This is a genomic window from Nemorincola caseinilytica, from assembly GCF_039540515.1.
GTDB classification, from domain to species: domain Bacteria; phylum Bacteroidota; class Bacteroidia; order Chitinophagales; family Chitinophagaceae; genus Nemorincola; species Nemorincola caseinilytica.
On record NZ_BAABFA010000010.1, the window covers coordinates 287,470 to 345,140 of the forward strand.

The 57,671-nt window shown below is 49.5% G+C and carries 56 protein-coding genes, 1 tRNA gene and 1 other RNA gene (2 of these 58 only partly in view); 30 read left to right on the top strand and 28 right to left on the bottom strand.

Annotated elements, in window-relative coordinates:
• Positions 1-1,257, bottom strand: the 5' portion of a protein-coding gene (locus ABD843_RS08710) for a nucleoside recognition domain-containing protein (protein WP_345081597.1). It extends 183 nt beyond the left edge of the window; the window shows 1,257 of its 1,440 coding nt (coding positions 1-1,257); its start codon is at positions 1,255-1,257; the stop codon falls past the left edge of the window.
• A gap of 291 nt (positions 1,258-1,548) precedes the next feature.
• Here ABD843_RS08710 and ABD843_RS08715 point away from each other — a divergent pair, with 291 nt between their 5' ends.
• Complete coding sequence (locus ABD843_RS08715) at positions 1,549-2,736, top strand: serine hydrolase domain-containing protein (RefSeq protein ID WP_345081600.1); 1,188 nt, start codon at positions 1,549-1,551, stop codon at positions 2,734-2,736.
• 66 nt (positions 2,737-2,802) lie between these two features.
• Here the strand turns inward: ABD843_RS08715 and ABD843_RS08720 are convergent, their stop codons facing one another.
• Positions 2,803-2,976 (bottom strand): hypothetical protein, encoded by a 174-nt coding sequence (locus tag ABD843_RS08720; RefSeq protein ID WP_345081603.1) that lies wholly within the window; start codon positions 2,974-2,976, stop codon positions 2,803-2,805.
• 25 nt (positions 2,977-3,001) lie between these two features.
• On the opposite strand from ABD843_RS08720, the gene purH reads away from it, so the two are divergent.
• The gene (gene purH, locus ABD843_RS08725) at positions 3,002-4,516 is read left to right on the top strand and encodes a bifunctional phosphoribosylaminoimidazolecarboxamide formyltransferase/IMP cyclohydrolase (RefSeq protein WP_345081606.1); all 1,515 of its coding nucleotides are present in this window, start codon (positions 3,002-3,004) and stop codon (positions 4,514-4,516) included.
• A gap of 119 nt (positions 4,517-4,635) precedes the next feature.
• Positions 4,636-5,598 (top strand): transketolase family protein, encoded by a 963-nt coding sequence (locus ABD843_RS08730; RefSeq protein ID WP_345081609.1) that lies wholly within the window; start codon positions 4,636-4,638, stop codon positions 5,596-5,598.
• Between the two features lie 86 nt (positions 5,599-5,684).
• On the opposite strand, the gene ABD843_RS08735 is transcribed toward ABD843_RS08730, so the two are convergent.
• The 3 genes from ABD843_RS08735 to ABD843_RS08745 all read right to left on the bottom strand — a co-directional run bounded on the left by ABD843_RS08735 (position 5,685) and on the right by ABD843_RS08745 (position 7,322).
• On the bottom strand, positions 5,685-6,023 hold the full coding sequence (locus ABD843_RS08735) for a hypothetical protein (RefSeq protein ID WP_345081612.1): 339 nt from the start codon (positions 6,021-6,023) through the stop codon (positions 5,685-5,687).
• Positions 6,008-6,727 (bottom strand): hypothetical protein, encoded by a 720-nt coding sequence (locus ABD843_RS08740; RefSeq protein WP_345081615.1) that lies wholly within the window; start codon positions 6,725-6,727, stop codon positions 6,008-6,010. Before ABD843_RS08740 ends, ABD843_RS08735 begins: the two co-directional genes overlap by 16 nt.
• A gap of 67 nt (positions 6,728-6,794) precedes the next feature.
• The gene (locus ABD843_RS08745) at positions 6,795-7,322 is read right to left on the bottom strand and encodes a hypothetical protein (RefSeq protein ID WP_345081618.1); all 528 of its coding nucleotides are present in this window, start codon (positions 7,320-7,322) and stop codon (positions 6,795-6,797) included.
• A 147-nt stretch (positions 7,323-7,469) separates the two neighbouring features.
• Between ABD843_RS08745 and ssrA the strand changes: the two genes are divergently transcribed.
• Positions 7,470-7,835, top strand: a transfer-messenger RNA (tmRNA) gene (gene ssrA, locus ABD843_RS08750).
• A gap of 230 nt (positions 7,836-8,065) precedes the next feature.
• Positions 8,066-8,452: a hypothetical protein gene (locus ABD843_RS08755; protein ID WP_345081621.1), complete on the top strand. Its 387-nt coding sequence runs from the start codon at positions 8,066-8,068 to the stop codon at positions 8,450-8,452.
• A 93-nt stretch (positions 8,453-8,545) separates the two neighbouring features.
• On the opposite strand, the gene ABD843_RS08760 is transcribed toward ABD843_RS08755, so the two are convergent.
• The gene (locus ABD843_RS08760) at positions 8,546-10,372 is read right to left on the bottom strand and encodes a T9SS type A sorting domain-containing protein (protein WP_345081624.1); all 1,827 of its coding nucleotides are present in this window, start codon (positions 10,370-10,372) and stop codon (positions 8,546-8,548) included.
• Between the two features lie 178 nt (positions 10,373-10,550).
• Here ABD843_RS08760 and ABD843_RS08765 point away from each other — a divergent pair, with 178 nt between their 5' ends.
• Complete coding sequence (locus ABD843_RS08765) at positions 10,551-11,102, top strand: GNAT family N-acetyltransferase (protein WP_345081627.1); 552 nt, start codon at positions 10,551-10,553, stop codon at positions 11,100-11,102.
• A gap of 119 nt (positions 11,103-11,221) precedes the next feature.
• On the opposite strand, the gene ABD843_RS08770 is transcribed toward ABD843_RS08765, so the two are convergent.
• Positions 11,222-12,004 carry an amidohydrolase gene (locus ABD843_RS08770; protein WP_345081630.1) on the bottom strand — a complete coding sequence of 261 codons (783 nt, stop codon included), beginning with the start codon at positions 12,002-12,004 and terminating at the stop codon, positions 11,222-11,224.
• A 121-nt stretch (positions 12,005-12,125) separates the two neighbouring features.
• Between ABD843_RS08770 and ABD843_RS08775 the strand changes: the two genes are divergently transcribed.
• From ABD843_RS08775 to ABD843_RS08790, 4 genes are all read left to right on the top strand, one after another.
• Positions 12,126-12,920: a class I SAM-dependent methyltransferase gene (locus ABD843_RS08775; protein ID WP_345081633.1), complete on the top strand. Its 795-nt coding sequence runs from the start codon at positions 12,126-12,128 to the stop codon at positions 12,918-12,920.
• A 12-nt stretch (positions 12,921-12,932) separates the two neighbouring features.
• Positions 12,933-13,367, top strand: coding sequence for an NUDIX domain-containing protein (locus ABD843_RS08780; protein ID WP_345081636.1), 435 nt, complete (start codon positions 12,933-12,935; stop codon positions 13,365-13,367).
• A 47-nt stretch (positions 13,368-13,414) separates the two neighbouring features.
• The gene (locus tag ABD843_RS08785) at positions 13,415-14,833 is read left to right on the top strand and encodes an adenosine deaminase family protein (protein ID WP_345081639.1); all 1,419 of its coding nucleotides are present in this window, start codon (positions 13,415-13,417) and stop codon (positions 14,831-14,833) included.
• An 86-nt stretch (positions 14,834-14,919) separates the two neighbouring features.
• A complete protein-coding gene (locus tag ABD843_RS08790; RefSeq protein WP_345081642.1) occupies positions 14,920-17,028 on the top strand; it encodes a TIR domain-containing protein in 2,109 nt (702 codons plus the stop codon).
• A 56-nt stretch (positions 17,029-17,084) separates the two neighbouring features.
• Here ABD843_RS08790 and ABD843_RS08795 read toward each other — a convergent pair whose 3' ends face one another.
• Complete coding sequence (locus tag ABD843_RS08795; RefSeq protein WP_345081645.1) at positions 17,085-17,786, bottom strand: S24 family peptidase; 702 nt, start codon at positions 17,784-17,786, stop codon at positions 17,085-17,087.
• Between the two features lie 242 nt (positions 17,787-18,028).
• On the opposite strand from ABD843_RS08795, the gene ABD843_RS08800 reads away from it, so the two are divergent.
• The 5 genes from ABD843_RS08800 (at position 18,029) to ABD843_RS08820 (ending at position 22,252) form a co-directional block, all read left to right on the top strand.
• Entirely contained in the window at positions 18,029-18,382 is a 354-nt protein-coding gene (locus ABD843_RS08800) for a hypothetical protein (RefSeq protein ID WP_345081648.1), read from the top strand.
• Between the two features lie 56 nt (positions 18,383-18,438).
• Positions 18,439-19,149 (top strand): DUF3164 family protein, encoded by a 711-nt coding sequence (locus tag ABD843_RS08805; protein WP_345081651.1) that lies wholly within the window; start codon positions 18,439-18,441, stop codon positions 19,147-19,149.
• 83 nt (positions 19,150-19,232) lie between these two features.
• Positions 19,233-19,481, top strand: coding sequence for a hypothetical protein (locus ABD843_RS08810; protein ID WP_345081654.1), 249 nt, complete (start codon positions 19,233-19,235; stop codon positions 19,479-19,481).
• A gap of 251 nt (positions 19,482-19,732) precedes the next feature.
• Positions 19,733-21,364 carry a PAS domain-containing protein gene (locus ABD843_RS08815; protein ID WP_345081657.1) on the top strand — a complete coding sequence of 544 codons (1,632 nt, stop codon included), beginning with the start codon at positions 19,733-19,735 and terminating at the stop codon, positions 21,362-21,364.
• 75 nt (positions 21,365-21,439) lie between these two features.
• On the top strand, positions 21,440-22,252 hold the full coding sequence (locus tag ABD843_RS08820; RefSeq protein ID WP_345081661.1) for an alpha/beta hydrolase: 813 nt from the start codon (positions 21,440-21,442) through the stop codon (positions 22,250-22,252).
• Positions 22,253-22,271: 19 nt separating this feature from the next.
• Here ABD843_RS08820 and ABD843_RS08825 read toward each other — a convergent pair whose 3' ends face one another.
• The 5 genes from ABD843_RS08825 to ABD843_RS08845 form a co-directional block, all read right to left on the bottom strand.
• On the bottom strand, positions 22,272-22,778 hold the full coding sequence (locus ABD843_RS08825; RefSeq protein WP_345081664.1) for a response regulator: 507 nt from the start codon (positions 22,776-22,778) through the stop codon (positions 22,272-22,274).
• Positions 22,779-22,880: 102 nt separating this feature from the next.
• Entirely contained in the window at positions 22,881-25,538 is a 2,658-nt protein-coding gene (locus tag ABD843_RS08830) for a tetratricopeptide repeat-containing hybrid sensor histidine kinase/response regulator (protein WP_345081667.1), read from the bottom strand.
• A gap of 230 nt (positions 25,539-25,768) precedes the next feature.
• Positions 25,769-26,998 (bottom strand): hypothetical protein, encoded by a 1,230-nt coding sequence (locus ABD843_RS08835; protein WP_345081670.1) that lies wholly within the window; start codon positions 26,996-26,998, stop codon positions 25,769-25,771.
• A gap of 34 nt (positions 26,999-27,032) precedes the next feature.
• Positions 27,033-27,770 carry a hypothetical protein gene (locus ABD843_RS08840; RefSeq protein WP_345081673.1) on the bottom strand — a complete coding sequence of 246 codons (738 nt, stop codon included), beginning with the start codon at positions 27,768-27,770 and terminating at the stop codon, positions 27,033-27,035.
• 4 nt (positions 27,771-27,774) lie between these two features.
• A complete protein-coding gene (locus tag ABD843_RS08845; protein WP_345081676.1) occupies positions 27,775-28,308 on the bottom strand; it encodes an RNA polymerase sigma factor in 534 nt (177 codons plus the stop codon).
• 214 nt (positions 28,309-28,522) lie between these two features.
• Here ABD843_RS08845 and ABD843_RS08850 point away from each other — a divergent pair, with 214 nt between their 5' ends.
• Complete coding sequence (locus ABD843_RS08850) at positions 28,523-28,927, top strand: hypothetical protein (protein WP_345081679.1); 405 nt, start codon at positions 28,523-28,525, stop codon at positions 28,925-28,927.
• 123 nt (positions 28,928-29,050) lie between these two features.
• The gene (locus ABD843_RS08855) at positions 29,051-29,524 is read left to right on the top strand and encodes a hypothetical protein (RefSeq protein WP_345081682.1); all 474 of its coding nucleotides are present in this window, start codon (positions 29,051-29,053) and stop codon (positions 29,522-29,524) included.
• A 19-nt stretch (positions 29,525-29,543) separates the two neighbouring features.
• Here ABD843_RS08855 and ABD843_RS08860 read toward each other — a convergent pair whose 3' ends face one another.
• On the bottom strand, positions 29,544-30,305 hold the full coding sequence (locus ABD843_RS08860) for an exodeoxyribonuclease III (RefSeq protein WP_345081685.1): 762 nt from the start codon (positions 30,303-30,305) through the stop codon (positions 29,544-29,546).
• 57 nt (positions 30,306-30,362) lie between these two features.
• Complete coding sequence (gene radC, locus ABD843_RS08865) at positions 30,363-31,082, bottom strand: RadC family protein (protein WP_345081688.1); 720 nt, start codon at positions 31,080-31,082, stop codon at positions 30,363-30,365.
• Positions 31,083-31,548: 466 nt separating this feature from the next.
• Between radC and ABD843_RS08870 the strand changes: the two genes are divergently transcribed.
• From ABD843_RS08870 to ABD843_RS08885, 4 genes are all read left to right on the top strand, one after another.
• The gene (locus tag ABD843_RS08870; protein ID WP_345081691.1) at positions 31,549-32,097 is read left to right on the top strand and encodes a hypothetical protein; all 549 of its coding nucleotides are present in this window, start codon (positions 31,549-31,551) and stop codon (positions 32,095-32,097) included.
• A gap of 28 nt (positions 32,098-32,125) precedes the next feature.
• Positions 32,126-32,545, top strand: a complete 420-nt coding sequence (locus ABD843_RS08875; protein WP_345081694.1) for a RidA family protein — start codon at positions 32,126-32,128, stop codon at positions 32,543-32,545.
• 188 nt (positions 32,546-32,733) lie between these two features.
• The gene (gene porG / locus ABD843_RS08880; protein WP_345081697.1) at positions 32,734-33,591 is read left to right on the top strand and encodes a type IX secretion system protein PorG; all 858 of its coding nucleotides are present in this window, start codon (positions 32,734-32,736) and stop codon (positions 33,589-33,591) included.
• A gap of 377 nt (positions 33,592-33,968) precedes the next feature.
• On the top strand, positions 33,969-34,529 hold the full coding sequence (locus tag ABD843_RS08885; protein ID WP_345081700.1) for an NADPH-dependent FMN reductase: 561 nt from the start codon (positions 33,969-33,971) through the stop codon (positions 34,527-34,529).
• 204 nt (positions 34,530-34,733) lie between these two features.
• Here the strand turns inward: ABD843_RS08885 and ABD843_RS08890 are convergent, their stop codons facing one another.
• From ABD843_RS08890 to ABD843_RS08915, 6 genes are all read right to left on the bottom strand, one after another.
• Complete coding sequence (locus ABD843_RS08890) at positions 34,734-36,212, bottom strand: O-antigen ligase family protein (RefSeq protein ID WP_345081703.1); 1,479 nt, start codon at positions 36,210-36,212, stop codon at positions 34,734-34,736.
• A 3-nt stretch (positions 36,213-36,215) separates the two neighbouring features.
• On the bottom strand, positions 36,216-37,184 hold the full coding sequence (locus ABD843_RS08895) for a Wzz/FepE/Etk N-terminal domain-containing protein (protein WP_345081706.1): 969 nt from the start codon (positions 37,182-37,184) through the stop codon (positions 36,216-36,218).
• 195 nt (positions 37,185-37,379) lie between these two features.
• A complete protein-coding gene (locus ABD843_RS08900; protein WP_345081709.1) occupies positions 37,380-38,132 on the bottom strand; it encodes a zinc ribbon domain-containing protein in 753 nt (250 codons plus the stop codon).
• A gap of 1 nt (position 38,133) precedes the next feature.
• Positions 38,134-39,234, bottom strand: coding sequence for a Nif3-like dinuclear metal center hexameric protein (locus ABD843_RS08905; RefSeq protein ID WP_345081712.1), 1,101 nt, complete (start codon positions 39,232-39,234; stop codon positions 38,134-38,136).
• 207 nt (positions 39,235-39,441) lie between these two features.
• Positions 39,442-41,361, bottom strand: a complete 1,920-nt coding sequence (gene dxs, locus ABD843_RS08910) for a 1-deoxy-D-xylulose-5-phosphate synthase (RefSeq protein WP_345081715.1) — start codon at positions 41,359-41,361, stop codon at positions 39,442-39,444.
• Between the two features lie 167 nt (positions 41,362-41,528).
• Entirely contained in the window at positions 41,529-42,161 is a 633-nt protein-coding gene (locus tag ABD843_RS08915; RefSeq protein WP_345081718.1) for an HAD family hydrolase, read from the bottom strand.
• A gap of 297 nt (positions 42,162-42,458) precedes the next feature.
• Here ABD843_RS08915 and ABD843_RS08920 point away from each other — a divergent pair, with 297 nt between their 5' ends.
• On the top strand, positions 42,459-43,151 hold the full coding sequence (locus ABD843_RS08920) for a ferritin-like domain-containing protein (RefSeq protein ID WP_345081721.1): 693 nt from the start codon (positions 42,459-42,461) through the stop codon (positions 43,149-43,151).
• Positions 43,152-43,160: 9 nt separating this feature from the next.
• A complete protein-coding gene (locus tag ABD843_RS08925; protein ID WP_345081724.1) occupies positions 43,161-44,036 on the top strand; it encodes a ferritin-like domain-containing protein in 876 nt (291 codons plus the stop codon).
• 175 nt (positions 44,037-44,211) lie between these two features.
• Here ABD843_RS08925 and ABD843_RS08930 read toward each other — a convergent pair whose 3' ends face one another.
• On the bottom strand, positions 44,212-45,537 hold the full coding sequence (locus ABD843_RS08930) for a dihydrolipoamide acetyltransferase family protein (protein ID WP_345081727.1): 1,326 nt from the start codon (positions 45,535-45,537) through the stop codon (positions 44,212-44,214).
• A 255-nt stretch (positions 45,538-45,792) separates the two neighbouring features.
• Between ABD843_RS08930 and ABD843_RS08935 the strand changes: the two genes are divergently transcribed.
• The 6 genes from ABD843_RS08935 (at position 45,793) to ABD843_RS08960 (ending at position 52,860) form a co-directional block, all read left to right on the top strand.
• Entirely contained in the window at positions 45,793-47,178 is a 1,386-nt protein-coding gene (locus ABD843_RS08935; protein ID WP_345081730.1) for a PAS domain S-box protein, read from the top strand.
• A 92-nt stretch (positions 47,179-47,270) separates the two neighbouring features.
• A tRNA-Ile gene (locus tag ABD843_RS08940) sits at positions 47,271-47,344 on the top strand.
• Between the two features lie 260 nt (positions 47,345-47,604).
• Positions 47,605-48,042, top strand: a complete 438-nt coding sequence (locus ABD843_RS08945) for a very short patch repair endonuclease (RefSeq protein ID WP_345081733.1) — start codon at positions 47,605-47,607, stop codon at positions 48,040-48,042.
• 35 nt (positions 48,043-48,077) lie between these two features.
• Complete coding sequence (locus ABD843_RS08950; protein ID WP_345081736.1) at positions 48,078-49,064, top strand: hypothetical protein; 987 nt, start codon at positions 48,078-48,080, stop codon at positions 49,062-49,064.
• A gap of 80 nt (positions 49,065-49,144) precedes the next feature.
• Positions 49,145-51,661, top strand: a complete 2,517-nt coding sequence (locus tag ABD843_RS08955; protein ID WP_345081739.1) for a DNA cytosine methyltransferase — start codon at positions 49,145-49,147, stop codon at positions 51,659-51,661.
• A complete protein-coding gene (locus tag ABD843_RS08960) occupies positions 51,658-52,860 on the top strand; it encodes a hypothetical protein (RefSeq protein WP_345081742.1) in 1,203 nt (400 codons plus the stop codon). Before ABD843_RS08955 ends, ABD843_RS08960 begins: the two co-directional genes overlap by 4 nt.
• A gap of 71 nt (positions 52,861-52,931) precedes the next feature.
• Here the strand turns inward: ABD843_RS08960 and ABD843_RS08965 are convergent, their stop codons facing one another.
• Positions 52,932-53,486, bottom strand: a complete 555-nt coding sequence (locus ABD843_RS08965) for a hypothetical protein (RefSeq protein WP_345081745.1) — start codon at positions 53,484-53,486, stop codon at positions 52,932-52,934.
• 8 nt (positions 53,487-53,494) lie between these two features.
• Positions 53,495-54,334, bottom strand: a complete 840-nt coding sequence (locus tag ABD843_RS08970) for a hypothetical protein (RefSeq protein ID WP_345081748.1) — start codon at positions 54,332-54,334, stop codon at positions 53,495-53,497.
• Positions 54,335-54,438: 104 nt separating this feature from the next.
• Between ABD843_RS08970 and ABD843_RS08975 the strand changes: the two genes are divergently transcribed.
• A complete protein-coding gene (locus ABD843_RS08975) occupies positions 54,439-54,657 on the top strand; it encodes a helix-turn-helix domain-containing protein (RefSeq protein WP_345081751.1) in 219 nt (72 codons plus the stop codon).
• 226 nt (positions 54,658-54,883) lie between these two features.
• On the opposite strand, the gene ABD843_RS08980 is transcribed toward ABD843_RS08975, so the two are convergent.
• From ABD843_RS08980 to ABD843_RS08995, 4 genes are all read right to left on the bottom strand, one after another.
• Positions 54,884-55,120: a hypothetical protein gene (locus tag ABD843_RS08980; RefSeq protein WP_345081754.1), complete on the bottom strand. Its 237-nt coding sequence runs from the start codon at positions 55,118-55,120 to the stop codon at positions 54,884-54,886.
• 3 nt (positions 55,121-55,123) lie between these two features.
• On the bottom strand, positions 55,124-55,471 hold the full coding sequence (locus ABD843_RS08985; RefSeq protein ID WP_345081757.1) for a DUF6876 family protein: 348 nt from the start codon (positions 55,469-55,471) through the stop codon (positions 55,124-55,126).
• A 307-nt stretch (positions 55,472-55,778) separates the two neighbouring features.
• Complete coding sequence (locus ABD843_RS08990) at positions 55,779-57,347, bottom strand: BT4734/BF3469 family protein (protein ID WP_345081760.1); 1,569 nt, start codon at positions 57,345-57,347, stop codon at positions 55,779-55,781.
• Positions 57,348-57,490: 143 nt separating this feature from the next.
• Positions 57,491-57,671: the end of a hypothetical protein gene (locus tag ABD843_RS08995; protein WP_345081763.1), read on the bottom strand. The gene runs 248 nt beyond the window's last position; the window shows 181 of its 429 coding nt (coding positions 249-429); the start codon falls outside the window, past its right edge; the stop codon is at positions 57,491-57,493.

Below are 57,671 nucleotides of genomic sequence, written 5' to 3' on the forward strand. Positions count from 1 at the left end.
TACACCATAGGTCTGCATGGCGTCTATCATAAAGCCGCGCGAGCCGCTGGAGCTGAAGGGCCGAAGTATGGCTACAGGCAGCGCATCGGTGATACCCTTATCTACCCCGAACATAAGGAAGAACCGCGCAATAGCGCCCGATATTATCTCGAACACACCACTGTTGCGAAACAGCGATATGGCCGCCAGCATACCCAGTATATAGGGAAATATGGAAACACCCGTCTTGAGGCCACCTGCGGCGCCATCTACAAAGGAGGAGAATATGTTCTTGCCTTGGTCGGCAAAGGCACGCTCGCGGGTAAAGGCATATGCCACTACGGCCAGTATGATGCTCAGCAGTATCACGTTCGATATATTGGCCGTGAAGTGGTTCTTCTCTATTATGTCCAGCCGGGTAATATAGAACATCAACCCAGCCAGCACGCCCATTATACTGCCTATGGCCAGCAGCAGTGCACCGCTGCGAAAATTGATGCGCTGCCTTATACCCACTATCACCAGTGCTGCCAGCGTACCTATGAAAGAGGTGATGATGCAGGGCAGCATCACATCGGCAGGGTTCTGCGCATTCTGCGCAGCGCGGTACCCTATGATGGATGTAGGTATAAGGGTAAGCCCCGCAGCATGCAGGCACAGGAACATGATCTGTGCATTGCTGGCGCGCTCTTTGTCGGGGTTTATCTCCTGCAGGCTTTCCATGGCCTTTAGGCCGAAGGGTGTGGCGGCAGAGTCCAGTCCCAGGAAGTTGGCGGCAAAGTTCAGCGTCATATAAGATATGGCGGGGTGCTTGGCCGGTACATCGGGAAAGACCTTCACAAATACCGGGCTCAATAACCGCGCCAGCTTCTCTGATGCGCCGGAGTCTATGAGCAGTTGCAGTATACCACAGAAGAAAGAGAGATACGCAATGAGCGGCAGCAGCAGATCGAAGATAGAATTGCGGCAGGTAGGCAGTATGCCATCGGCGGCCTGCCTACCTGCCGTTATGCGTACTACACCTTTATCCAGCGTATAGATAGTATCCTGCCAGGTGGTGGGGCCGTGGGCTATGTACTTATGGTCGGGCGCACGGTTCAGGCTGTCCTGTATATGCACCGGCAGCCGGGCGGTATATACTTCCCCTATCACCAGTGCATCGTCCTTTTTGCCATTCACTACATGGTCTATACTGTACACATTGCCGGTGGCCAGCATACCCAGTATATATACCGTAGACAGGATAATAATGATGAGCCAGAATCTGCTAAGTACCATTGGCGCGGCTATTTTCTGTACTAAGGTAATTGAAAAGATAGCATGGCTGTTATGAATATACTGCCTGCCATGTATTTCCGCTCTTCGCACAATATAGACAAGACCGATATTGTCCTCGTTAGGGCTACAACTATCCTCCCAGAGCGGCACGGTCTCATAAAAAATGCAATGAAGATGATAGTTGCGTTCGCCCTCGATATTTGTCTCTTATATATTACTCATTTTACTGCCTGCCACTTTTTAACTTTTGACTTAATTTAGCGTTCGTATATTGCTATGTCGAAAAAGAAGATGAAACTGAGGTCCGCCTGTATTAGTGTATTGTCTGTATTGTCACTGGCCATAGCCTGCAACTCTCCCGTGCAGAACGCAGCGGCACGCACACCCGGTTTCGACGACCCGGTAAAGGCCACGGTAGCGCCCCTCATCTACGACACGCTCAGCGCTAACGCGCGTAGTATCATTGCCCAGCTCGATGAGTATTATCGCGGCCAGGTGCGTGCCGGCTTCAATGGTGCGGTGCTGGTGGGCGTAAAGGGCAAGGTGGTATACGAACGCTACTTTGGCGTCAGCAACAGGGAAAAGAAAATGCCCGTGGCGTTCAATTCTTCTAGCCAGCTGGCATCTATATCCAAGACCTTTACCGGCGCTGCCATACTGTACCTGTACGAGCACAAGATGCTGAACATAGACTACCCGGTACAGCACTATATAAAGGACTTTCCGTACAGCGGTATATCGCTGCGCATGTTGCTGAACCACCGCTCGGGCCTGCCCGACTATACCAAGTGGGTGCCCGTCTATAACAAGGATACCCGTACGCCTATCACAAACGAGGCTGTGGTAGGGCTGATGGTAAAACACAAGCCCCGTGTGGAGTTCAGGCCCAATACCCGCTTCAAGTATTGCAATACCAACTTCGCCCTGCTGGCGCGGGTCATAGAGGTGGTGTCCAAAATGAGCTATGCCGAATTCATGAACAAGCACATTTTCGCACCACTGGGCATGACCAATACCTTTGTGTACGAACCCTGGAAAGGCCTGCCGGGCAATGCTACCATCAGCTATAAGTACAACTGGGTGCGCGAGCCCGATATGTTCGCCGACGGTGTAACGGGCGATAAGGGCATATACAGTACCGTGCAGGATATGTTTCGCTGGGACCAGTCGCTGTACAACAGCACACTGCTCAGCAACGAGATGATAGAACTGTCTTATGGCCCATGCTCTTTCGAGAAGCCGGGCATAAAGAACTATGGCCTGGGCTGGCGTATGCTGTGCTACCCCAATGGTAATAAGGTCATTTACCACAATGGTTGGTGGCATGGCAACAATACATCGTTCTACAGGCTCATAAAGGAGAACATGACCATCATAGTGCTGGGCAACAGGTTCAATAAGGCCATATACCGCCAGGCGCCCGTTATATACGGTATAGTAAAGGGTGTAGAGGCCACCGGTTTCGACGACGAGGGCTAGGCCGTTCATTTCTTTTTCTTTCATTTTACCTGGTCTATAGAAACAGGTAGGGTGTACGGATGCATTTCAAAATTCGCATAGCACTTTCGCTAAATAATACCCGCGCGACAGCGCGGACATTGCATCTCCCTCTCCATCGGAGAGGGCTGGGGTGAGGCTGAAGGAGCGAAGATCTGAAATGTACCTGCGCTCTGCCTCCCGCCTGCCATATGCTGCCGATACTGTATCTTTGCGCCTCATATATTCATAATATTCTCATTTCTATATGGACCGTAAGATCACATCGGCGCTTATTTCTGTTTTTTACAAAGATGGCCTTGAGCCCATAGTGCGCAAGCTGTACCAGCTAGGGGTAGCGCTTTACTCTACAGGCGGCACGCAGACCTTCATAGAAGGACTTGGCATACCCTGTACTCCCGTAGAGCAGGTAACAGGTTATCCGTCCATCCTGGGTGGCCGTGTAAAGACCCTTCACCCCGGCGTATTTGGCGGCATACTGGCCCGCCGCGACCTGCCCGAGGATATGGCACAGGCATCGCAGTACAATATACCCATGCTAGACCTGGTGATAGTGGACCTCTACCCCTTTGAGGAGACCGTAAAACAGACCAGCGAAGAAAAGGCCATAATAGAGAAGATAGATATAGGCGGCGTATCGCTGATACGCGCCGCAGGCAAGAACCATAAGGATGTATATATAGTGGCATCGCGTCACCAGTATGCCGAGTTGCTGCAGACCCTGGAGGCAGGCAATGGTACCACTACATATGAGCAACGCCGTAGCGCCGCCGCCGCCGCCTTTGCCGAATGTGCGCATTACGATGTGGCCATAGCAGGCTACTTCAATAAAGAAGATGGCGCAGCATACTCTCAACTATCTTATGGCAGCAAGCAGGTACTGCGCTATGGCGAGAACCCGCACCAGCAGGCAGCTTTCTATGGCGAGCTGGATGCACTTTTCTCGAAGCTCAACGGCAAAGAATTGTCTTACAACAACCTGGTAGATGTAGATGCTGCCTGCCAGGTGGTGTCGGAGTTCACAAGGTCTGTGTTCGCCATCATAAAGCATACCAATGTGTGCGGTATAGCCGAGCGCGATACCGTATCTGCCGCGTGGGATGCGGCCCTTGCCGGCGACCCCGAGAGCGCTTTTGGTGGTGTGCTTGCCACCAATACCGCCATAGATGCAGCCACAGCTACCAAAATAAATGAACTCTTCTTCGAGATACTGATAGCGCCCTCCTTCGATGAGGATGCGCTGGCCATACTAAAGGGCAAGAAGAACCGTATACTACTGCAGCAGAAGGCAGCATTTTACCCTCTAAAGGAGTACAAACGTGTACTGAACGGGATACTGGTACAGAGCGCCGACGACAAGAATTTCACCGAATGGGCCGAGGCCGGTGGCCGTATGTGTACCGATACCGAAAAGGCCGACCTGCTTTTTGCCAATATTGTATGCAAACACCTGAAGTCGAACGCGATAGCTATAGTAAAAGACAGGCAACTGATAGGTAAGGGTTGCGGCCAGACCAGCCGTATAGATGCACTGCGCCACGCGGTGGACAAGGCAAAACAGAGTGGCTTCGCCACGGCGGGTGCGGTAATGGCATCCGATGCCTTCTTCCCCTTCGACGACTGTGTGCGCATGGCGCACGAGGCGGGTGTCACTGCGGTGATACAACCCGGCGGCTCGGTTCGCGATGCCGATAGCATTGCTTACTGCCGTGCCAACGATATGGCCATGGTAATGACACAGCTTCGCCACTTCAAACATTGATATCAGGGGTAGCAGGTATGGAAAATAGACCGGCCTGCTACCTGTTTCCATAATATAGATCTACTTTTGCACTCAAATAAAAAGAGTCTCCACACTGCGGAGCGTTCTATAGATAATATATGTTGCAGGATATACAGATACTGAATGAAAAAGAGACCCGTGCGGGTTTTGGAGAAGGCATACTGGAAGCTGGCCGTAAGAACCCCAATGTGGTGGCCCTCACTGCCGACCTTGCCGGTTCACTGAAGCTCAATGCCTTCATAAAGGAATTCCCGGAGCGCTTCATACAGTGTGGCATTGCCGAGGCCAATATGATAGGTGTGGCCGCCGGCCTTACCATAGGCGGTAAGGTGCCTTTCACCACTACTTTTGCCAACTTCTCTACATCGCGCGTATACGACCAGATACGCCAGTCGGTGGCATACAGCGGCAAGAATGTGAAGATATGCGCATCGCACGCGGGCCTTACACTGGGCGAAGATGGCGCCACCCACCAGGTACTGGAAGATATAGGCATGATGAAGATGCTGCCCGGTATGGCAGTGGTAGTACCCTGCGACTTCAACCAGACCAAGGCCGCTACCATGGCCATAGCCGAATATGAGGGTCCGGTATACCTGCGTTTCGGCAGGCCAAAATGGCCCAACTTCACCCCCGAGGACCAGAAGTTCGAGCTGGGTAAGGCACAGGTACTGGCAGAGGGTACAGATGTATCTATCATAGCCTGTGGCCACCTGGTGTGGCTGGCTGTAGAGGCTGCAAAAGCACTGGCCGCCAAAGGCATAAGCGTAGACCTCATAAACATGCACACCATAAAGCCGCTGGATGAGAAGGCGGTGATAGCGTCGCTGAAAAAGACAGGCTGCGTAGTAACTGCCGAAGAGCACCAGGTAAATGGTGGCCTTGGCGATAGCATAGCCAATGTGGCCGGCCGCGAATGCCCCGTGCCGCACGAGTATGTGGCCGTAATGGACACCTTTGGCGAGAGCGGTACACCCAAGCAATTGCTGGATAAATATGGCCTCACATCGGCCAGCATCATAGCTGCTGCCGAAAGGGCAATGGCAAGAAAAGGCAAATAAGAATTACTGATAACTAAGAAGGGTCTTTTACCGATCGGTAAAAGACCCTTCTTAGTTAGTGGGCTATTTGCTATTATGATATTTACTCATTCCACAGCATCGTTCAGCTTTCTCAAGTCTTTGCTTTTTAGGTTATAAGACACAGCGGTGTATCGTGCATATACTATCCCTTTGCCGGAATGGTACACATTTACAAATTTGTCGGCAGAGCTTCTACTGTATTGCAGATAATAAAATGGAGCAGTACTACTCAAGATCTTGGTGTTCAGTTCCTCAGCACTTATCATTTTTATCGGGTGGGTATACTCTCCCAGCAATTCTGCATCGTCATCGCTTTCTTTCTCTTCTGATCCTATAAATGCATCAAGGCGTTTTGTAACATGGTTTGGTACAAAAAGTGTGTCGTTCTTTACGCCAGCCAACATGGCCTGATCTTCATCCGATGTGAAGCGCCCACGCGTCTCTCCTTCTCCAGCAATGGTATTATCGTCATCAGATAATTTTTTAAATACCCTGCGCCCCAGTTGGCAAATGAGGCTTCATTGTATATATATGTGTTCATCTTTTCTTCGAAATCTCGAGCGGCAGAGAAACCATACCCGTAGTTTTGTTTTGCAGCCCAAATGGCTCCTGCATCTTGCGACATAATGATATGCGAATACACTACATCTGGCACCACCTTATCCTTTTTATTGATCTTGGGGATCCATAGGTCGTATGATATGTGTGTTGAGAATAGTTTCCAGGGACCCATATTGCTGTTATGTGAACCCATATTGTTATTATGTGAACCCATACTGCTTTTCTGAACCTCCCTGTATATCATGCCGAACGAAAAGAACGAACAGTCGCCCTTCTTTGCATATTCGTACATCTCATTCTCGCCTATTATCTTGTATTTGGTCAGTTTCCACATTTCTCCCAGTACCTTTTCGAAATCGGCTATGTGTTCCTGGTCTTTTTTCTGCAGTACGAAATAAGTAGTTGTTTTCTTCAGACGGTCTATATCTCCGTCATCGAATCTGCCTGCAGAATTAGCCTGTGCTGAACGGCTGGTGCCTACATTGATCTGTGCCTGGCCGGCGAAACTAAGCGCGCAAAGGCCTGCGGTAAGAAGTATATTTTTCATTGCAGTACAAGATACATACACATTTTATTGTACGCAAATAGATGTATTTAAGAATGTGTTATGCCGATCATATCAGCGTGAATGAACCCAGAAATTTTTCTATGGCCACATTATTATCGTGTTCTTTTTCGCAGCTTACCTGTATGGTATAGAAGCGGCTGCCCACCAGGTAGAACTGCATATACACCATACCCTTGCCGTCCATAAAGCTCATCTTCATCCTGCGGCCGGGATAGTCTTTATAGTTGATCTTTATATCGGACAGCTTGGTGCCTTTTTCTTTTTTCAAGGCATCTTTTATGGCCTTATCGAAGAAGGCATTGATGATGGCATCCTTATAGTCTGAATGGATAACAGTATCGGGATGGTCGGCGTACGATATGCTGTATGTGATATTATCATCCTTGAACTTGCCTACATCGTATTTGAAGGTGTATGACCGTACATCGCCCTCGTCCTCGGTAAGCACTGGTTGCCTTGGGAACATCATCCTGAACTTTCCTTCGGGGCTCTGTATGGTCACCCATTCGGGCGGCATAAAGCCGAACAGGGATATGGCAACAAGCAGCAGCGCAAAAAGTCTCATCTTTTTCATTGTGGATGTGATAATGAGGTTTAAAATTAACGAACTATTTCTAACGGCGTATTTATACCACAGGAACTGGATATGGTTTAACACTTTGCAGCCGTCATAAAGTTGTACTTTTGCTGCACCGCTTTAGCGGTCACATTCATCATTGCCGGGGCCGACCGGTTTTGACAGCATATTGCAGGGTGTGTAAGCATGTCGTGCGTTGGATAATTAGCACGTTAATCTGAATACCCGAACTATAACTGGCGAATACTCTTACGCCATGGCTGCCTAATTGATTTAGGTACCCATTATAGCCGCCGGGAAGGCTGCCTGTTGCCGTCCCCGCCGCCAAATCGACAAATAACAGGATAGGCCTGTGCCCACTGCGTGTACAGGAGCAGAACCATAGCAGATAAGGAGATGGTAGGTTCGTCCTGCCCCGGCCACCTCCCGACAATGAATACAGGAATACACATGTAGAAAGCATATCGGGCACATGTTTGGACGCGGGTTCGACTCCCGCCGGCTCCACAAAAACGAGAAGGGTGCGCAGAGCGACAGCGATGCCACCCTTCTCGTTTTTTCCCCTCCGCTCTCGCTCTGTTTCTCGCTCTAAAAAGACGCTTCCATTTCTTCAGACCGCGCCAGATCCTCAATATAAAAGCTCGACATACTCCAGGTCTCATTTAGTACAGTATCAAAAGAACTTATCCACGATCCGCTATCAAAAAAATACATTCTTCTTACCTTTGTGACGGAACATAATGGCCATAGGCGCAAGAACCCTCAACAAAATAATAGAAACGGCCCCAGAGGCCCCGCACAAGCCCGCTACACAGGGGCATTTCGGTCGAAACAACGACTGCATCCGATCCCGAAACATCTACATCGCTTACAGGTACTACTACTATAGTGTACTGTGCAAGCACACCTACGACACCACGCTGGAACTGCTTTGCGAAGAGCTCTTCATTATGCCACGCACTATGGTGAACATACTCAAAGATGCCACAGAGTACATCATGGACCTGCGTAAGCAGAAAGCCGCGCTCAAGCACATGCGCGAGGCATATCCGCGCCGCGAGTGGGCTAAGCCAGATCCTGCTCCGGCCGTATCGCTTACGCGTCCGGCCCGTTACATCCTGCCGTGATGCAGGAGTACAAAAAGAAACTGTCTACTGTGTGCTTACCGGCAAGCACACAGTAGACAGCCTATATCTCATTTGCCCGCTCTTATAGCTGGGCTATTCTATCACTATCTTTTTTACAGAGCGTTCGCCGCGTTCATTGCTTACTGTCAGCAGGTACATGCCTGCCGGTACTTGCGGTAGCGCCACCTGCTGTGCGTTGCTCACGTTGCCCATTGCCACACCTCTGCCCGTCATATCGTTCAGCATATAGCGCTCTGCTTTGAAGTTGCCATTCAGCAATAGCTGTGCCCCGCGTTTTACAGGTTGCGGGTAAACGGACATTCCTTGCGCTGCATCTGGTATGGCCGGTGCCGATACTCCCGGCGACACACGTCTTGCTATACCGTTAGTTGCCACGTTAGGGCTCCAGCCTCCGCCATTTCCCGTCTTGAATGCACCGCCTACTATAAGTTGCCCTTTGTATACTATCATCTTGTTCACTGTACTGTCTACTACTACCCACTTATCGTGGTCCTCCAGTGTATAGCAATTCCGGGCCCATGTACCTATCATTGGCAATACCTGGAACTGTCCTCCCATGTTCAGGTTGTCCGTCTCGCCACATAGCGTAAGAATGTCCTGGGCACCACCATAAGGTTGGAACATGCTCATGGTATTCGTGTATGCAAAACCCTGCACCCAGCTATCACCCTTCATTTTCATCAGCAGGCTTGTGGTATCTGTAGCATGTGTGCGCTTGCATGCGGCATACAGCGTGTCGCCATATACCTCCAGGTCGGCCACCTCGTTGTTCAGGCCCTTGCTGTAGGGCACAAAGGATGTGGATGGGCTCCATTTTATCACGTTCACAGGAGTGCCCATATAGCTGAATGCGCCACCCAGTACCAACGAAGAGCCCACCACCTCCATGGTATTGATGCGCCCCATAGGCCCGTTAATAGAGCTCCATGCCGTACCATCCCACCTGGCAAAGTACTGCATGGCGAAAAGGCCTGTACAGTCGTCCAGCGTACCGCAGGCATATAATGTACCCTCAAATACCACCAGGTCGCGCACCTCTCCGTTCAGGCATCCTGCCGGCTGCCACGCGCTGCCGTCCCACCATGCTACGCTATGCATGCCGTCCGGCATAGAAAAGTTGCCGGCGGCAAATATCTTGCCAGAGTATTTGGCAATAGCATATACCGTGCCATTGAGCCCCGCAGCCATAGAGTGCCAGGTATATGTGCCGCCGGCGTCAGTTACATAGGCTATGCCGGTAGCGGCTATGCTGCCGTCTACCTGCGAAAAGTCGCCACCCACATACAGCCTGCCCTCGGCCTCATCGGCATATAGCTCGTTCACTACACCGTTCACGCCCTCGCCTATCTTGCCGCAGCCGGCCGCAGGTGGGTAGCCGGGCTGTATCCAAGCCAGCTCGTCAGCGGTAAAACCCCTGTCGCCGGCCCATGCCGTCAGCTCAGGGTAGTTCATCTGGCGTACATAGGCCAGGTTGGTCTTTGCAGCTATCATGCGCGATACATGTTCATACCCCGATGCTTTTACTAGATAACCCACAGCGCAGAAGTTGTCATACCTGTCTATGAAGATGGGCGTGCGATAGCTATACAGGTCGTTAACAGGAAAATTGCCTGTCTGCCAGTACACATGCAGGTCGTCCAGGCTCTGCATGCGGTTGCGCTGCTGTGCAGGTGTCAGGTGCCGCATGTCGCGCCTGCGCAGTGTGGCCTCTACCAGCGCCAGGTGGGTGCGTATCCACTCCCGGTCGGTACGGGACACATAGGCAGGTAGGGCATCAGCATTCACATCTGGTTGTTCTTGCCAGCATTTGTTCACTTCTGCCAGTTTGTTGAAGGTCGCATTGTTGCTGTATGCCGACAGGCACAGGAAGCACAGAAGAAGGGAGAATAGTGGTCTCATAGGAAATTGAAGTTTGGTGATCAGGAATTTTGGTTCAGATATAGGACACCATATTTCGCTGCAACATTGCATGCCGGCTCAAAAAACATAGCAGGCGCAGAGAAATATTGCATCTATACAAATATAACAAAATATATCAGAATGATAAGCGAACCTACCAGACAAGTGGGTGAAGAAAATGATGTTATTTACAGGCAAATTCGGAGCAGTAATGGAGACCATAGGCATAAGAAAGGCAGACATAGCAGATATAGACCGGTTACAGCACATCAGCAGGCTCACATTCTCCCAGGCGTTCGCTGCCGATAATGCCGAGGAGAACATGCAGGCCTATCTGCAAGAAGCATTTTCTACGGAAAAACTGGCCGCCGAGCTCCGGGATCCTTGTTCGGTATTCTATTTTGCCATACGGAATAACGATATCATCGGCTACCTGAAACTGAATTTCGGACCATCACAGACAGATATAAAGGATGATACGGCGCTAGAGATAGAGCGTATCTATGTTCTTGCCGAATTTCATGGAAAAAAGGTAGGACAATTGCTGTTTGAAAAGGCCCTCGAAGTAGCACTCCAAAGAGGCGCCCGGTACATATGGCTCGGCGTATGGGAGCACAACCACAAAGCCATCGCCTTTTACAGCAAGAACGGTTTCCTCCCGTTCGATGAACACATCTTCCTTCTCGGCACCGACCCTCAGACCGACATCATGATGCGACGTGACCTGTGATATGTACCATCAGCTATTGGTATACGGCAGGAGGTACAACCACACGGATCGTTGTGTCCTTGATACCATGCCCTTTGAATTCCCTATGTGCTCTTATGGTGAGATAAGTGCCATCCATACTACATCAGCAGGAATTTATCGGCATCCTTCAAAAAGGGCAGCGATGTGCGCACCTTTTTCAGCCCATCCATATCCAGTGTCACGGTATGCACGGCCTCGGTATCTCTCTGCTGCCACAGTTGCTCGCCTAGCGGGCCAAATACGCTGCTGTTGCCCAGGTAGGTTAGTCCTTTCGCATCCTGCCCCACGCGGTTCACGCCTATGGTATAGCATTGATTCTCTATGGCCCGTGCCTGTAGCAGGGTACGCCATGCCAGGTCGCGCGGCTCGGGCCAGTTGGCCACATACAGCAGCACATCGTACTCACTATTGCTGTTGCGCGCCCATACCGGGAAACGCAGGTCGTAGCACACCATCAGGTTCAGCCGCCAGCCGTTCACCTGCACTATCAGGCGGCTGTCGCCTGCGGTATAGTGTTCTGCCTCGCCGGCATAGGCAAACAGGTGGCGTTTATCATAGTGGCCCATTTGCCCGTCGGGCTGTACCCACAGCATACGGTTGTAGTAGGCGCCACCGGCCTCTATTATCAGGCTGCCTGCCAGTATGCAGCGATGCTTGCGGGCCATGGCCGCCATCCATTGCAGTGTAGGCCCGTCCATAGGCTCTGCCAGCCGCTCCGGCGCCATGCTGAAACCCGTGCTGAACATCTCTGGCAGTACCACCACATGCCGTGGCCCTTCTACGCGTCCCAGCAGTTCTTCATAATGATGCAGGTTTGCCGTCTTATCCTCCCAAATTATATTGGCCTGTACCAGGGTGATGTGTAGCTGTGCCGATGCCATAGGTATATGCTGTTTACCGTACACTACAAATTTAGCGCCCGAAAGCATCTCCCATCAAAAAGATCCCTCCCATATATCTATATTTCCGCGCCAAAGGGTATTTTTACCGCAAATCACAGGTTTGGCCCTAAAACAACACCTCGACGACAAGGTAAGATTCGACCAGCAGGTAGACAATTCACGGTCCTACGTCATGCCGTTCATAGAGCGCACGCATGCCATCAATGCCGGTACCACGGTATTCGAGGTAGGTACGGCCGAGGGCGGTGTACTGCTGCCCTTCCTGGAGCGTGGCTGCCATTGCGTAGGTGTAGACCTGGCGCCCGAGCGTATAGACCTTGCCAAAGGGTTCCTGGCCGATGCCATAGCCGCCGGCAAGGCCGAGATATTGCTGAAGAACATCTACGATACCGATTTCCTGGAGCGCTACCGCCATGCCTTCGACATCATCATTTTGAAAGATGTCATAGAGCACGTCCCCGATCAGGAGGCATTCATACCCTATCTCAAGAATTTCCTCCGCCCCGGCGGACAGATATTCTTCGGCTTCCCGCCGTGGTATATGCCCTTCGGCGGCCACCAGCAGGTATGCCGCAAGAAGTGGCCCAGCGTGCTGCCCTACTACCACATATTGCCGCGCCCGCTCTACAAGGGCATCCTCAAGATGTTCGGCGAGCACGAGGTCATCATCAAAGAGCTCATGGAGATAAAAGATACACAGATCACCATAGAGCGATTCGAGCGCATTGTAAAAGCCAGTGGCCTCAGGGTATTGGCCAAAGAGCATTACCTCATCAATCCCATATACAAGTACAAGTTCGGCCTGCAGCCGCGCAGGCAGTTCGCCCCCATCACCTGGATACCCTACGTCCGCGACTTCCTCACCACCTGCGTCTACTACACCGTAGGCTCATAGTTCATATACGTTATGCTCATACAGAACATAAAGCTCGCTGCCGATGCCATGGTATTCTCTGGCCATGGCGACCAGTTGCAGCTACTGCTCATTCGCCGCGGCCACGATCCCTACAAGGGCATGTGGGCCATACCCGGCGGCTTTGTAGAGGACGATGAGGAGCTGGAGGCCGCCGCCATCCGCGAGCTGGAGGAGGAGACCGGCCTAAGGGTACCCGCCATGACACAGCTCTACACCTTTGGCCGTGTAGGCCGCGATACCCGGGGCCGCACCGTTACTGTTACCTACTATGCCTTTACCGACAATGCGCTACCCGTACACGGTGCCGATGATGCTGCCGAGGCCCAATGGGTATATGTAAAAGACATCACCGCTCTCGCTTTCGACCATATGGAGATGCTGCAGATGGCTATGAGCACAGTGCTACCTGCCGCAGGGAAAATATAATATTGAGTTTTTGAATGTTTTATTATTTTGTGGCATATCTCTGCCTCATGATAAAGCAACTCGCACTCTGCGCGCTACTCTGCACCCCGGTCTGCACCGCCATCGCCCAGACCGATCAGGAAAAGACCACCGCCTACTACAACAAGCTCAAGGCTTCCGGCGATGTGGCCCGCCTCGCCTACTTCTTCTCGCAGATGCCCAAGGGCGGCGATCTTCACCATCACTACTCCGGCTCGGTATACCTGGAGACCTATCTCGACTGGTGCAAAGACAAGGGTAAATACATAGACAGTTTCAAGTACAGCATCGTAGACGATACTGCAGCCGACCGCATATCCATAGATGCATTGCGCAAGAATGCGCTGCACTACCGCAACCTTATGTCTCTCTGGTCTACGGCCGATTTTTATAACCACTCTGCCCCACAGGTGCCGCCCGATCAGCATTTCTTCAATACTTTCGGCTTCTTCAGCCCCATCAGTGGCAACTTCAAAGCAGGCCTTGCCGAGCTGAAACGCCGAGCCCTGCAAGAGAATGTGCAGTATATAGAGACCATGTTGTCATCGGTAAGCGTGTCCATCAAAAGCACGACCTACAATGCGAGTCTCTACCGTCATTTAGCGACCCGCGATGAGAATGGCCTTACGGCACTCTTCGATTCGATCCGCACCTCGCTCGCTAAGATCGCCATTGACACAGCTGTTACTAATTACATCAGCGCTCTGCGAGATGCCCGTACCGGTATAGACGATGGCAATTTCACCATGCGCTACCAGACCTATGCCAATCGCCTCAAGGACCCCTCCACCGTATTCATATCAATTTATGCCGCCTTTTGCGTAGCGGCTACCGATACCAATATAGTAGGGGTCAACTTCGTAGGGGCCGAGAACGACCCTGTGTCCATGAAAGACTTCTGGCTGCACATGCGCATGTTCCGCTACTTCAAAAGCCTGCCACAATTCGAAAAGATCCACCTCGCCCTCCATGCAGGCGAGCTCGCCCCCGGCATGACACGGCCCGAGGATATGGGCTACCACATTTACGAGTCCCTAACCATAGCAGGCGCCGAGCGCATAGGCCATGGTGTCGATCTTCCGTACGAGGATGCACAGGCCATACTCACCCATATGGCCGCAAAGAAAAATGCCATAGAGATAAACCTAACCAGCAACGAGTTCATACTTGGTATCAAGAACGAGCGCCACCCTATAAACATGTATCACGATGGTGGTGTGCCCCTCACCATATCTACCGACGATGCAGGCGTATCGCGCAGCAGCCTCACAGAGCAGTACATCATGCTGGCAGAGCGCTACACCTTTACCTACCCGCAGATCCGCTCCTTCGTGCTCAACAGCATAGAACATTCCTTCATGAACCCCTACATGAAGACCCACCACAAAGCCCTCCTCCAGCGTAGGTTCGCCGCGTTCGAGAAGATGGTAGCGGGTATGAGCAAGTGATATCTGCCTGCGTAGGCTACATGATTTTGATTGTTTGACCGATAACCGTAATATTACAAGCCTTAGCCCACAAGGCTCACCTTTGCATGAATACCCGGATAGACGTTTTCATATCTCGCAAAAGCCAGGATGCTCATTATGCCAAGGAGCTATACGATCATCTATGCGCACAAGGTTTGAATGTATTCGAGTCCGATGAGTCATTGCCTAAGCTGGGTAATTCTGATTACCGGAACGCCATCGACGATGCGCTGGATGCATGCAAACACTTGATAGTGGTAGGCAGCAGTATCGATAATATACGATCTGAATGGGTCGAACACGAATGGGGCAGTTATTTAAATGAGAAGTTAGCCGGTCGAAAAAAAGGGAACGTTCTTACCATCATCACCGGCAACCTTTCTATAGCAGAGCTCCCGCTAAGTTTGCGGTCCCATCAGGTGTTCTTTTTCAGCCGTTCTAATTTCGAGAAGATATATGCCTATGTTGAAGACAAAAAAGTGCTGGCAGCAAAAGAAGCACAGCGGCAGAAGGAGATAGCCGAGGCCCATAAACGTGAAGACCAGGCGCGCCTTCGTGCAATAACTGAAGAAGAGCGAAAGGCCAGGGAACAAAGTGAGATAGCCGAAACCCGTGCCCACGAAGAACAACGACAAAAAGAAATAGCCGAAGCAGAGATCCGTGCCCGTGAAGAGCAACGTCAGAGAGAGTTGGCCGCTGCTGCCAAAGCACAGGAAGAGCAGAGACAAAAAGAAATAGCCGAAGCAGAGATCCGTGCCCGTGAAGAGCAACACCAGAGAGAGTTGGCCGTTGCTGCCAAAGCACAGGAAGAACAACGACAGAAGGAGATAGCTGAGGCAGAGATCCGTGCCCGTGAAGAGCAACACCAGAGAGAGTTGGCCGTTGCTGCCAAAGCACAGGAAGAACAACGACAGAAGGAGATAGCTGAGGCAGAGACCCGTGCCCGTGAAGAGCAACGTCAGAGAGAGTTGGCCGCTGCCGCCAAAACACAGGAAGAACAACGACAGAAGGAGATAGCCGAAGCGCAAAGGAATGTAGAACACTTACGCAAAGAGGGTCGGAAAAATAGCAATGGAGGGACAACAGCCCTTTATATTACCATCGTTGTTGCGGTGATAGTTTTGGGTATGTGCATACTCATATGGGTGAATGACCGAAAAAGAGATCAATATTACGACAGTTCCAACACTATGACACCCGCCACATATGGCGACTCCACCACCACTACTACTGCTGATCCGGCTATTGGGGAAGATTGTATAAAGACCCTTCCGGTCATGAATGATAACGGCGGATATAATGAAGCGGTCTACAGTCCCGATGGTAAGTATATTGCATCATGCATTGCATTCAAACATCCAAATGCTTTTACTCTCTGGGATGCTGTTACCGGGGAAAGAGTAAGGACATATACATCTGAGTTCGGTGTTTATCAATGTGTTTTCTTTCCTAGCGGGATGTTCATGCTTTCCGGGAACGAGAATAAGCCGATGATCGTTTGGGATGTGACCACCGGGGAAATAAACCGAACATTCACAGGTGTTTCGAGAAATGCCCTTAAAGTTGCAATGAATGCTTATCACAATGTATTTGCAACTATTTCTGATTACAAGACACTGAAACTATGGAATTTTGAAAGCGGGAAGTGCCTGCACACCATAGAAGCTGCAAGCAAGTGGGACATACTATCTGTAGCTATCTCACCCGATGGCAAGTATGTGCTTACAGGTGCTGATAATGGCGAATTACAATTGCGCGATATAGCTACCGGAAATGTAGTATATACATTAGTAGGCCATAAAGAAGGGGCTGCATGGTCTGTCTGTTTCAATTCATCGGGTACCGTATTTGCTTCCGGCTCGGGAAAAGAAGTAAAGTTGTGGGACCATTTGTCCGGCAACTGTCTCGCCACATTCGATCATGATGGCCTTCTAAATAATGTGAAGTTCATCTATCAGGATAAATACTTGCTTTCAAGTTCTGGCACAGGCTCAGACCCTGTTTTGAAACTTTGGAGTATTGCTGACAAAAGGTGTATCCATACCTTCGAAGGGCATAGAGATATGATATGCTCAATAGACTATGACCCCGCTACGGGCCATGCTATAACGGCCTCGCATGATGGCACTGTAAAGATCTGGAACGTAGGTCAGTACCTCGATACAGGCCATTGATAAACGTTCTCCGAACAGCATCTCATATTCCGAACCTCCCATCATCAGCTAATGAACTAGAACGACGACTGAAAGCGTATAGTAGCCTTTATTATGGCCAGTGCGCGTATGCTGTCTATCGGGAACTCCACCGGCTGGTGATGGCTGTTGGCCGATACGAAGCGGGCATAGCCCTCACGCTCGGCCTTTTGTATGTACTTCGAGAAGAAGAAACTGTCGCCCCTGTGCTTTATGGCGGCCAGGTACATCTCGCCCCATATTATGTTGGTCTTGTCGTGTACCTCCTTGAACAGCACTATATCGCCGCTCTTTATCAGCGGGTACATGCTATCGCCCGTTATGGGCACTGCGCCATCGCATTCGGGCATACGGGGTATGTGTATGTATTCTATGGGTATGCTCTTCAGGTGTTGCTCGCTGGCTATTATCTCGAAGATACCTGCGCTGGCGGCCATGGGGTACAGCGGTATGCGCTGTACATCCTTGTCGCGGTCGGCGCGCAGCTTGCTTATCTGTTTTACGGTAAAGCGGTCTCCGGCATCGCGCAGCATCTCTCCGCGCCCGGTAAGCAGCCACTCTGCATTGTAAAGGGGATAATTTTCAACTATCGCCGTCAGCCATTTGCTGCTTATATCCGTACCCGTGCGCAATGAGCGCGACAGAACACCTTTACTGGCATTGATGCGGGTCTCGATAGATGATATCGTGACCTTCTCGTGTTCAGCTATTTTATTTATCCTTTCCAGTATAGAGCTCATGGCGGGTAACAAAATGTTGATAAATATCTTCTCATTTTTTTGAGAAGTTGAAAATTATCTTCTAATATTGCATTGTGATATCGCGGTACCGATAGCAACGATAAAGTAAAAATACCAAATTCTAAATGACAAATTCCAAAAACCAAATTCCAGATCACAAGATCCAAATTCCAAAGATCTGTACCAAGATCCCCGATCACCAATTCATAATTCATAATTTATAATTCCTAATTCAAAACACTATGGGAGCAAAATACACCAGACCCACACTAAAGATCACCGCAGGCCGAAACGATATAGAGCGCCTTGCAGAGGCTTACGATGCTGCCGTGCAGCAAATGCCCCACCTGATGGATGGGAACGATACCGGCCATGAGGCCCTGTTGTACGATCATGCGGTAGAGATGCGCGATCTGCTGGGCGGGCTCATAGGCCGCGGCCAGCAGACCTTCACCATCACTATGCGCATCAGCGACGCCCGCGCTGCATGGCAGCTATGGCAATGGGGCTTTGATGTGCCCATGCTATGTGCTATGGCCGTGCGCCGCCTGCGCGATGTGCTGGACAGGGAACGGGTGTCCGGAGTAATAGCCTGATGCGATGATGGGCTGACACGACAATTCAATTTTAAAAAACAAAAAACGAACATAAAATGGCAACAACTACAAAGGCTATCGCCGACATGACAGTAGAAGAGCTGCAGCAGGCTCTGAAAGAGAAACAGGCAACAGACACGGCCGAAAGACAGGCCCAGCGCAAACGATATGAGCAGCGTAAAGAGGCGCTCATAAATACCCTGGGCGGCTTTGCTACCGGCCTGCGGGCGCAGATGACAGAGCTGAAACAAGAGGCCTTCGGCGATATGGCAAAGTTCAGGCTGGAAATGATGGAATATGGCGATATACGCGGCGGGGAAAAGAACAAGGGCAGCTTCGAGCTGAAGAACGAACAGTATAAGATAGTGTTCAAGAACAGTACCGTAAAGGCCTTTGACGAACGGGCAGAGCTGGCAGAGAAAAAGCTGAAAGAGTTCCTGGGCACTTTCGTGAAGCGCAAGGACAAGCCTGCCTACGAGCTGGTAATGGCCCTGCTGGAGCGCAATGACAAAACGGGCGACTTCGACATCAACCTCATCAACCGGCTGTACAAGATGCGCGACAAATTCGACGACCCGCTATGGCATGAGGCCATAGACCTCTTCCAGGAGAGCTATAGCCCCTATGGCAGTGCGCAATACATACAGTTCTTCGAGCGCAACAAAAGCACCAATGGCTACGATGCCATAGTGCTGGATATGGCCCGCCTGCGGCTGCAGGATGAAATTCCAAAGGCCAAAGAGCAAAGACCAAAGGCGGCAAAATAGCCGCCGCTTACAGACACCTATACATAGCACGACAGCGAAGCCTAAGAACAGAAATATGGATCACTACCTGAAAACTTTTTATCATGCTGGAAATAATAAGAGACCGCATAGCCCACTACCTGGTATTTGGTGGCCAGCCTCACCTGTGCGATTGCCTGTTCCTCGTTTGCGACGAGCACTTGCCCGCACTCTACGAAATGTATAGCCGTGCCCGCGATGCCAATGTGCCCAAGCCCGAAGTGGCCCGCCGCGTGTGCGACGATATAGCGGCCTACATCAGCGGCCGCCCCGACCTTGCCGTGTATAGCGGGCAGTATCTGCGCAGGGCATGAGGATCCTGCAAAGAACAACTGACCGCAAACAGGATGTTCCAGTGAGTATATCGCTATTTTCGCAGCATACCACGCTTACTGTTACATATACATCGCAGCATACGCGACAGACGATACATACACATTTTCATATGAACAGATGGCTGGTCTGGGCTCCTATGGGTCCAGATCAGCCTAAATACTGATGAAGATCAGTTGGCCGGGGGGTATGTTGCCCCTACATTTGTCCATTCTGTGCCAAATATAAACTGATGGACAATAAAAGTGCCATATTACAGCAACCCTCTCCTTTTAGGATAGTACTGCTATACATCATCATCGGGTCGCTGTATATATATTACTCCGACCAGGTCATACGTCTTTTTTCGGGCAATGCAGCTACCCTCTCTTCGCTGCAAACAAAGAAGGGTGTCGCTTTTGTGCTCATCACTGCCGGGCTGCTTTTTCTGGTAGTGAATGTATACCGTAAAAAAATGATGCACGACCACGAGCTATACCAGGACGAAGTGAAACTTTCGGAAGAGAAATACTGGACCCTCTTCAACGAAAGCCCTATATCTATGTGGATATATGATGTGAATACATTGCGCTTTCTGCTGGTGAACGAGACTGCATGTACCAAATATGGCTACAGCAGGGAAGAGTTCTACCACATGACGGTAGATGCTATAAGACCCGCACAGGATATGCCCCGTTTTCACAGCTCGCTCAAAGATGCAAGGTCATCGGGGAAGATAGTGTGGCACAAACCCTTCAGGCATATCACCAGGAATGGAGAGGTGCGTATAGTAAAGATCAAAAGCTCGGCCATCATATTTGAAGGCAGCGATAGTCGGCTGGTAACGGTGATGGACGTGACCGATGAGGTGAATGCCCAGGTAGAGCTGAAGGAGGCCAACGAACGCCTGTCTGCCGCCAGCCAGATAGCAATGCTAGGCTACTGGGACCGCGATCTTGTGGCCGACACGATATACTGGTCGCCGGAGCTGTACAAGATATTCGAGCTGTGCCCCGAAACATTCGACCTCACAATAGACAACATCATCAGCAGGTTTCACCCCGACCACCGCGACACCTTTGGCGCCAACCTATTGGAGCTATTCAAAAATGGTGGACTTGTATCGTTCGAGCATCGCATATTGGTAGGCGACGGACGTGAAAAATGGATATTGCAACGCCTGAAGCTCATAAAGAACGAAGAGGGCATACCTGTGAAGCTGGAAGGCATATCGCTGGATATCACCGAAAGAAAGGTGGCGCAACAGGCCCTTCACGAAAGCAATGAACGCTTTGGTATGGTAACAAGGGCCGCCGTAGAAGCCATAATAGACTGGGATGCAGTAAATGGGGGGCTTTTCGTAAGCGATGGTTTCAGAGATCTGTTCGGGCACAATATTCGCACAGGCGATGCCTCTCTCTGGCTTCGCTACATACATCCGGTAGACCGCGAACGGGTGGTATGTGCACTGAAAAAGGCGCTGTCCACAAAAACCCAGGATAATTTTTATGTCGAGTTCCGTTTCCTGAAGGCCGATGGCCAGATAGCATATGTGCAGCACAGGGGCATCTTTGTAAGAGACCGCAACGGCCGGGTAGTGCGTGCCGTAGGCGCCATGATAGATGTGACCGCAACGGTGCACAAGATGCAGCATATAGAACAGCAGAACGAAAAACTGAGAGAGATAACATGGGTGCAATCGCACATAGTGCGCGGGCCGCTGGCAACCCTGATGGGCCTTACTACAATGCTGAAAGATAACGACCTGGACCCGGCCGAGATAAGAGAGGTGTTGGATGGTATAGCGACCTGTGCCGACAGGCTGGATGGCGTGATACACGACATAGTGAAAAAGGCCGAGGCGGCAACGGAATACGCCGCCTAACGCTCTTGGTCATTGCAGGTATGGTAGCACCATGTTGCCACAAAGTGTAACTTCACACTACACCTTGCAGCATATATGAGAACACTGAAGAAAGTACTGTTGTGGACAGGCGGCATAGTACTGCTGCTGTATGTGGCGGTATGCGCTTTTTTCTACAGCAGGCAGCAGCAGATACTCTTTGTGCCTGAGCGGCTGCCTGCCGGTTTCAGGTACGAATTTCCCGGGCGATACCGCGAGTGCAGCATAAAGCTGCAGGATGGCACCGTGTTATCGGGTCTATTGTTCAGGGCGGCGGCAGATACGCCAAAGGGGCTGCTGTTCTATGTACATGGCAATGCGGGCAGCCTGCGCACCTGGGGCGAGATAGCCGAGGTGTATACTGCTACAGGTTATGACCTTTTCATGTTCGACTACAGGGGATATGGTATAAGCGGTAGCAGCATAACCAGCGAAGAGCAACTGTATGCCGATGTGCAGGTAGCTTACGACAGTATGCGCGCACTATACCCCGAGAACAGGATAGTAGTGCTGGGCTACTCTATAGGTACAGGGCCTGCCGCCATGCTGGCCGCGCACAATCATCCCGCGCACCTGGTACTACAGGCACCCTACTACAGCATGACGGATATGATGGAGCATACCTATCCCTTCCTGCCCACCTTCATGCTGCGCTTTCCGCTGCGAACGTATGAGTATGCGGCGAAAGCCAATGCCCCGGTCACCATTTTTCATGGTACCGAGGATGGTGTGCTGTACTATGGCTCTTCGCTGAAGCTAAGGAAGAACTTCAGGCCGGGCGATACGCTCATAACCATAGCGGGGCTGGGCCATAACGGCTTTACCACCAATGGGCAGTACCTGGCCGGTATACGACAGATATTACGATAAGAGAAATAGCGGCAGAGGCCTATCTGAATACGAAGTAGACCAGGAACACCGATATGAGCACCACGATGAATATGGCTATCTGCAGGAAGGATATGACCTTCTTGTAGCTCTGGTTGGCAGCTTTTATGCTTCTAAGCTCATTGATGTTGTTGAGTATGTTCTCCATGCGCGAGAAGGCGGTCTCGCCTTTTATCACATAGTCGTACGCGCCGAATTTCATACTGTCTATGGCCACTTCCAGCTTGTCCTGGCCGGAAAGCATTATCACCTGTGTTTCGGGACGAGCCTGTTTTATCTTCTTCAGCACTTCCACACCGTTCTGCGCATCGGGCAGGTGAGAATTGAGGTGGAAGTCGAGCACTACTATCTGCGGACCCACAGACAGCTCCCTGATGGCGCTCTCGCCGCTTTCGAAGGTGCGGATATCATAGTTGAAACGCTCTGCTATATAATCTTTGAGCATTTCGTTCTGTATCGGCTCATCATCTACAAGAAAGATGATGGTTTTGCTTTGTTCTGTTGCCATAATTTGGTGCGATAATTCAGAAAAGTAATATAAAGAATGTAAAAATCAAGGCTTGTTAACAAATATTGCGAATAAAAACATCTTTTATAGCTGCCGGTGATATTAGCTTTTACTGTTGTTCAGCTCTTCGAATGCTTTTTTGCACAGGTGTTTCAGGTTGTGTATAAGGGGCGGCAGAGATTCGAAGTGCGCAGGTGAGCCCGCCGACTGCTCTATCAGGAATATCTTGCTCACATCCTCCTTCACACCCATGTACGATAGCTGGGGCTTCAGCGAGTGTGCCGCTATCTTGATGGTAGGATAGTCGCTGATGGCAAGCGCACGGTCTATATTGTCCAGCAGCTTGGGAGCATTCTCCAGGAACATGCCTATGTACTTGTTCATCTTATCGGCATTGCCGCCGGTAAGCTGTTTCAGGAACTGCATATCGGTGACGCGGTCGGGCAGTATGGGTGCGGCAGGTCTTTCTTCCATTTTTGGTTCGTTTTGGGGTTTGTCAATGGTCTCTTCTGTTTCAGACAGGGCCTTGCCACCGCTCATCACTTCGTCCATCTTCAGCAGCAGCTCTTCGGCATGGAACGGCTTCGATACGAAACCGTTCATGCCCACTACGAAATAGTGCTGCACGTCCTCCTGCAGCACATTGGCCGTCATGGCTATTATCTTCACATTGCGCTGCGGGGAGGGTAGCTCTGTGCGTATTATCTTCGTGGCAGTGATGCCGTCCATCACCGGCATCTGTATATCCATTAGCACTACATCGTACATCTCGCGGCGCAGGTGGTCTACGGCCTCCTGGCCGTTTATGGCCACATCCAGCCTTATGCTCGGTATAAGCTCTTTGAGAGTGTCCTCTGCCACCATGCGGTTGAACTCATTGTCCTCTACCAGCATCACCTTCATATTGTTCAGCCGGCGCATAGATACCGGGTCCAGTACATTGCTCTGTACCTCGTCGGTCTGCTCTGCGGCCCTATCGAACGGTATGGTGACGGTGAAGGTGGTACCCTTGCCCAGTTGGCTCTGCACGGTCATTTCTCCACCCATCAGGCTTACCAGCTGGCGGCATATGGTGAGGCCGAGACCCGTGCCGCCGAATTTGCGTGTGGTCTCTGCGCCTGCCTGCGTAAAGCTGTCGAAAATACTATCTATATGCTCTTTGGCTATGCCTATACCGGTATCGGTCACATCGAAGCGTACCCATAGCTTGCTGCCCTCTTCGCGGGCAAGGGATATGTGTACCGAAACATATCCCTGCTCGGTGAACTTTACTGCATTGCCTGCCAGGTTTATGAGTACCTGGTTCACACGCGTAGGGTCGCCGGTGAGCTTGCGCGGCAGTGCGTCGTCCACCGATGTGCGCAGTTCTATGTGCCGCTCCTCGGCCTTTAGCATCAGCATATCGCGTACGCTCTGCAGCACCTCGCGCATAGAGAAGTCTATGTGCTCTATCACTATCTTGCCGGCCTCTATCTTCGACAGGTCCAGAATGTCATTGATGATGACAAGCAGGTTGTCTGCCGACATCTGAATGGCATTCAGATACCGCAACTGTTCCGGCCTCGGGTCGCGCGTCAGCAGCAGGCGCGCCATACCTATTATGGCATTCATGGGCGTGCGTATCTCATGGCTCATATTGGCCATGAACTGGTGCTTCAGCCGTGCGGTGCGCTCGGCCACTTCCTTTTCCTTTCGGGCCAGTTCTATCTGCTGGCGTACCTGCAGGTTGCGCAGTTCGCTCAGTATCTTCTGCTGAAATATCTCTTCCTTCAGTTGCTCAAAGGTCTTGAGGTGGTGAAATGCCTGTGGTATATCGCCCATCTTGTCATAGAGGGCAGAGAGCACCTCGTGAATGCTCATGAGGTCGTGGCGGCGCTGGTACTCCTCGGCCAGGCTATAGGCCGCATGCAGCGACTGCAGCGCCTGGCGGTCGTTGTTGTCGTCCATGTACAGGCGGCCCAGGTAGAAGTGGCAGATGATCTGCACCTCTACATTGCCCAGCAGCTGCGCCTCGCGCAGGGCATCGGTAAGGTAGCGGCTTGAATTGCCGAAATCTTGCATCTTGTAATATACCTTGCCCAGGCCGCTTTCGGCCATCACATAGGCTGCGGTCTCGGGCTCGGAGTGTTTCAGGTTCTCCTGGAAGTAGTGCAGCGCCTCGCTGAACTGTTCCTTCTTGAAATAGATATTGCCCAGCGTATTGTGTACATTGATGAGGCTGGTACGGTTGTGCGCCCGCTCAAAGATGGGTAGGCACTTCAGCGCGTACTCCAGCGCACTGTCATAATCGTTGAGGTCGTAGAGCAGGTTGGATATACTGGTGAGTATCACCGACTGCGCGAACTCGTCGCCTATCTGCTCGTTGTTGATAAGGGCCTTTTCGAAGTGGGTGAGGGCATTGGCGAGGTCGCCCATATCGCGGTATATATTGCCGAAGTTGTGCAGTACACGCGCTTCCAGCCCTACATCCTTTATGCGCTCTGCTATGTGCAGCGCCTCTTTCAGTATGGCCAGGCCATGCTCGTAATCGCCCATCAGCCAATAACACGAGCCCTTGAGGTTGAGGCCGCGGCCTATGCCGCGCGGGTAAGCCACTACCTTCGACCGCTGTATGATATCCTCTGCCATTTTCAGGGCATGCTCCACATCTATGTTGCGCACCTCTACTCCCATATCCACAAGGGTATCTATACGGCCTTTCTCATCCGTTTGCTGCGCAAGTATGGTCTGTAGCTCTTTGTAGCGGGGTGTGTCTATCATACGGGCATGATGCCCCGGTGCGGAAATGCCGTACCATTGGGAACATATTACCGTTAAAAGTAAAAAAAAGCTACATTTTATTTCTGTTTTTTATCGGTGATATATATCACCCTCCGCCGATGGACAGAACACATGTATACAGCACGGCCCCGAGGTGCATAGCTGACGATGCGCATCTTTGAACAGGGATGCTATCGCAGGCACAACGGGGCGTGCGTGGTGGAAGACTATCAGAATACCTTGAGGGTAAGGCCGGGGAATACCTGCTTAAAGTCGTTGGTGAATATGAGCTCGGGCGATAGGGTGAGGCCTTTTTTCAGCAGCCGTACATTCATGAATGCTTTCACGGTAGTACCTGTGAAATACCCGCCATTACCTTTTACCATATAGCCCACCCCGGCAAAAAGGTCGTTATTGTCTCCCAGGTCGGCATTCACGAACCAGTTGGGCAGTGTCTTGTAAGAGTTGTCGGCAGCGTTGTGCTCAAAGGCAAAATAGCAAGACCCATATACCCGGTAGCGGAAACGCTGATATTTGTTATTGAACATTCGCCCGTTGCTACGCGACAGTTCGAAGCCCAGCTCGGCATAGGGCGCCAGTACATTGCGCATGAGGCCTATGCCGAAATTGGCATTCATCGTGAACTCATCGGCGCGTTTCAGGGCGTTCCATGCCCTGCCGTCATCGGTGGTCACAAGGCCGGGATAGCGTTTGAAGCGCACGTCTGCAAAGCTGGCCAGGTACTTATCCTTCACAGTAGAGGTGGCATAGGGGTTGTAGCGCGATGAGGATGGGAACTTATATGGTCTGTTCACTGTGCCCTCCTTCTTGGTGGCCACCAGCGTATCTATGGCATGCCACAGGCTCTGCTTGTCTGCGGTTATCCGCGCCACGTCCTCATAGCTATTTACACAGAATGTGACCTGGTATACCTGGTAATGTTCCAGCCTTTGGTAGTTCTTCTCTCTTCGCCGGGCATTATCGGGCAGTGCAGGCACCAGCGGGTAGTGCCTTACCAATATGCGCACTGTATCCTGTTCTATCTTCAGCTTCGCTACATCGCCTTTTTTGTTCACGAATATGTCGCCATCAGGCGGGTATTTTTTGAAGCGCAGTTTCTTTACGCCCAGCTTCTCGTCTATGGCATAGTCTATCCATACATTGCCGCCATCGCTTTTCAGCGAGTCTTTGTAGAATGCTATATCGTGCAGCAGGGCGGCTACAATGGTATCCAGGCCGTTCTTTATCTCTTCGTACTGCGCCACATTGTTCAGCTCGAACTTCACAAAGGCCTTATTAGGCAGGTAGGCATAGTCGCGAATGTTCACATATCCGCTCAGCATAGCGAAGTTGCGCTCTGTAGTGGTGGGCATATGCACGGCATCTCTGTCGTCGTTGTCTTGTGCATGGGTGGTCACGGCCATGGCCATTAGCATGGCGGCTGCTATCATTTTTTTCATGTCGCTGATCTTTTATTATTAGGTGTGGGTACTATCAGTTCTTCCGGCCCAGGCGCAGCGTTAGCGGATCGGGAGCAAGACGGTCGCTGAGTGGGCGCGGCCTTGTAAGCCTGCCTGCTATATCCAGTACGCTATGTGGCTTGCTTATGCGCACAAGGGTCATTATCTCTTCGTCTTTGCGGCGCATTTCTTCTTCGCGCTGCACATCGTACAGGCTCACTACTTTCATTGCTTTTATGTCTAGCGCAGGTCCGTTATATACCAGTGTTTCTTCGGGCTCGCCGGTATCATGGTCCAGGTCGTAAAGGTGCAGTACGCGCATCTTTTTTGCCGGGGACGCTACAGGTGCGGGCTCCGGCGCAGCGGCCACCTCTGCAGGCGCAGGCTGTGGTACTTCTTCGTTGGCTACAGTAAGAGGTGGGCGCGGTAAGATGACGTACTTCTTGCCGGTGGTCTCCTGCGTTACTATCGGGGTAGGGGTGGTGGCGGGTAATGGTATAGGGGCTGTGTTCGCAATGGGTGTGGCAGGTACAGTGGGCGCTGCGGCCAGGGGTTTTGGCTTTGATGGTGCAAAGTAGAGGTAGAGCGCCACCGTGCATATGCATAGCAGCAACGCTGCTGCCACGCCATACCGCCGCCAGGCCACTACGCGCCGGGTGGGCGCATCCAGCCGGGCCTGCAGCCGCTCCCAAGCCTCTTCCCGGCCATATACTATGCCTCCCGCAAGGGCATCTACCGACTCTATTTTCTGTTTTACCTGTTCATCTTTCATACCACTATTTTTTTACCTGCTCTGTCACTGCCTTCCGAAGGCTTTCCTTTGCCTTGCTGAGCTGGGAGCGCGAAGCGCCCTCGGTAATGCCCAGCATGTCGGCTATCTCTTTATGATCGTACCCCTCTACCACAAAGAGGTTGAACACCGTACGGTAGCCTGCGGGCAGTGCCAGTACCATTTTGTACAGCTCGTCGGCCGCCATTTTACCGGTAAAGGGCTCATCGGCGCCCAGTTCTGCGGCATGCTTCTCTTCCACTATCCTTAGCGCGCCCTTCCTGCGCAGGAACATGAGGCATTCGTTCACCATTATCTTTTTGAGCCATGCGGTGATGCTGCTGTCGCTGCTGTACACAAAGCGGTCTATACTTTTGAAAAAGCTGAAAAAACCATTCAGCATCAGTTCCTCGGCATCGGGCAATTCCTTTACATACCGCAGGCACAGCATCAGCATGGGCTCCGACCATCGGTCGAAAAGGTACTTCTGGCATATCCTGTCCTGCCTGCGGCACCCGTCTATGGCTTTTTGTCCCGTCATCAATGGCTTTTGTGTGCTGTATGAAGTATTATATGCCTGGCAGGTAGCGAACGTTGCCTGCCGCCGAAAAAATATTTGCGACAAATGTGCGTATATGGCTGTGAATGAGCATCATCGGTACACATCCCTTTCACGAAGATTTCACAACATTACATTTCCTGATGTGAAATATTAGCGATATTTTTGCAGTCAAACTAAAAAATCGACACAGCACATGAAAAAGCAATTCCTTCTGATAGCCGGTGCAGCCCTGATACTTGCATCATGCGGCGGCGAAGAGAAAAAAGAAGACGCAGGCCAGACCCAGGCGCAGATAGACTCTGCAGTGAACGCCCAGGTAGCTGAGCGCGAAGCCGAAATGGCCCGCAAGAACGACTCTACCCTGAAGGCCGTAGAAGCTGCTAAGGCTGCTGCCGACTCTGCCGCTGCTGCTGCAGAAGCTGCTGCCAAGAAGGGTGGGACCAAGAAGTCTACCAAGTCTACAAAGAGCGAACCACCGGTGAGCCCGGCTCCGCCACCACCACCCGCTAACCCCAAGGATAGCCGTTTCAGCAATGGCGGCGAGAAGAAAGCGGACGAGACCAACACCAACAAAAAAGGAGACCGTTTCGGTAAATAATATATTTTTCGAACAAGCTGAAAAAGGCTGTCCCGGTAAGGAGACAGCCTTTTTTAATGCCCTCACGCGCGGAAACATGACAGAAATGCCGAAATTCAATGTTCGGTCTGTAAACACCCGAAAATGCCCATACATACCTTCCGATACCTAGGTCTGCTGCTTGCCTGTCTGTTGTGGCAAGCACCTGCCTGCTTTGCACAAGGCAGCGCACGACCCGCCCTTCACCTGGTCTTTGCCGGCAAGCCCGAGCCCACAGGTAAAGACACCATGAAGCTTGCCTACTTCTTCAAAGTGTTCGATGACAACAAGATCTCCATATCCGACACCTCCTTTCATCTCCTTCACTTCAATGTAATTTACCACAATAAAGGGTCTGACATGATAGCGGGTCCCTTTCCCATAGGTGGGCCATATTATGGGCACGGAGATAACTACAGACCTGTAGAGCCCCACTATAAGAAAATAGCCTATGCGCTGCGCAGGAACCTGCGCGATGTGCGCCCCGGTGCCAGGATATTCTTTGAGGATATAGTACTGTCTACCCCCGATGGCGGCAAACTGCACCTTACCACTCCTATGATAGTGTACATAAAGTAGCACATCCGGCCACTCGCCCCTATTTCATTTCCATATACATGGGGCAATGGTCGGAGTGCAGTATCTGGGGCAGTATCTCGGCATGCTTCAGCCTGTCTTTCAGCGGCTCGGTCACGGTTATGTAGTCTATACGCCAGCCCTTGTTATTGGCGCGGGCGGTGCCCCATGCGCTCCACCAGGTATACTGGTGCGGCTCCTGGTTGAACTCGCGGAACGAATCGATGTAGCCGTTGCAGTAGAGCTTGTCCATCCATGCGCGCTCCTCGGGCAGGAAGCCCGTGTAGTTCTTGTTGCGCACGGGGTCGTGTATGTCTATGGCCTTGTGGCAAATGTTGTAGTCGCCGCATATCACCAAGCGCGGGCGCGTAGTGCGCAGCACGTTCAGGTATTCGAAGAACTCGTCCAGCCACTGGTATTTGTAGGTCTGGCGGTCGTCGCCGCTGGTGCCACTGGGAAAGTAGGCGTTCACAAGTGTTATATCGCCGAAGTCGGCGCGTATCACGCGGCCCTCGGCATCGCTCTGCATGATGCCGTTGCCATACTGCACATTATCGGGCTGTATGCGGGTGAGGATGGCCACACCGCTATAGCCCTTCTTCTGCGCCGAGAAGGAGAACACATCATAGCCGGCCTCTTTCAGCTCGGCGGCGGGCACGTCTTCCTTATTGGCCTTTATCTCCTGCAGGCATATTATATCGGCGGGGTCGGTCTTCAGCCAGTCCAGGAAACCCTTCTTTATGGCGCCCCTTATTCCGTTCACGTTATATGTAATGATCCTCATTGTTCGTTGTTGTTAGGTAATTCAAAAATATAAGATCTGCGCACTACTTGCGCATGGCTAAAAAAGCCCCTCGTCAGCCAGGCTCAGGTGCTGGTGCCCGGCCACTATTATGTGGTCCAGCAGGCGTATGTCCATCAGTCGCGCGGCCTCTTTCATGGCTTTTGTAAGGGCTATATCCTGTGCGCTGGCCTTCGTATCGCCCGATGGGTGGTTGTGCGCCAGTATGAGGCCGGTGGCATTGTTCAGCAGGCAGTTGCGCAGTATCACCTTTATGTCGGCCACGGTGCCGGTAAGACCGCCACTGCTTATGACCTCGGTACGCAGCACCTTGTTGGCGGTGTTCAGGTACAGCACGCACATCACCTCATGCGCCAGGTCTTGCAGCAGGGGCATCACAATGGGCAGGGCGTCTTTGCTGCGCCCTATGACGGGGCGCTCCAGGCCTTCGCTCATCTGGCGGCGGCGGCCCAGCTCCAGCGCGGCACATATGGTTATGGCACGGGCTTCGCCTATGCCCTTTACCTTTTGCAGGTCGGCGGGAGTAAGCTTGCCCAGCTCCAGCAGGTTATTGCCGGCCAGTTGCAGTATATCGCGGGCCAGCTCTATGGCAGAGCGCTCGCGGGTGCCGCTGGCTATGAGTATGCCCAGCAGCTCGGCATCGGCCAGCGCGGCCGCACCCTTTTGCAGCATCTTTTCGCGTGGGCGTTCGTCCTCGGCCCAGTTCTTTATACTCAGGTTCATGGCCATATACAGGGGGTGAAAGTAAGATCTTCCCACACAGGTGGTATATCTTCCCAAAGGTAACATATCCACAATTTTCGACGTGCATGCAGGTCGGCCCATAGTGCGTATGGCCGGTAGCACCTCATGGCCATATAGGTGCATTTCGATCTTCGCATAAATATACGGTGATAACACCTGCGCAGCCGAGCAGCCCATTGTACCTCCCTTTCAGAAGCCCCTCCCAACCTCCCCAAAGGGGAGGAGATGGGCTATGGCCTGCTACTATGGCAAAATGCAACAAGCAATAGTACCCAAAATACCTGCGCGACAACGCGGACATAATATCTCCTCCCCTTTGGGGAGGTTGGGAGGGGCTTTCGTGAATATTGCATGTGACAGGCAGGGTGGAACTGACGATGCGAGGTTTTGAAATGCACCCGCCATATCCCGCCACCCTATATTTTACCGCAATAGCGTATCTTTGATGATAATAATATCCCTGATAGCACGTTGTAGATCTATGAGACCGATAAAAAATATCCTGTTCGGCGTTCTTGTTGCCCTTAGTGTTTCGTTCGTAGCCTTTTACAGCACCTCATGCTCAAAGGACCAGTGCGGCGCAGTTACCTGCCAGAACAAGGGCGTATGCTTCCAGGGCGTGTGCAATTGCATCTACCTGGGTACAGGCGGCCCTAATTGCGAGCACGTTTACCGCGATATGTTCTCGGGTCTGTACGAAGGCCATGCGCCCATAGATACCGTAGGCGACAGTACCCATGCCCTGTTCTTCCGCCCGTCGGACGATACACTGAACCGCGAGTACATGGTGGTGTTCTGGCAGGATACCCTAAGGCAATCGCTGGTAAAACTGCCCATAAAGCTGTACAACTACTCTACCTCGGGCAGCAACTTCAAGGTGGTCGATTCGGACAACATGAACGTTATCGACTATTATGCATACTCCGGCACAGGCACTATCAGTGTCAATACTGTCTCTATGCGCCTGGTAAGCGTAGACACCGATGGTGTGAAAAGGGTGTTCGAGTTCAATAACTACATCAAGAAATAACAGACCGCTACGGTTCCAACATATTTTTATGTCAGATACGCAATTCTCTACCAATAAGGCGCCGCAGCCCGTGGGCCTGTACCCGCATGCCAGGCGCGTAGGCAACCTCCTCTTCCTGTCGGGCGTAGGGCCCCGCAAGGCCGGTACCGACGAGATACCCGGCCTGAAGACCGACAAACATGGAAATTTCATCGAATTCGACTTTGCGGCACAGGTACATAGTGTGTTCGAGAATGTGCGCGTGATACTGGAAGAAAGCGGCAGCAGCTGGGACAAGCTGGTAGATGTGACCGTCTTCCTGGTAGATATGAAACGCGATTTTCATATCTATAACAAGATATATGCCGAATACTTCAAGACCAACCAGCCCTGCCGCACCACCGTGGGTATAGTTTCGCTGCCTACCGCCATAGCCATAGAGCTGAAGTGTGTGGCTACGGTAGACTAATGCGATGGCCGATAAGGGCGAAGGACCTATGTATATGACCCTGTGTTAATAATGGACTTTGTCGTGATATATATGCGCGAACGGCACTGTACACATTCGTTAATAATACTCAATTTAATATTTGGGGTTTCCTTCGTAATTCGGATATTTGTTTTTATCTTTCCGAGCTACTTAACAAAATTTTAAGCGTGAAACGGATACTAATTTTGCTGGCATTGCTTCCGTTATGCCTTCGCGCCCAGGAGACGCACCATGAAATAGGCCTTGGTCTCGGTGTTGCCAACTATTATGGCGACCTCCAGCCCAAGCTGTTCTCCTCCAGCGGCTACAGGCCACATGCAACGGTAGTTTACAAGTTCTTTATGAACCCACGCATAGGTCTGCGCGCAGGTGTGTCCATAGGGCAGGTAACAGCAGCAGACAGCTTAGGGAAGGTACCCATCAATGTGAAACGCAACCTTAGCTTCACATCCAACCTGTTCGAATTTCATGGCGGCGTAGAGTTCAACTTCCTGCCTGTAGATGTGCTGCGCCACAAGGTGACGCCATATGTTTTTGGCGGTATAGGTGTGTTCTACTTCAATCCGTTCGCAGAAGATGCCGGAGGCAACAAACACTTCCTGCGCCCGCTGAGCACCGAGGGACAAGGCCTGCCTATGTACCCCGACCGCAAGCAGTATAGCCTGGTGAATATGTCGTTCCCATTCGGCGGCGGTTTCAAATTCTTCATAGGCAAGACCATATTCGTGACACCTGAAGTAGGCTTCCGCTATACCAATACCGATTACCTGGACGATGTGAGCAAGTCTTATGTGAACATGGACACACTGTTCAAATACAAAGGCTCGCTGGCGAGGTCTATGTCCTTCAGGGGCAATGCGGTGAACAACTGGGATGAGAACAACCCCAATTATGGCTACCAGCGCGGCGACAGCAAGGCCAACGACTGGTACTGGTTCACCAACATCACCGTTACTGTTTACTTCCGCTCTTTCGGCAACAGAAGGCCTTATACCAAGACCCGCTGCCCGGGCTTCTACAGGTAATACCACCCGGAACGAATTTGCAAATGACCTGCCCTGCGCAGGTCATTTGTTTTTATAACTAATGCTTTTTGTTCGGTCATTCCCGGCCTGCCATTCGGCATGGCCATGTACTATGTTATGCCCCGGCGGGGCTATATGTTTGTAGCAGAATGTATACCTCATGCCGTTATGCCCCGCAGCGGGCTACCCTATAAAATGTGGGTAGCTCCTGACGGAGCAAAGTCCTGATAAAAGGATGTTCCTACAAACTTTTTGCTCCTATGGAGCATTTCTGACGGAGCTTATAAATGAACAATAAGATGTGGGTATAGAGCAATCCTTTCGGAGGAGGGGGCTTAGTACATGTATTTTGTATCTTTGAAAGATAACACACTATTATGCCACACATAGCCATCATATCATCGAGCGTACGCACGGGGCGCAACAGCCACCGGGTAGCCCTGTATTTTCAGAACTACCTGCAGGCCAACGGCCACGGCACTACCGAGATAATAGATCTTAACGAATACAGCTTCCCTGTCTTCGATGAGCGCCTGAGGTTTCAGAAAGAGCCAACGGAAAAAATGCTCGACTTCTCTGCCCGTGTAAAAAAAGCCGATGGTATCATCATCGTAACGCCGGAGTACAATGGCAGCATACCTGCCGCGCTGAAGAACGTGACCGATCTGCTGTACGATGAGTGGTACCACAAGCCCATAGCTATGTCTACAGTATCGGACGGGGCTTTCGGTGGGTCGCAGGTCATCATAGCGCTGCAGTTCACATTGTGGAAGATGAAGGCGCTCACGGTGCCTGCCATGTTCCCCGTGCCCAAGGTGCGCGAGGCATTCGATGAAACGGGCAATGCTACAGACAAGGCCGGTACCGATAAGCGTGCAGCAGGTTTTGTAAAAGAACTGCTGTGGTGCATAGATGCCGCCGGGAAGATGAAGGAATAATACCATTTCGACATCTAGATCAGCATTAGATATGGGGCCTTTGTGCCCTTTATATTGGATGGTCCATTGCAAACCACGCGTCGACCTTTGTGTACTTTGTGGTTAGCTCTTTTTGAAATTGTACGAGATAACAGAGGTAAGTAATAAAAGCATAGAAGGGGACCTGCATCCCAACGCAGGTCCCCTTCTGTATTTAACGAGCTATCAGAATTTTGCCAGTTCTTTTCCTTCGGCTATGGCTTTCTGCTCATCCCTGCTTTTCTTGTCCAGTATCACCAGCATCACCAGCGGTATGTAGAAGAGGGCCGCCACCTTGTGTGTCTCTATGAGCTCAGAGAAAAAGTTGTTGATGAAGCCCGCAGCTATGGTCATTGCCAGCCCCACGGTGACACATCTGTAGAACTTATCCTTGAAACGGTGATATATCTTCTGCGCCTGGGCAAATATCACTACCATCAGTATGGCATACAGTATCATGGCAGGCCAGCCCTGCTCTGTAAGCATGTACAGGAAGTAGTTGTGCGATGTGGACTGCTCTGTATTGCGGCTCACATAGGTGCGGAAGGATGTAACGGCATATGGCTTGTAGTAGAAGTAGAACGAGCGTGGGCCATACCCCGTCAGCGGTCTGTCCTTGCTCATGCGCACGGCTGCTATCCAGCGGTACAGGCGCTCCATAGAAGACATATCGGTACCGCGGAAGGTGGCTATGATATGGTCTGTGAAATTGCGGCGCATAAAGGTATGCTCGAAGTTGGGGCGGTAGTCTATATACCGGTTGTTGTCTGCCGCCAGGCTCAGCAGCAGTATGATAAGGGCATAGAACGCGGGCATCACCAGGTTCACCAGTCGCATGCGTATGGCCACGCCTATCACTATGGCAAATACCACGGCCACCACGGCGGCACGGGCATATGCAAAACCTATACCCAGTACGAAGATGGCCACTACCACCGCAAAGGCCAGCTTTATGAACACATGCCTCTTGCGTATGAGCGGCCAGCACGATACCAGCAGCAGCGGAAAGAACTGCGATATGACCGTAGAATAATCGACATGGTTGTAATAGAGTTGAGTGATGGCCCGCTGTATCTTATGGAACGCGAAATTATACATCGAATGATGTACCAGTATGATAACGATGGTGATGGTGATGGGCACCAGCAGCACGAAGAACCCTTTTACAAAGTCTTTCTTTTCCTGGAAGATCCATATGGGGAATACGAAGAACGCCACCAGCAGCCATGTCTTCACCAGCAGGAACTTCACAGAGTAGAAAACCATTTTCGAGAATATGACCGATACTATCGTCCACAGGAACTGCAGTATCACTATCATCACCAGCGGGTTGCGCCACCACCATTCGGGTATCACCTTGGGGTCGCGCGCATACATCACCACGAACAGGCCCAGGAACAGCCACATCATAGGCAGGTCGGGCAGGGTCATAGACAGCGTATCGCCCGCAAAGTATAGCTGTATGGACGGCGGAATGGTGAACAGGAATATCCAGTAGGCCGTCTTCCAGTTTATGCCCACCAGCACCAGGTACAGGTAGGCGAACGGCACGGCCAGGAAATAATAGCTGCCCGTGAGCGTCACCGCCAGTATGGTAAGGAAAAGCACAGAGAAGGAAGCCGCTGCGAACCACCGCTCCTTTATATGTATGGCGCCGGTAAGCATCTGCTAGCGTTCTACGGCATTTAGCTTCCGGTAATAGGCCATTATCAGCACATACAATGTACTGAAGAAGAACGACAGCAGGGCCGCGGCCACCAGTGTGATAGCAGTACCCAGGCCCGCAGGGTTGGTGGGTGGCAGTGCACGGGTTATCACCTTCAGGTAGCCCATGGCGCTGTTGGTAGTAGCGTCAAATTCGTTGAGCATAGATATATAGTGCGCCCTGTCTGTCACCAGCTGGTCCTTCACCGATTCTATGTTCTGTATCTCTTCTATAGCGCGGCCATAACCCTTTCCGCCGCCTTTCAGGTCGCCGTTTATCACATCTTTGCGGGTCGGGCTCAGTATGGCATATATACCATACTGGTCGCGCATGGCGGCCAGCGTATCTGTGAGGGCAGCAATGGCGCTGTCCAGCTTCAGCTTCTGGTCGCCTATAGAGCGGTATATACCTGTTTTTACATTAGTGTAGTAAGACCTGTAGGTCTCTTCCAGCACTTTCACGGCCATGTTGGCCACGCCGGCGGCGTCTTCGGGCCTGTAGGCCGTATAAGATACCTGCACATCCTTATACTCTGTACGCTTGATGTTGAAATTCTTGTTGAATATCATCATCAGCTCGTCATGACCCTTAGCGGTATTTATTTCGCGCTTATATATCTTGTCGAAGTCGCAGTTCCTTATTATACGGTCGCGCACCGTGTCCGATGCTGCCAGGGCCATTATCTTGTCCACATCGTCATCGCCGCCATAGTAGTCCACATAGCGGGTCTCGTAAGAGCGGAAGAGGGTATGGCGGTCGCCATAGAGGGGGTTATTCACCAGGAAACGTGCCTCTGCCTTATATTTTTTCTTTTTTACCAGCAATGCAGCACCGGCCAGCGCCATACCTGCCAGGGTCACTATTATTATAAAGCGTTTCTGCTTCTGGATCGTCCTTATCACATCTATAAGGTCGAAAGAGATATTGGTCATTAGTTCTGTAGCTTAGAAGTGAGTGTTAGCCGTAGGGCTTAAAGTTAAGTCTATTTTCAGGAACGCCTCAAAACTATTTATTATTGCATGTGAGGGTGCCGGAAGCGAAAAAAGATAGTACCGGGGTAAACCCGGGTATACATGAAAAAGGAAGCGCGAACGCTCCCTCTTCCTATTCTTTACGGTATATACCTATTATGCGGTCACCTTATCGTTCAGGTCAGAATCTACCAGTATACGGCCGCAATGCTCGCATACTATTATCTTCTTGTGCTGGCGTATCTCGCTCTGGCGCTGTGGCGGTATCACGTTGAAGCAGCCGCCGCAAGAGTCGCGCACGATGGGCACAACGGCCAGGCCGTTGCGGTAGCTGGCGCGGATGCGCTCATAGGCGGCCAGCAGCCTTGCTTCTACCTTTTCTTTGGCCTCAGAAGACCTGGCGGCCAGCGCTTGCTCTTCCTTCTCTGTTTCTACGGTTATCTTTTCCAGCTCTTTGCGCTTCAGGCCCAGGGCTTCCTGCACATCGGCTATCTTTTCTTCTGTCTTCAGGCGGGCATTGGTACGGTCTTTCAGATCGAAACCGGCATCCTTTATATGCTTTTCGTTCAGGCGAACTTCCAGCTCCTGCATTTCCATCTCTTTATTGATGGCCTCGAACTCGCGGTTGTTCTTTACGTTGTCCTGCTGTTTTTCGTATTTCTTTATGAGCGCCTGGGCCTCTTTCTTGGCTTCGGTCTTGGTATCTATGAAAGCGTTGATGTTCGCTATCTCGGTATCTATGTTACCGATGCGGGTCTGAAGGCCTTCGATCTCGTCTTCGAGGTCTTTCACTTCCATAGGCAGCTCGCCTTTCAGTGTTTTTATTTCGTCGATCTTGGAATCGATCTTTTGCAGCGCGAGTACTGCGGTGAGACGTTCTTCGAATGAAAAATCCTTTACGGTAGCCATATCAGCAAAAATATTTTACAGGATCGGTTGATAAATTTGATAAAAGAACCGCAAAATTAGGGAAATTTTTCTTAAGTATCTCCTCAAATATTTCAGAGGTATATTGCTCGCTCTGGTAATGGCCTATATCGGCTATCAGTATTTTTTTCTCGGCATCGAAGAACTGGTGGTATTTATGGTCGGCGGTGATGAAGATATCGGCTCCGGCCGCTATGGCATCGCGCAGCAGGAAGCTGCCCGAGCCGCCACACACCGCCACCCTGCTGATGGCCCTGCCGGTAAGCTCGGTATGCCGTATGCATTCTGTTCTCATTTGTTGTTTGATGAAGGAAAGCATCTCTATCTCCTCCAGCGGTTCGGCCAGGGTGCCTATCATACCGGCGCCTATCTCTGTGGCCGGGTTGGCCAGGGGTATCAGCTCATAGGCCACCTCTTCGTATATATGGGCGGCACGCATGGCGGCTATGACCGCATTCTTATTGTGTACGGTCACTATCACCTCTATCTTCACTTCGCGCACATTTTCCCTGCCACCGCCGGGAGTGCCTATGGCCGGGTCGGCGTCGGGCGCCGCGCGAAAGGTGCCTGTACCCTCGGTATTGAAACTGCACTCGCTGTATTTGCTGATGTGGCCCGCACCCGCATGGAACATGGCCTCGCGCACACCATCGGCCACATCCGTAGGGGCATAGCTGCACAGCCTGTATAGCAAATTGCTCTTGGGGACCAGTATGCGGGTATCCTGCAGCCCCAGCTTCTGCGCAAAACGGGCGTTCACCCCCTGTGCCACATTGTCCAGGTTGGTATGGGCGGCATAGATATGTATGTCGTTCTTTATGGCTTTGGCCACTATGCGCTCTACATAGGTACGGCCCGTAACTCGCTTCAGCCCGCCGAATATGAGCGGATGATGGGCCACTATCATATTGCAGCCGCGGCCCAGGGCCTCGTCCACCACCTGTTCCGTTACATCCAGCGTTATGAGCACACCCGTTACTATGGCGGCGGCATCGCCCACCTGCAGGCCGCTGTTGTCGTAGCTTTCCTGGTATACTATAGGTGCTACCGCCTCTATCGCCTCCATTATGTCTTTTACCGTCATGACCGTTCGAAAATATGTACAATTCAAAGATCCGATTATATCAGCGCATAAAAAACATAATTCCTTATAAAACTCTTAGCTCTGCAGCCGGAATAAGCAGGACGGATCTGTGGGACTGCGATATTCTCACATATCTATAAAGAAAGAGGGCATTGAAATACATATTTCAATGCCCTCTTCGGTCTTTTATTCGTTAGCATTTTCCCGTTACATCACCATCTGTTTCATACCGGCCATTTCGCGTACGGCATCGGCAATGGCGGCGGCATCGTAGCCGCATTCGCGGTGCAGCTCTTCGGGCTTGCCATGCTCTACTATGCGGTCGGGTATGCCCAGCATCTTTATCTCGGGCGAGTAGCCATTGGCATTCATGAACTCCAGCACGGCACTACCGAAACCGCCTACTACAGTACCGTCCTCTACGGTAACGATGCGCGAGAAGCGCCTGGCCACATCGTGCAGCATGGCCTCGTCCAGCGGTTTTACAAAGCGCATATCGTAATGCGCAGGATATATATCATCGGTAGCCAGTATGCGGCATGCCGATACTGCGAAGTTGCCGGGATGGCCTATGGTGAGTATGGCCACCTCACTGCCGTCGCATATCATGCGGCCGGTGCCCACTTCTATACGCTCCATAGGTGTGCGCCACTGGGGCATCACGCCCTGGCCACGCGGATAGCGTATCACGAAAGGATATTTTATCTCGGGTAGCTGTGATGTATACATCAGGTTGCGCAGCTCGGCCTCGTTCATAGGGGCGCTCACTATCATATCGGGTATGCAGCGCATATAGGCTATATCGTAGGCGCCATGGTGCGTAGGCCCATCATCGCCCACCAGGCCTGCACGGTCCAGGCAGAAGACCACGGGCAGCTTCTGTATGGCCACATCATGTATCACCATATCGTATGCCCGCTGCATAAAGGAGCTGTAGATGTTGCAGAACACCTTGAGCCCCTGCGTGGCCAGCCCTGCGCTCAGCGTCACGGCATGTTGCTCGGCTATGCCTACATCCAGCGCGCGGTGGGGCATGGCATCCATCATTATCTTCAGCGAGCAGCCGCTGGGCATAGCAGGGGTGATGCCCATTATCTGTGGGTTCTTCTCTGCAAGCTCCAGTATGGTATGGCCAAAGACATCCTGGTATTTAGGCGGCTCGGGTACGGTGGCTATCTTCTTGTTTATCTTGCCCGTCACTTTATCAAAGGTGCCCGGGGCATGCCACAGGGTCTGGTCCTTTTCGGCCAGGTCATAGCCCTTGCCCTTTACCGTCTTTATATGCAGCAGCTTGGGGCCGGGTATATCGTTCAGGTCTTTGAGGGTCTCTGCCAGCTTCACTACGTTATGGCCGTCTATAGGGCCAAAGTAGCGCAGGCCCAGCGCCTCGAACAGGTTGCTGCTTTTAGACACTACCCCTTTCAGGCCGGCCTCTACCTTCGAGGCCAGTTTCTGCAGGTCTTTGCCGGGCACCTTGCCCAGCAGGTTCCATACATCATCGCGAAAGCGGTTCCAGGTATGCGAGGTGGTGATGTCGGTAAGATATTCTTTGAGCGCGCCCACATTGGGGTCTATGCTCATGTTATTATCGTTCAGTACTATGAGCACATTGGCATTGCTCACACCGGCATGGTTCAGCGCCTCGAAGGGCAGGCCAGCCGTCATGGCGCCATCGCCTATCACTGCTATGTGGCGGCGGTGATGCTCGCCCTTGTACTTCGATGCTATGGCCATACCCAGCGCTGCCGATATGGATGTGGAGGAGTGTCCTACGCCGAATGTATCGTACTCGCTCTCGCTGCGCTTGGGAAAGCCGCTGAGGCCGCCATACTTGCGATTGGTATGGAACACCTTGCGGCGGCCGGTGAGTATCTTATGGCCATATGCCTGGTGGCCTACATCCCATACCAGCTGGTCGTCGGGGGTATTGAGGACATAGTGTAGCGCTACTGTGAGCTCTACCACACCCAGGCTGGCGCCGAAATGGCCGCCATGCACACTCACGCAGTCTATTATGAATTGACGTAACTCGTTACATACCTGCGGAAGCTGGCCTTTTTCCAGCTTTCTAAGGTCGTAGGGGGTATCTATATTGCTAAGCAACGGTCCCGCAGCTATCTCTTCCATGCACTAAGAGCGAATTATAAACGTACAAAATTAGTAAAATAATACTATCATCCGTTATATGTAGGGTAAAAATGCCCCGGAATATGCTTTTGGCAAATGATACAGCAGATCTTATGCCGAAGAGCGATACGGAATGTTAATATATAGACGTGGTAAGTAAGAGTATGTTATTTGGCCAAAGGCTTGAAGATATGCTCTTCTATGGTCATGCCTTTTTCCAGGTATATGGTCTGTATGCCTACCTGTTTGGCAGTGGCTATGTGCTGCGGGCTATCGTCTATGAAGAGGGTATGCTCTGCTTTCAGGTCATTATCTTCCAGCACACGGCGGAATATCTCTGGCATGGGTTTGCGCAGCCCTACACGGTGCGACATATATACCTTATCGAAGAATACGCCTATGTTGGGTATACCATGGTCGCGCATGAGGGTATTGTTGAATACCTCTTCATGTATCTCGTTGGTATTGCTGAGCAGGAAGAGGTCGTAATGGCCGCGTAGCTGCTGCAGTATCTGCAGGCGCCGCAGGGGAAAGTCGAGCAGCATGGCGTTCCAGGCGCCCAGCACCTGCTGCTCTGTGATGGGTGTGGCAGCTACCTGCTGCATGGTGGCTATGAACTCTTCGCGGCCCATGCGGCCGGTCTCCAGCCGGTCGAAGATGTCGGTCTGCTGCAGTTGCGAGTAGCGCTCGCCGAAATCGGCAATACCTGCCTGTATGAATGCTTTTTCGGTAAGGGAGTAATCGAGGTTCAGCAGTACGCCGCCGAGGTCGAATATGATATGCCTGATGCCTGTGATCATGCATGCAAAATTGGGGTAAAACCGGCAAATGCGCAGACAAATACCTGAAGAACAGGCCACAACATAGAACTTCGTCATATGAACAGCGCCCGACATGCCGCCCGGGGATACCTGCGAAAATTTTGTTTCACCGATGTTTCTGAATAACTTTATCTTCGTGGGGTATGCTGTACAGCAGCCTTTTTTTGCTATTTTGGCAATTAAAGGGCAAGTGTATTGTGTGAGATCGTGATTTTATTAATTTTAAGGCTTGTAATATCGTACAGGGTCTCTGACCCTGGTGTATAAAAAGGTATCATGGACATAAACAACATACCCGCCCCCATGCAGGAGCAGGAAAATGGACCCACATACGATGTGTCGAGGCGCCGCTTCTTCCAGATGGCCGGTGGACTGGCCGGTGCAGGGCTGCTTGTAGCTTCGTGCCGCAGAACGCCCCCCAGCGATACCTACCTGGGCGAGGGCGATATAGCCCTGCTGAACTACCTATATGTGCTGAAGCAGGTGACCGTAGCATTTTACAACCAGGCAGTGGCCACCACATACTATAGCGCCACGCAGAGCGAGATAGAGCTGCAGATAGAACTGCGCGACCAGGAACTGGCGCACCGCGAGTTTCTGAAGACCCTGCTGGGCAAGAACGCAGTGAAGACCGTGACCACGCAGATGGCCATAGTGAACTTTTCGGACAAGACCAGCTTTCTTACCAATGCCGCCACGCTCGAAGACCTGTCGGCATCGGCATATGCGGGCGTTATACGCCTGCTCAAAGACCAAAGCTATATACTGTACCTGGGCAAGATGAGCACCGTAGATGCCCGCCATGCAGGCTATGTACGCGATATACTGAACCACAACTCTTTTGCCAGCGGCATGAATGTGCTGGACAGCAATGCGCTGAACTGGGTAACATCGCCGGCACAGGGTATGGCCCAGTTGGGCAACTACCTGGAAACAAGGTTCGACACAAGCAAACTACCTACTTTCTAAGACAACAACATGAACTTCAAGCATATAATCTCAGAGATAGAGAAGACCGACCCCGAGGTGTATGAACGCCTCAGCGGAAGGCGCGAGATGCTCGGCAGCTTCGGCTCCAAAGTAGCATTGGCGGCGCTGCCGCTGGCGCTGGCCTCTATGTTCAAAAAAGCATACGGGCAGTCCACCGATGTGGTAGTGAATGCGCTGAACCTTGCGCTCGAGTTCGAGTTCATGCAGCACACCTACTACAGGCAGGGTACCAATACCGGCAGCCTCATACCTGCGCAAGACCTGCCCGGCTTCAAGATAATAGAGAGCCAGGAAAAAGCCCATGTGGCCTTCCTGGAGAAAGTGATAGCCGGCCTGGGTGGTGTGGCCTTCAGGCCGAAGTACTACACGGCATCTACTACGGTGCATCCGTATGTGCCTGCCGCGTACGACTTCACTATGGGTGGCAAATTCACACCCTTCGCCGATTATGAGACCTTCCTCACCATAGCACAGGTGCTGGAAGATACATATATACATGCCATACATGGCCAAACAGAGACCCTGCAGGCCAATAATGCTGTACTGTCGCAGGTATTTGCACTGGCGGCCGTAGAGGGCAGGCATGCTGCCTATGTGCGCCTGAGGCGCAGGCTGGCCGTAGGCGCCGCAGAGACCCCCACGCCATGGATACAGAACAACATACCACCTGTACCATCGCTCAGCTTCCAAAAATACTACCTGGGCGAGGATAATACCATACAGAAAAGTGTGGACATACAGGGGCTGAGCAATGTATACTATGCCAATGGTGCTATGCCCCAGGTAGCGGCCACAGCTGCCTTCGACGAGCCCTATACCAAGGAGAACGTAATGAACCTGATAGCGCCCTTTAAGAAGCTATAAACAGTCGCAGTTCATTTATAAACATATACCAGGCCCTTGAAGATGCATTCTTCAAGGGCCTTTTCTTTTATGCTACATTCTGTAGAAAAAATATGCGCGGTAAAGAGTGTAAATAAGAAAAGAGGTTGCCCCGAACCATTGGGACAACCTCTTTTGTATAAGGTAATGCGAACTGTTATATCTGCCTGTTCACATCGAATGCTTCCAGCTCGTTGGCCACGGCAGTGAGGAAGCTGGCACCCAGCGAGCCATCTACTATACGGTGGTCGTAGCTCAGAGACAGGTACATCATGTGGCGTACGGCTATCACATCGCCATCTTCGGTCTCCAGCACTACGGGCCTTTTCTTTATAGCGCCCAGCGCCAGTATGGCCACCTGCGGCTGGTTGATGATGGGCGTACCCATCAGGCTGCCGAAGGTACCCACATTGGTAACGGTGAATGTGCCACCCTGTGTATCGTCGGCCTTCAGCTTGTTGTTGCGCGCGGCATTGGCCAGTGCGTTCACCTCTTTGGTCAGGCCCAGCAGGTTCTTGGTCTCTGCGCTCTTTATCACAGGTACTATCAGGTTGCCTGTGGGCAGTGCAGTGGCCATGCCTATGTTTATGTCCTTCTTCAGTACTATGTTGTAGCCGTCCAGGCTGCAGTTTATCATAGGATACTTGCGTATGCAGTTGATGATGGCCTCGAAGAATATAGGAGTGAAGGTTATCTTCTCGCCATGCTTCTTCTCGAAGGGGCCTTTCACCTTCTCGCGCCATTTCACCAGGTGCGTCACATCGGCCTCGGTGAAGCTGGTAACGTGTGGCGATGTGGCCTTGCTGCGCACCATGTGGTCGGCTATCAGCCTGCGCATGCGGTCCATCTCTATTATCTCTACATTGCCCGTTATGGCCATAGGTGCTGCAGGTGCCGGTTGGGGCGCTGGCGCAGCGGCTGGCACGGCCTGCTGTACGAGTGCCGGTGTTGCAGCCTGCGCAGGCTGTGGTGCGGGTGCCGCGCCACGGTTGGCCACATAGGCCAGTATATCTTTTTTGGTCACGCGGCCTTCGTTGCCGGTGCCGGGTATGCGTTCCAGTTCGGCCATGCCTATACCTTCCTTGCCGGCTATATTCAGCACCAGGGGCGAGTAGAAGCGGCTGCCACCATCGGCCAAGGGTGCGGCGGCAGGCGCAGCATGCTGCACAGGTGCGGGTTGTGGTGCGGCCTGTGGCTGTGGTGCAGGCGCAGCAGCAGCGGGTGCTGCAACAGCGGCCGCCCCGCCCGATTCTATGCGGGCTATGGTAGCGCCTACGGGCACTACATCGTTCTCTTTATACAGCAGTTCTGTTATAACGCCGGCGGCGGTAGAGGGTACCTCGCTGTCTACTTTATCGGTAGCTATGTCCAGCAGGGTCTCGTCCATTTTTACGGTATCGCCAGGTTTCTTGTGCCATTTCAGCACAGTGGCTTCCATTATGCTTTCCCCCATCTTGGGCATTACAACATCAACTATGGCCATGATATATTTTTGTATGTTTTATAAACGCTGCAAAAATAAGCAACGGTCGCCAATATAAAACCTATCGCTGCTATAGTTGCCATTCTTTTTTCAGGGCCGCATGGCGGTGCATATATCGGCGCATATACAGGCAATAAGATACCTGCTGTTTTAAATGCTGTGTTATTTTGATATTTTTGGTGCTTAACGAAAAAGCAGCCTTTTTTTGTGAACGACAGTATCGCATAAAAGATACGAGCATGTGCATATGAGTTTATGAACGTAGATATATCCGATATATTTCAGGCCGTGATGGACAATGTCACCGATAGTGTCCTCATCATCGGTACCGATCATACGGTCATTTGCTTCAACGAGCATGCACGAACCACGCTGCGCGGTATACATGCCCGCGATGTGCAGGTGGGAAACGATTACCGGACCTTTGTTTCCGATGCGAACAAGGCCGGGTATATGGCATCATTCGAAAAGGCCATGAAAGGCGAAAAGGCCATAGGCGAGCGGGAATTGCCGGTATATGACCGGAAGGTATGGTACCGCCTGCAGATGTGCCCTATATACGAAAAGAGCGGTGCCGTGGCAGGCGCCATCATCACCATTACCGATATAGACACACGAAAGGCGAAGGAGGCCGCATTGTATGCATCGGAAGCGCTTTTCGAAAGGGCATTCGAGCATTCATCTATAGGCGTGGCACTGGTAGCGGCCGACGGTAGCTGGATGAGGGTGAACAAGACCCTGTGCGACATAGTGGGATATACCGGCGAAGAGCTGCTGCAACTGTCGCCCGAGGCGATAACCCACCCACAGGACCGCCAGAACGACCGCGAACAGCTACAAAGGATACTGGATGGCGAGACCGACAACTACAGCATGGAAAAACGCCTGCTGAATAAAAATGGTACAGACGAGTGGATAAGCGGTGTGATGTCGGCAATAAAAGACCACGACGGGCGGCTGTATTACCTGTGGCAGCTCAGGCACATCACCGAGCGCAAGCGCATGATAGAGCGCCTGAAGGCAAGCGAAGATCTGCTGCAGCTCTTTGTAGAGCATAGCCCGGCAGCCATAGCCATGGTAAATATGGACATGCGCTATATGATGGTGAGCCGCCGGTGGATGGCCGATTACGGCCTGCAGGGCCGCAATGTACTGGGCATGAGCCATTACGAGGTCTTCCCCACCATAGGGCAGGAGTGGAAAGACATACACCGCCGCTGCCTGGCGGGGGCCATTGAAAAAAGAGAAGAGGACAGCTTTGTACGCGAGGACGGCCACACAGAATGGCTGCGATGGGAGATACACCCCTGGTGCAAGCCCACCGGTGAGGTAGGAGGCATCATTATGCTCACCGAGGTGATAACCGTCCGTAAGACCATGGAGGCCGAGCGCGAGCGCATAGTGGCCGACCTGGTGAGCCGCAACAGAGCCCTGAACGAATTTGCCGAGATAGTATCGCACAACCTGCGGGGCCCGCTGGCCACTATAATGGGCCTCACCAATATGCTTGCCGAGAACATAGCCGGGGTGGACAAAGAAGTACTGCTGATGGGTATAGGCGAGTCGGCAGGAAGGCTCGATGCCGTAGTACGCGAGCTGAGCGGCATATTGAATGCAAAAACACACCCATCGGAAGGCTAATATCTTCTATCAGAAAAAACCTCCAAAAAAGTTTTCTTTTTCTAAGAATATCTGCTACATTTGCACTCCATTTTTGATGGTTCGCCATCATTGGGCCTATAGCTCAGTTGGTTAGAGCACCTGACTCATAATCAGGTGGTCCTAGGTTCAAGTCCTAGTGGGCCCACAAACATTAAATGATTGAAAATTAAAGAGTTATGCGCAAGTATGACTCTTTTTTTTGTGCCTATAAAATCTACTCGCATGTTTTCTTGCAATGAATTCGCTTCAAACTCGCGCTGATACTGCAATCCAGCGGTTATAACTTACTCGTCTGCCTTGTAACGGACTTGTATGAAGGACGTTCTTGGTGCTCAACCCAACTGAGCATCAACGGAGTAAAAACTCCGTGTAGGCCCTTATCGTAGTTCGTTTTAAATTTGACAATTGAAAGATGGAGACATGGTGAATGCGAATGATGGCGTGAGAAGCTCAAAAATGAGCAAGATTAAGGGTAGGGATACGAAGCCAGAAATTTTAGTGAGAAAATTCTTATTTTCCCGTGGTTTTCGCTACAGAATTCATTGTAAAAAATTGCCGGGTAAGCCAGACATAGTTCTTACAAAATATAGAACGGTGATTTTAGTCAATGGTTGTTTTTGGCATGCGCATAATGGCTGTAGATTAAATAAAATTCCCAGAAGCAACGTTGAATTTTGGACGAACAAATTACAAAGTAATATGCAACGGGATAAGGAAAATGAAAAAGGATTAGAGAAATTAGGGTGGAAAGTTATTACAATTTGGGAATGTCAATTACGAAAACCACACTTAGAACAGACACTTGTAGCGGTTATTTCAGTATTAAAACCAAGTGAAGTATAGTGGGTGAGGACATAACCAACAAACATAGTATTATTATGACAACCATAAGAGATGCCATTTTAAAAAGCTTAGAGGACTTAGGAAATTTGTCCAATTCGACCGATATATGTAATCACATATTGTCCAACAAGTATTATGATTTTGGCGGAGCTAAAACTCCCACGAATACGGTATCGGCCCAATTGGGTGATTTCATCCGAAATGGTGATACTCGAGTAAAAAGAATTAAGAAAGAGGGCGGTGTTTATTTCTATTACTTGGCTAAAAACGAACAAAATATTGAGTCTGACATTCTGACCGCTACAGAAAACGGTACGCATCAAAGGAAGATAGAAAAAGTTAAGAGTTATGAGGAACGCGATTTACATAAACTCCTCAGCAGTTATCTAAAGAGTACTGCAGTTTATTCAAAAACAATTTTTCACGAGCAATCGACGTATGGAAAAGACAGTAATCAAATCTGGACTCATCCAGATATGGTAGGAGTTCGTTTTTTGAACCTCCAAACCAAAGCGAGCCAAAATTTTCTTAAGTCAATTAACCGTAGTGATATTTTCAAGCTTAGTTCCTTCGAAATAAAGAAGGAAATAAATAGCGATGCAGAATTAAAGAAAGCCTTTTTTCAGGCAGTTTCTAATTCCAGTTGGGCTAACTACGGGTATTTGGCTGCGTATGAAATCGGTGATAGTCTGACGGAAGAAATGGAACGACTTAATCAGTCATTTGGAATCGGCATAATTAAGTTGAATGCTAATCCTTATCTGACCAAAGTGTTGTTTCAACCGAGATACAATCACTTAGACTTTAAAACTATTGATAAACTCTGTAAAATCAATAGAGAGTTCGAAAAATTCATTGAGCAAATTGAGAAATTAATGACGGCAGAGGAACGGTATTACAAGGCTACAGAAAAAGAACTTGATGAATTCTGTGACGATTACTTTTTGAATGATGCTGATGCGGATAAATACTGTAAAGACAGAAACATACCTGTGGAAATTATTACGGCTGATATGCTATAGTATAGATTTGCGAATTGGGTAATTAGAATTAGGTATAAGATATAAAATAACACTCTTAGGATAACACGAAGGATTTAAAAATGTTCAGAGACAAGAAGCTAACATACATTACACTTTTTAGTTCAGGAGGTGTAGGTTGTTATGGATTTAAAATGGAGGGCTATCATTGTGTTGCGACAAACGAAATTATTCCTAAAAGAATGGAAATTCAGAAAGCAAACAATATTTGCCAATATGATTCCGGATACATTGTAGGTGATATTTCAGAGTCCGATACTAAAGAGAAGATTTATGCAGAAATGCGAAGGTGGAAGAGCAAAGGAAACGATAGAGTGGATGTTGTTCTTGCAACCCCCCCATGTCAAGGGATTAGCGTTATTAACCATAAAAAGAATTCTGAGGAGATCAATCGAAACAGTCTGGTTGTTGAATCGATAGCCGTTGTTAAACATATAAAACCGCGTGTCTTTGTTTTTGAAAATGTAATGGCCTTTCAAAAGACCCAGTGCACTACACCTGATGGTCGGATTATTCCAATTGGAGATTATGTGAAAGAATCGCTTGGGCAAGACTATATCATTTCTGGGCGTATAATTAATTTAATGAATTACGGCTCGAATTCATCCAGGACTCGAACGCTAATGGTCGGGGTAGATAAGACATACAGGAATAGCATCACTCCGTATGATATATTACCACATTATCAAAAAGAGAAAACTCTTCGAGACGTTATTTCTAAATTTCCTAGCCTTGAATGGGGTGAAATCTGTAGCGACGATTTCTATCATGCCTTTAGAACATACAACCCCAAAATGCGCGATTGGATTCATGGATTAAAGGAAGGGCAGTCCGCATTTGATAATCCTGACCCTCACAAGAGACCACATAGAATCGATGACGGTAAACATGTAGAAAATATTCGTAAGAATAGAGATAAATACACAAGACAACGTTGGGATAGATTCGTTCAATGTATTCATACAAGAAACGATCAACTTGCAGCACAAAACACCGTGCATCCTGTAGAGGACAGGGTATATAGTATTAGAGAGCTAATGGAAATGATGACAATTCCATCAAGCTTCAAGTGGGTAGATAAAGAAATTGAAGAATTGAACAGGCTATCAAACGATGCTAAGCGATTATTATATAAAAATCATGAGTTGACAATTAGACAGTGTATTGGCGAAGCAGTGCCTACAGAATCTATGCGCAGAATCGCCGAAAATATAAAAATATGCCTGTTAAAAAATCACCTTGATCCTTCGAGCTTAAATAGGGTAATTTCCCAATTTGATTTAGACCAAAGGGCTAAGCTTAGAATTTTTTTAAAAGCTAACCCTCTCAATTTAGATGTTTCAGCGTTGATGCGTATTACGGAATTATGTAACGCTAAACGGGAAGAAAACGCAGCATTTTACACAAACAAGTTCATCGTCAATGAAATCATGGGGAAGCTACCTGATTTTAATAAGGATGAAATCCGCATTCTTGAGCCTTCAGTTGGCGCTGGAAATTTTATCCCCTTTTTAATAAAACGATATGAAAATGTGAGTAGGGTTACTCTTGACGTCGTAGACATAGACGAAGACAGCATAGAAACTCTGAAGTTAATTCTGGAAAAGATTGCTATACCTAACAATTTTACGATAAATATTATTTGCCATGATTTCCTATTGATGGATATTACTTCTCGATATGATCTTGTAGTAGGTAATCCACCATTCTCAAAATTAGATGGTAAATCAAAAGAGAAAGCTAAATATCTGAAACAAAATATTAATCAAGAAACAGCCAACTTATCTGAAATGTTTCTTGAGAAGTGTTTAAAATATAGTGATTGTGTAGCCTTGGTCTTGAATAAGACCTTACTCAGTAACCATGAGTTCAAGGTGACACGGGACATATTGCGAAGTATGAAACTTGATTCAATAATTGATTTCGGACGTCATGGTTTCACCGGAGTTTCTATTGAAACAATGTGTTTGATAGTTTATCCAAAACAAAAGCCCACGAACACGTTTGTTTATAGCATGAAGTATAACAAGTCGTACAATCAAAGACAAGAATATATTACAGATAGCAGGTTCCCTTATTTCATCATATATAGAAACGAGGAGTTTGATAAGGTTGCAAAAAAGCTTGAATTTGATGTGTTTGATGTGTTTAGGGATCGACAAATTACAAAGGCGAACACAACAACAAAATCCACTGGTAAGAGTTTATGGGTTATAAAAGGTAAAAACATCAATGATAGTGGAGAGTTGTCTCATGTTAGAGGCTATGACATGTACATTCACGAAAAAACAGCAGAAAATACTTCTGCGTTCAAATACGTTAACGACAACTCCGTCTATTTAACTCCAAACATGACTTATAACCCCAGAGTCATCGAAAATCACCCGAATACTATTACAGATGGGTCTACGGCAGTATTAATTCCAAAGTATGGATTTAAGCTCACGCGCCAACAAATGGCATATTTTTCGACTGACGAATACAGACAATTTTATGCAATTGCCAGGAATCTTTCAACACAGTCGATTAATGTAGACAAAACAAGTGTATTTTTCTATGGAAAATTAAAAGAGAAATGACTCCCAACCTATTAGCTAAGTTCATAAACGCACAGACTTATGACGTACGACAGACGCACAATGGTAGATGGTTAGACCAAAAGTGCGCGTATGATTCCGTGTGCTTTGTCGCAGATTGTATTCTCGAATATGTTAGAAGTGGTGGACAACAGCCTTTCCAATCACCAGATATATGGAAGTCAGAATATGCTGTAAAGAATGTCCAGGCTTGGTTTGGAAAACCTGATCCACTAATTCGTGCTACATTAGATGAATACAATAAGTTTTTTCGGCAGCCTATGAAGATGTTGGCCGCAGCCGGCATATTAAATGAGAATAAAAAGGGTATTGGTATACAGTTTACTATAGCAAAACCCGAAATCCTTGAGTATATCGCCTTGAGAGAACGAAATACCTTTGAATTTCTGTGTCTCTATATTGAAAAGACTTTACGAGATAGTGGTTTATGGGATAGTTTTGAATCGTTTTTTGATGAGCAGTCGAAAACTTCTCTTGAAGATTTAAAAGGCAAGTTTTCTGATTTTTGTATCCGATATACTCCCATTAACACCGATGTCGAAGCAAACAGAATTTTTATTAAAGTTTTAAATCCTCTCGCATGTAAGTATCATACAAAGGGAACGATTAGTGGCAGAATCTCTCAGTCAATTATCACGCTGGATAATATAATGTATAATCAGCCTAATTGGCGAGATGTCGGCAAAGATAAAAACGTTGCTCGAGGTGATTATAAAGTATCGTTGAGCAATCAACAGATGTATGAGTATAAAATATCGCGAGCGGCCAAAAATTTGAAGCAGTTCAACGACAAATACAACGGGGGCAAATCTGAGGTACTTGACAAGTTTTCAATCGGTGAAATTGCTACCCACATGCACCATATTTTCCCTAAAAATGAATTCCAGGAAATAGCAGATTACATTGAGAACCTTATTGCACTCACCAGTGGACAACACCTACAACGTGCGCACCCTAATGGAAAAACAACAATAATCAACAAAGACTATCAATATGTCTGCCTAATAGCAAAAACAGAAAGCATCAGGAAGAATATTATGGAAAATCACGGAGAGTCTATCATTTACGATTTTGGAGATTTTATGCATGTTCTTGATGTTGGCCTTAAAACAGACTATTTTAGTCACTTGCCCCAAGATTTCCATAAAGTTGTGCAGGGGATAGAGTTTAATTATGCATAGTGTCTTTGGGAGCCTGTGTTTAAAGAGCCAAATAATATTGGTTTGTCTTTCAATTCGAGTAGGTTATGAACTCATTTTGTTGATGCGGTAAACAGGTGTATAATCACATCCGCGTCCTTTTCACTCAATCTCTTTAGGTTGTGATAATCTATGCTGAAACTTAGCTTGAACAGACATCGTTTGCCCGTGATACATTTCTCATAGTTGATCCCACTACCGTCTTTGTACTTCGTTACTATAAGGAAAGAGTTATCTGTGAGCTCTTTCGACATCACATCATAAGCTTTCGGGTTAATATCCTTAACGATTGAATTATACCATTTTTTTAATTCCTCCTTCAGCATAGCCGGTTTATCAACACAACTACTCTCGACCGCTATTTCATTGCCATCGTAGTAGTGGATACCCGATGCGGTCGTGCCGCCATCAGTTATACCCATAGGGAATGAAACTGTGTAGCCCCAATCGTCCTTATATGTCTTCCAGTGGTTGACCGCCGCGTACATATTGTATGCCTTGTTCAAAGGGGCGGAATTGTTTGCTATATATACACTATCAGCTCTGTTCTGGCCTACGCAGGTCGCAGAGAGGAACAGCAACGCAGAAATAAATACTTGTTTCATCATGGTTCGTTTTATTGAATTTTATTACTAACTCCATCTTTCTCAAGGTAGTCCGTAAGCTTCACCCCGTTTTCATAGAGTTCGCCATCGACCACGCTGTAATATTGTGATAATGGCTGCCAGCAACCCTTGTCGCCTAACCCGTCTTCTATGGCATCGAAAATATCGTTGTAGTCCTCTGTGGTTGACGCGCCGGTTCTCATGACCTCGTAACAGGTACTCGATAACTTGGGATTGTCCAACGCTTTGGCCATGTCGGGTTTGGCTGAGAACACGGCTATATGGAAGCAGTAGTTTGGGTCTTTCTTAGGGATGATCACATAGCATGCGTCGAATGTCCCCCGCTTATGTGTGATTCTTATAAAGGCCATGTTTTCATTGTGGCTGCGAATGATCTTACTGAATATGACGAGTAGGATCAGGGCAACAGCAGCAATGCCGATCATTTTTCCCTTTTTGCTCCCGCCTTCCTTTTGCGCGATGGGTTTCTGAACGGGTTCTACCAAAGGCTCATCATGATGCTGGTTTGTTGCCGGCTCACCATCTTTCGTTAGCTTATAGTCCTTGCTGAACTTACCCCATGTATCGCTGTATATGAGTTTCATGTCGTAGCCTGCCGTCCTATCCAAGCCGGTTAGTTTGTACATGGTAGATTTTATGCTGCCCAATACGACCTGTACCTGCATCTCGTCCTTAGTTATGGGTATAGATACGGAGAACCCATCCTTGATCGAATGTGTCGAGTGAAGTTTACCGTCTATGTGAATTTTTACTTTAGAATCCACGATGAACCATTGGCCGGGGAAGTTGATGTTTAATGTGCCTGCTTTGTTTTGCGTGTCTGTGTTCATGATTTTTATGTGATTGATTGTTTTTTTAACGTCGCCAGTTATCTTTTACGATAACCACAAATATATAGCGTTCCGAAATATTGAGTATCATAAAAGATAACTCAATGACAGAAAAAGAGCTGTTCCTTAAGGTTGCGGAACGAGTGAAGGAACTACGTACAGAAAAGGGTATGTCACAGCAAGAGCTCGCAGGGTTGATAGACTTCGAGAAATCGAACATGTCGCGCTTCGAGGCCGGAGGAACAAACCCGACTATCGCCACCCTGTATAAGATCGCCCAGGCTTTGGACGTCACTCTGTCCGAATTGCTCATGATAGAATAGTCATTCACAGGTGAGGCGTTTCGCCGCCCTGTCCGGGTGGGGGTACCACTTTTAGCCCAGCATCAGGCCGAACAGGTAGAGTAATATGAATGCTACCCAACACCATTTCTTCTGTCGACTACTACATGTCTTGTACCATGCGTATATCGCCTTGATCGATTGAACGAACAAAACAATGATGGCGAGGAACAATAGCAGTTCCATGAGCGGATTCCCCTTGTTGTCGTTATTTCTGCACATAAGTTTCAGTTTTTGACCAGCCAATCCAGGCACCCGTATTCTCGTCAAGCCCTCGGTTATACAGTTCCATGCGCGCCATCTGTACCGCATCAATTTTTCCGCTGACAATATCCAGCAGCAGGTCTTTATGGGTACTGTTGAAAATGAAGATGGGATTCTCTTCGTCGTGTATCAGCCCAAGGCTTGCCGCAGCCTTGAAGTAATTTATCTGTTCCTGTGTCATAACTTAATGCTCTGATGGTAAAAGGCCTACGATCGTTGTCTCGTCGCGCTCGACCCAAATTGTCCCGGTGGTGGGTTTGAAGTCCGTGTATGGTATGTGCTGTGTGACCAACACATTGTCATTACCATCAGTGCAACAGACTTCGGCAGTGTCATTGGTGCGCGTCAATGTCCATACTTGAAATGGTTCTTTTTTCAACTGGCCCTGATACGAGGCGATTATATCCACCAGCCAGAAGCAGGAAAAGGTAGTTGCCATGGCCAACACCCCATCGGTCACCAGGAAATTGCCCATGTACCTGTGATACGCGTTTGTACAGGTATGTTCTTTCAGAAAATCATTTGCGTTCATTGTTCGTGATTTTATTGACGCAGTTTAACCGTTCCGCAGTTACCGCATATCAGGGGTAACGCTATTGTTTCGCAAAAGGGAGCGTAGGTGTTTTGCGCGCTGTTATATTCACGACATGCCGGACAATAAAACGAACACACCGAGCCAGGAACTGATCGACGCGCTCGCAACATTCCTCACACAAAATGATCCAAGTAAGATCAGCCGCGACCTGAGACGTATATTCCTCGACTACCTGATACACCAGATAGACTTATTGCCGTCCGGGTTTAGTGGTACTGTCGCAGGACTATATGACCTATTCGAGTTACTGGACACCGCAACCGAGGAAACTAAGAACTGGCAACGGGACTGACGGAACGTGCTGCTTATATTCACTCAAATCTCGTTCGGCCTTATAATGAACTACGTTTTTGATCTGGTCGCGAATTTGAGCATCCAAAACGCGATTGGTTGTGCTTTTGACAGCATCGTCTATCACAGCATCGTTAGTGTATCCCTGTTCTGCAGAAACATATGTGATTTCCATTCGTTCATTTTCTATTCTTACAACCTCGTCCATATCAATAGGCTCATAATTCCAGTAGGTCTTTACGGTTCGTATACCTATACCCTTTAAGCCCTTAGTTTTCGCTATGTCGTTTATCAGTCTGTGAACATCTTTCTGAGTAATCTTTGAAGGTGCAGATGACGAAATAATTATTCCCTTTTCCGATTGTTTATCATTTGCACCTTGTGCTTCTAATACCTGTTTGGCCAATGATATTCTGTTCACTGTTTCACTTATCCTGTATAAGCCAATGATTTTCTTTGATAGTTTTGACCGCTGTAGAGGTGATATGGTATTAGGTCTACAGTGAAAAAATTTTATCCTGGTCGTAGGTGAAATGATGCCTGTCTTCTGGATGCCGGTATATACCATGTTGAAATGACTTATTAGGTCGCGCATCGTCGCTGCAGTACCTGGTTCTGTCCTATTAAAATTCAGGTAGTTAATGTAGCTGAAAATATAGTCGGGGCTAACATCTGGGTTCAGATAGACAAGGTTATGAATAACCTGTGAAAAAACAGAGTGCTTACTGCCTTTCGGTATTCGATAGCTTGGTCTTAAAAACACCTCACAATATTCGACAGGCTTTAAATCGAATATCCTGTTCTCAACATGAACATCTGTGCGGAACTTCAAAGTATTCAGGACATCTGAAATCGGTATGAGCTTATACTGATAAGGTGCAGTTGATAAACAATCGGTAGAAGTAGAATATATTTTGTGATTTGCACCTTTATCTTTTACTTGTTTACTATTACCAATATTATCAATAATATTCTGTGGAACACAAATGATAGCACATGGATTAAAGTAACAGTCAGGGTCATAAGATACAAACCAGGCTCGTGACTTATCTTTCACTTTAGGGTCTAACCTGATGCCGGTAAATATGTGGGTAAATATGTATTTCCTGATGCCGGCAAATGTTTCTCTTGTTATCTCGTTCTCGATTTTAACGAAGAATGACAACCCTCGACCAGATGATGAGATACACATCAGACTGATGTGATCCTTGTATTGTTCTATCAGTTGTGCTTTGTATTCCGATGCGTTCTCAACGTCATCAATATCGAAGTACATATAGCCGCTGAACTCGATGATACTTTCATCGTTCCGTTTCGACACCGTACAGTTGGGAGTGATATACGGCAGGTGCTCTTTCAATTTTTTCTTTGTGGCTTCATAGTCCACATGGTTCACATCAAGGCCACGTATGGACTGTATAGTAGGATTATTGTTGGCTTTTATTTCTTTTACCAGCGCTTCAATGCTTATCTTTTTAGATGGTATACGGTCTTTAATTCCTGATTTAAAATAGCTGAACATTAAATAAAAAGCCCCGACAACAGTTGCGGATTGTGTCAGGGCCGAGTTTGTGTCAACTCAATTTCTTTGACTTTCCATTTCTTCCCGCAATGTCGAAATGTACTCGTATACTCTTTTAAATACTATTATCTCTCGGCATTCGACTATAACAGATGTTCGATGAATTCCGTAAATATTTCATCGAACCTATTGTCGTCATGATTGTCGTAAATGTGAAGCATCACCCCTCTATTGCTATACACTGTCACATAATTGCCGTCACCTCCAAATACATCGTTTTTTTCAATAAAGGCTTCGATTTCTTCCAGTGTGCCATCAATATAA

Bases quoted from the DNA above. Each gene is read 5' to 3' on its own strand.
- ABD843_RS08885 (WP_345081700.1), top strand. From the start codon at position 33,969: ATGCCACACATAGCCATCATATCATCGAGCGTACGCACGGGGCGCAAC.
- ABD843_RS08720 (WP_345081603.1), bottom strand. From the start codon at position 2,976: ATGAGGCGCAAAGATACAGTATCGGCAGCATATGGCAGGCGGGAGGCA.
- ABD843_RS08915 (WP_345081718.1), bottom strand. From the start codon at position 42,161: ATGATCACAGGCATCAGGCATATCATATTCGACCTCGGCGGCGTACTG.
- ABD843_RS08855 (WP_345081682.1), top strand. From the start codon at position 29,051: ATGCCCATACATACCTTCCGATACCTAGGTCTGCTGCTTGCCTGTCTG.
- ABD843_RS08770 (WP_345081630.1), bottom strand. From the start codon at position 12,004: ATGGCATCGGCACAGCTACACATCACCCTGGTACAGGCCAATATAATT.
- ABD843_RS08890 (WP_345081703.1), bottom strand. From the start codon at position 36,212: ATGCTTACCGGCGCCATACATATAAAGGAGCGGTGGTTCGCAGCGGCT.
- ABD843_RS08830 (WP_345081667.1), bottom strand. From the start codon at position 25,538: ATGATAGACACACCCCGCTACAAAGAGCTACAGACCATACTTGCGCAG.
- ABD843_RS08870 (WP_345081691.1), top strand. From the start codon at position 31,549: ATGAGACCGATAAAAAATATCCTGTTCGGCGTTCTTGTTGCCCTTAGT.
- ABD843_RS08785 (WP_345081639.1), top strand. From the start codon at position 13,415: ATGATAAAGCAACTCGCACTCTGCGCGCTACTCTGCACCCCGGTCTGC.
- ABD843_RS08905 (WP_345081712.1), bottom strand. From the start codon at position 39,234: ATGACGGTAAAAGACATAATGGAGGCGATAGAGGCGGTAGCACCTATA.
- ABD843_RS08895 (WP_345081706.1), bottom strand. From the start codon at position 37,184: ATGACCAATATCTCTTTCGACCTTATAGATGTGATAAGGACGATCCAG.
- ABD843_RS08845 (WP_345081676.1), bottom strand. From the start codon at position 28,308: ATGACGGGACAAAAAGCCATAGACGGGTGCCGCAGGCAGGACAGGATA.
- ABD843_RS08950 (WP_345081736.1), top strand. From the start codon at position 48,078: ATGACAACCATAAGAGATGCCATTTTAAAAAGCTTAGAGGACTTAGGA.
- purH (WP_345081606.1), top strand. From the start codon at position 3,002: ATGGACCGTAAGATCACATCGGCGCTTATTTCTGTTTTTTACAAAGAT.
- ABD843_RS08930 (WP_345081727.1), bottom strand. From the start codon at position 45,537: ATGGCCATAGTTGATGTTGTAATGCCCAAGATGGGGGAAAGCATAATG.
- ABD843_RS08715 (WP_345081600.1), top strand. From the start codon at position 1,549: ATGAAACTGAGGTCCGCCTGTATTAGTGTATTGTCTGTATTGTCACTG.
- ABD843_RS08980 (WP_345081754.1), bottom strand. From the start codon at position 55,120: ATGACACAGGAACAGATAAATTACTTCAAGGCTGCGGCAAGCCTTGGG.
- ABD843_RS08790 (WP_345081642.1), top strand. From the start codon at position 14,920: ATGAATACCCGGATAGACGTTTTCATATCTCGCAAAAGCCAGGATGCT.
- ABD843_RS08820 (WP_345081661.1), top strand. From the start codon at position 21,440: ATGAGAACACTGAAGAAAGTACTGTTGTGGACAGGCGGCATAGTACTG.
- ABD843_RS08850 (WP_345081679.1), top strand. From the start codon at position 28,523: ATGAAAAAGCAATTCCTTCTGATAGCCGGTGCAGCCCTGATACTTGCA.
- ABD843_RS08730 (WP_345081609.1), top strand. From the start codon at position 4,636: ATGTTGCAGGATATACAGATACTGAATGAAAAAGAGACCCGTGCGGGT.
- ABD843_RS08960 (WP_345081742.1), top strand. From the start codon at position 51,658: ATGACTCCCAACCTATTAGCTAAGTTCATAAACGCACAGACTTATGAC.
- ABD843_RS08925 (WP_345081724.1), top strand. From the start codon at position 43,161: ATGAACTTCAAGCATATAATCTCAGAGATAGAGAAGACCGACCCCGAG.
- ABD843_RS08805 (WP_345081651.1), top strand. From the start codon at position 18,439: ATGGCAACAACTACAAAGGCTATCGCCGACATGACAGTAGAAGAGCTG.
- ABD843_RS08840 (WP_345081673.1), bottom strand. From the start codon at position 27,770: ATGAAAGATGAACAGGTAAAACAGAAAATAGAGTCGGTAGATGCCCTT.
- ABD843_RS08985 (WP_345081757.1), bottom strand. From the start codon at position 55,471: ATGAACGCAAATGATTTTCTGAAAGAACATACCTGTACAAACGCGTAT.
- ABD843_RS08920 (WP_345081721.1), top strand. From the start codon at position 42,459: ATGGACATAAACAACATACCCGCCCCCATGCAGGAGCAGGAAAATGGA.
- ABD843_RS08765 (WP_345081627.1), top strand. From the start codon at position 10,551: ATGATGTTATTTACAGGCAAATTCGGAGCAGTAATGGAGACCATAGGC.
- ABD843_RS08800 (WP_345081648.1), top strand. From the start codon at position 18,029: ATGGGAGCAAAATACACCAGACCCACACTAAAGATCACCGCAGGCCGA.
- ABD843_RS08815 (WP_345081657.1), top strand. From the start codon at position 19,733: ATGGACAATAAAAGTGCCATATTACAGCAACCCTCTCCTTTTAGGATA.
- ABD843_RS08825 (WP_345081664.1), bottom strand. From the start codon at position 22,778: ATGGCAACAGAACAAAGCAAAACCATCATCTTTCTTGTAGATGATGAG.
- ABD843_RS08745 (WP_345081618.1), bottom strand. From the start codon at position 7,322: ATGAAAAAGATGAGACTTTTTGCGCTGCTGCTTGTTGCCATATCCCTG.
- ABD843_RS08860 (WP_345081685.1), bottom strand. From the start codon at position 30,305: ATGAGGATCATTACATATAACGTGAACGGAATAAGGGGCGCCATAAAG.
- ABD843_RS08735 (WP_345081612.1), bottom strand. From the start codon at position 6,023: ATGTTGGCTGGCGTAAAGAACGACACACTTTTTGTACCAAACCATGTT.
- dxs (WP_345081715.1), bottom strand. From the start codon at position 41,361: ATGGAAGAGATAGCTGCGGGACCGTTGCTTAGCAATATAGATACCCCC.
- ABD843_RS08875 (WP_345081694.1), top strand. From the start codon at position 32,126: ATGTCAGATACGCAATTCTCTACCAATAAGGCGCCGCAGCCCGTGGGC.
- ABD843_RS08990 (WP_345081760.1), bottom strand. From the start codon at position 57,347: ATGTTCAGCTATTTTAAATCAGGAATTAAAGACCGTATACCATCTAAA.
- ABD843_RS08900 (WP_345081709.1), bottom strand. From the start codon at position 38,132: ATGGCTACCGTAAAGGATTTTTCATTCGAAGAACGTCTCACCGCAGTA.
- ABD843_RS08935 (WP_345081730.1), top strand. From the start codon at position 45,793: ATGAACGTAGATATATCCGATATATTTCAGGCCGTGATGGACAATGTC.
- ABD843_RS08955 (WP_345081739.1), top strand. From the start codon at position 49,145: ATGTTCAGAGACAAGAAGCTAACATACATTACACTTTTTAGTTCAGGA.
- ABD843_RS08965 (WP_345081745.1), bottom strand. From the start codon at position 53,486: ATGATGAAACAAGTATTTATTTCTGCGTTGCTGTTCCTCTCTGCGACC.
- ABD843_RS08740 (WP_345081615.1), bottom strand. From the start codon at position 6,727: ATGAAAAATATACTTCTTACCGCAGGCCTTTGCGCGCTTAGTTTCGCC.
- ABD843_RS08760 (WP_345081624.1), bottom strand. From the start codon at position 10,372: ATGAGACCACTATTCTCCCTTCTTCTGTGCTTCCTGTGCCTGTCGGCA.
- ABD843_RS08835 (WP_345081670.1), bottom strand. From the start codon at position 26,998: ATGAAAAAAATGATAGCAGCCGCCATGCTAATGGCCATGGCCGTGACC.
- ABD843_RS08810 (WP_345081654.1), top strand. From the start codon at position 19,233: ATGCTGGAAATAATAAGAGACCGCATAGCCCACTACCTGGTATTTGGT.
- ABD843_RS08795 (WP_345081645.1), bottom strand. From the start codon at position 17,786: ATGAGCTCTATACTGGAAAGGATAAATAAAATAGCTGAACACGAGAAG.
- ABD843_RS08975 (WP_345081751.1), top strand. From the start codon at position 54,439: ATGACAGAAAAAGAGCTGTTCCTTAAGGTTGCGGAACGAGTGAAGGAA.
- ABD843_RS08755 (WP_345081621.1), top strand. From the start codon at position 8,066: ATGGCCATAGGCGCAAGAACCCTCAACAAAATAATAGAAACGGCCCCA.
- ABD843_RS08970 (WP_345081748.1), bottom strand. From the start codon at position 54,334: ATGAACACAGACACGCAAAACAAAGCAGGCACATTAAACATCAACTTC.
- ABD843_RS08780 (WP_345081636.1), top strand. From the start codon at position 12,933: ATGCTCATACAGAACATAAAGCTCGCTGCCGATGCCATGGTATTCTCT.